A 55,237-nucleotide genomic window follows, 5' to 3' on the forward strand; every position below is an offset into this window, starting at 1 on the left:
GGTGCCGGTGAGTTCGAGGGTGTCCTTGCCGGCCGAGCCGAGGAGCAGGTATTCGGAGTGCGTGGTGGTCCAGGCGCCCTGGTAGTAGCCCTGGATCTCCACCTTGTACGTACGGCCGGGGTAGGGGGTCATCGTGGTGTCGAAGACGGGGTCCTTGGACTTGTGGAAGTAGCGGTAGGTCTGGTTCCAGGCCGTCGCCGTCTTGTAGGAGCCGCTGAGGGCGGTCGAGACCTTGACCCTGGCGCCCGCCGTGCTCGTGACCGTCGCGGGCGCGTAGCGGGTGTCGCCGGTGAACTTGGCGGTGAGCTTGGTGTCCCGGGTGAGGTAGAGGGTGGCGGAGAGGTTGCCCGAGGAGTCGACCGTGCCGGACTACGCGCCGTCGGCGCCGACCGTCGCGGTGCCGAGCGCCTTGCCCGAGGGGGGACTCGGCGTCGGTGCGGCTGGACGGGACGCAAACGTGCTGATCCGGCTCCGCCCGTGATCGACAGGCCCTAGGACTCTTGGCCGAGGGCGCGTGCGGCGAAAGGCCGAGCCGGACCCCGAGCGAAATCCCGATGCAAGGGGCGTAACCCGGTTGAGAACATGACAGGCATGCTGGAAGCCGCTGACGTCACCCGGACATCCCGTCGTACCGCGCCTGCCATGTGGTTGGTGGTGGCGCTCGCCTGCGCGGGCCAGTTCCTGGTCGTGCTGGACGTGTCCGTCGTCAATGTGGCGCTGCCGTCGATGCGGGCCGATCTGGGGCTGAGCGCGCAGGGGCTGCAGTGGGTCGTGAACGCGTACGCGATCGCCTTCGCCGGGTTCATGCTGCTCGGCGGGCGGGCCGGGGATCTGTACGGGCGCAAGCGGATGTTTCTGGTGGGGCTCGCCCTGTTCACGCTCGCGTCGCTGGGCGGCGGGCTCGCGCGGGAGGGCGGCCAGCTGCTGGTCGCGCGGGCCGTACAGGGGCTGGGGGCGGCGGTGCTCGCGCCGTCGACGCTGACGATTCTCACGTCGGCGGTTCCGGAGGGGGCGGCTCGGGCGCGGGCGATCGCGACGTGGACCGCGGTAGGTGCCGGTGGGGGAGCCGCGGGCGGGCTCGTCGGCGGGGCGTTGGTGGACGGGCTGTCGTGGCGGTGGGTGCTGCTGATCAACGTGCCGATCGGGGCCGTTGTGCTGGCCGGGTCGGTGCGGTGGCTGGCGGAGAGCCGCAACGGGGGCGGGCGGCGGCTCGATCTGCCGGGTGCGGTGCTGGTGACGGCGGGGCTCGCGACGCTGGCGTACGGCATCTCGCAGACGGAGGCGGAGGGTTGGACGGCGGCGGCCACGGTCGTGCCGCTGGCCGCCGGGCTCGCGCTGATCGGGCTCTTCCTGGTTGTCGAGGCGCGTACGGCGGTTCCGCTGATGCCGCTGGGGCTGTTCCGGGTGCGGGCCGTGTCATCGGCGAACGTGGCGATGTTTCTGTGCGGGTCCGCGATGTTCTGCATGTGGTTCTTCATGACGCTGTACGCGCAGAACGTGCTGGGCTATACGCCGCTTGAGGCCGGGCTGGCGCTGGTGCCGAGTTCGCTGGCGGTGCTGCTGGGGTCGAAGGCGGCGCCTCGGTTCATGCCGACGCTCGGCGCGCGCAACCTGGCCGTGCTCGGGACGGTCGTGGCGGCGGTGGGGTTCGGCTGGCAGTCGTTGATGACGCCGGAGGGGAACTATCTGACGGAGATCATGTTCCCGGGGATCCTGATGATGCTGGGCGCGGGGCTGACGGCGACGCCGCTCGCCGCGCTCGCTGCGTCGGGGGCGGCGCCGGGGGAGGCCGGGCTGGTGTCGGGGCTGGTCAACACCTCGCGGACGATGGGTGGTTCGCTGGGGCTCGCGGTGATGTCGACGATCGCGGCGACGAGGTCGGGGGGCAGCGATGAGCCAGGGGCGCTGACAGACGGGTATGCGCTGGTGTTCCGGACGGGGGCGGTGGTGCTGCTCATCGGGGTGGTGTTGATGGGGGTGTGGCTGCCGCGGAGGCCCTCCGGGCGGTGAGGTGTCGGGTGGGCCGTGGGGATGGGGGCTGAGGTGGGGTGCCTGCGGCGGCCTGTGTGGCATTGGTGGGGGTGCGCGTAGCGCCTTGCGGTGCGTTGGGGGTCGGGGCCGGGGCGGGGGGTGTCCGTCCTCGGTCCGGCGGCGCTGGTGGTTGGGGATGCGCTGTGTGGTGACGCCGGCCGCTGCGGGCGGACACCCCCCCGCCCCGTCCCCTTTTCGCCGTACGCGGCCGGCGGCCGTCGCTTGGCTGAGGTGCCATCCCGCCGATCCGGGCGTGGACGTCGGCGCCTGCGACCGGTGAGGCGGGGGGAAAATTCTCGTACGGGAGAGGCAACGGTCCGAGCGGCCCGTGGACTCCTTTAGACATCAAGGAGGTGCCCATGGGGGATCGCAAGGAAGCCCGGGACACGGAGTTCCAGGGCTTTGTCATCGGCCGCTGGCCGCGGCTGATGCGGACGGCATTTCTCCTCACGGGGGAGCAGCACGCCGCGGAGGACCTCGTCCAGTCGACTCTCGAGCAGGTCTACGTCGCCTGGCGCAGGGTCGGCTCGGCGGACGACCCGGAGGCGTATGTGCGGCGCGTGATGATCAACGCGCATGCGCGCAAACACCGTAGGCGGCTACGGGAGTTCCTGGCGCCGAAGGACGATTCCGGCCTGGTGCGCGAGGTCGCCGACACCGGTGACCGCATTGCCCAGGCCGAGGACCGGGGCGTCTTGCTGAAGGCGCTCGCCCAACTGCCCGTGCGGCAGCGGGAGGCGGTGGTGCTGCGGTACTGGGAGGACCTGACGGAGACACAGACGGCGGAGGCGATGGGCTGTTCCGTCGGCGCCGTGAAGAGCAACGCGGCCAAGGGGATCGCGAAACTGCGTGCCATACCGGGACTGGCGGACATGGTGGCGACTGGGGGAGGGCGTAAGTGATGGGTGCGGACCGGGAGATGAACCAGCACATGACGGACAGCGACATCGCCCTCCTGCTCGCCGACGCCGCGGACGGGGTCGAGATCGGTATAGCCCCCACGCAGGCCGTGATCCGGGGCGGACGGCGGCGCAGGGCGCGGCGCTGGGCGGTGGCCTCGGCGGCGGCGCTGGTGATCGCCGGGTCGACGGGGACGCTGGCGGCGGCGGGCCTGATGCACGGGGACGGGAACAGCCCGTCACGGGTGGCGACTCAGCCGCCGGCGCCCAAGGAGCAGCGCCACGTGGACGAGCCCCAGACCAGTCCGCTCGCCATCGGCATGGACCACGGCAAGCAGTGGGAGGTCGACATCCAGGTGTGGGACGCCCCGCGCAACAAGGCGGAGGCCGAGGCCCAGTTCGCGGCCATGGCGCTGTACGGGCTGTCGCCGGCCGACGCATCCCACGCATCCGATCTGCTCGGCAAGACCTCGTTCTTCGTCACCCGCCTCTACGGGGACGCCAGCCGGCCGAAGACGGTCATGTTCGACACGGTCAAGCACTGGGGCGCCATGGCGGGCAAGGATTACGAGGCCGGCGCTTTCCCGCTGACGGGCAACGACGGACCTCAGCGTCTGGTCATCGGCCAGGTGGCGAAGACGGCGCGTGAGGTCACCTGTAGGTGGAAGGACGGTACGAGCACGGTCGTCCGGCCCACGAGCGACCCCGGCTCCATCAACATGGGCGATGAGAACATCCGCCAGGCCGCCGGCAGCCCGGTCAACTGGTTCGTCTGCCTTGCGCCGAAGGACACCTCGTACAAGTCGGTGGAGGTGACGAAGTAGGCGACCGGAGGAGCGGACGGTCCTACAGCCACCCCTGTTGACGGGCCTCCCGCATCGCCTCCATGCGGTTGCGGGTGCCGGTCTTGCCGATGGCGGAGGAGAGGTAGTTGCGGACCGTCGACTCCGACAGGTGCAGCTTGGCGGCGATGTCGGCGACGGTCGCGCCGTCCACGGACGCCTTGAGGACGTCGCACTCGCGGGCGGTCAGCGGGCTCGGCCCGGCGCTGAGCGCGGCGGCGGCGAGCGCGGGGTCGATGACGGTCTCGCCGGTGAGCACGCGGCGGATCGCGGCGGCCAACTCCTCGACGGGGCCGTCCTTCACGAGGAAGCCGGCGGCTCCGGCCTCCATGGCCCGGCGCAGATAGCCGGGCCGCCCGAAGGTGGTCAGGATCAGCACCCGGCAGTCGGGCACCTGGTCGCGCAGTTCGGCCGCCGCGTCCAGGCCGCTCATGCCCGGCAGTTCGATGTCCAGCAGGGCCACGTCCGGGCGGTGGTTCAGCGCGGCGTCCACGATCGCGTCACCCGCCGCGACCTGCGCGACGACCACCAGATCCTCCTCCATGCCGAGCAGCAGGGCGAGGGCGCCCCGCATCATTCCCTGGTCCTCGGCGAGCAGGACCCGGACGGACTTGGCGGGCCGGTGGTCCCGCGGCATCTCGTTCACGGCCCAAGCGTAGCCAACTAAAGACTCCCCATTGCCAATTAAAGACTCTCTATTGTTCGGTCCCGCGGGGGTTGACGGTCCAGATCGGCAAGAAAACAATCGCCTCTGCATTTCCCCAAAGGTTCGGTATTTCGAGCACAGAATGGGTTCGGTATTTCGATCGAACAGTGTCCGGTATATCGACCAACGGGTGCATGGCACCGCTCCCCCAGCAACGGCACCCGCACGCCCTACGAGGAATCCAAGAGGTGCACCGTGTTCTCACGATCACGCCCCCCACACACCTGTCCCCGACGACTGAGAAAGGCCGTGCTCTCCCTGCTCGCGGCATTCGCGACCGTCGCCGCACTGCTCATAAGCGTCGGCGCCCCGCAGGCCGCCGCCGCGAGTTCGCTGCCCTGTGACATCTACGGCGCCGCCGGCACCCCCTGCGTCGCCGCGCACAGCCTGGTCCGGGCGCTCTACTCCTCGTACAACGGCTCGCTGTACCAGGTGCAGCGCGCCTCCGACAGCGCCACCGCCAACATCGGGGTGCTGGCCGCCGGCGGTTACGCCAACGCCGCGGCCCAGGACTCCTTCTGCTCCGGGACCACCTGCATCATCACCAAGATCTACGACCAGTCCTCGCGTCACAACGACCTCACCATCGAGGGCGCGGGCGGCGCGGGCGCGGCCGACGTCGGGTCACCGGCCGACGCCCTGCCGGTGACCGTCGGCGGGCACCAGGTCTACGGCCTGGAGATCTCCGCCGGCATGGGCTACCGGGACAACTCCACCTCGGGCGTCGCCGTCAACGGGCAGGCCGAGGGGATGTACATGGTGACCTCCGGCACCCATGTCAACGGCCGCTGCTGCTTCGACTACGGCAATGCCGAGACGAACAACAAGGACACCGGCAACGGCCACATGGACGCGATCAACTTCGGCACCGAGTGCTGGTTCTCGCCGTGCTACGGCCAGGGCCCGTGGGTGCAGGCCGACTTGGAGAACGGCCTGTTCCAGTCGGACGCCGGCTACAGCAAGAACACGTCCAACACCGGCACCGGACCCCTGCCGTTCGTGACCGCACTGCTCAAGAACAACGGCCAGAACCATTTCGCGCTGAAATACGGCAATGCGCAATCCGGCTCACTCACCACGACCTATTCCGGCGGTGAACCCACCACCAGCGGCTACTCGCCCATGCACCAGGAGGGCGCGATCGTCCTGGGCACCGGCGGCGACAACAGCAACGGCTCCATCGGGTCCTTCTTCGAGGGCGTCATGACCTCGGGCATCCCGACGGACGCCGCCGACGACGCGGTGCAGTCCAACATCGTCTCCGTCGGCTACGGCGGCTCGACCGGCTCCACCGGTTCGCTGACCCCGGGCTCGGAGATCTCACTGAAGGCGACGACCTCGTGCTGCACCGGCGACTACATCCGCCACCAGAACAACGCGGCGGTCATCTCCTCGATTACCTCGAGCAGTTCGGCGCTCGACAAGAACGACGCCACCTGGATCGTCCGCCGGGGCCTGGCCAGCAGCTCCTGCGTCTCCTTCGAGTCGCGCAACTATCCCGGTGACTTCCTGCGGCACTACAACTACCAGCTGCTGCGCCAACCCATGGACGGCAGTGCGCAGTTCAGATCCGACGCGACGTTCTGCCCGACGACCGGCAAGAGCGGCACCGGAACCTCGTTCGCGTCGTACAACTACCCGACCAAGTTCATCCGCCACTACAACCACAACGTCTACATAGCGAGCAACGGCGGCTCCAACACCTGGGACAGCTCCACGTCCTGGACGGACGACGTGAGCTGGGTCGTCAGCCAGCCCTGGGCGCCGTAACCACCGCGGCATCCTCGGACACACCGCCGGACTCCACCGGGAGTTCGGCGGTGACCGTGAAACCGCCTCGCGGCGACCGGCCGGCCTCGAGGGAGCCGCCGGCCGCCGCGAGGCGTTCGGTCAGGCCCTTGAGGCCGGTGCCGCCGATGCCCGGCACGATCGGTGCGCCCGACGCGCCCTCGCCGTCCCCGTCGTCGGCGATCGTCAGGCGCACCTGCTCGGCCGTGCTGTTCACGGTGATCTCGCAGCGGGTCGCCCCGGAGTGCCGCACGACGTTCGTGACCGCCTCGCGCACCACCCAGCCGAGCAGCGCTTCGGTCTGCGGCGGCAGGGGCGAGCCCGAGCGGGACACCGTCGGCTCGACGCCGGCCGCCGACAGGGCGGAGCGGGCGCGGTCCAGTTCGGTGGCGAGGCTGCCCTCGCGGTAGCCGGTCACGGCCTCGCGGATCTCCGTGAGCGCCTGGCGGCCGACGGACTCGATGTCGGTGATCTGGGCCAGGGCCGCGTCCAGGTTCCGCGGGGCCAGCCGCCGGGCTGCCTCCGACTTCACCACGATCACCGACATGGTGTGACCGAGCAGGTCGTGCAGGTCGCGGGAGAAGCGCAGCCGCTCCTCCTCGACCGCGCGGCGCGCCAACTCCTCGCGGGCCGCGCGCAGTTCGCGCACCGCCTCGGAGAGCGACATGATCGCCGCTGTCACCATCGTGGAGATCCAGGTGGCGTACGCGGTGTCGAGTCCACCCCAGCCGTCGCGGTAGACGCAGACCGCACCGGAGAGCACGGTCAGGACCGCGCCGGCCCAGCGCAGGTGCGGCATCCGCAGCGCCGCACCCGTCGCGAGCCCGAGCAGGGGGAAGAACAGCAGCCAGTTGCCGCCGTACCCGAGGGCCAGAGCGCAGGTCACCACGCCCATCAGCACCAGGGCCACCCGCGTCGAGGTCGCCTCCCGGGTCTGCTTCCTGAACGCGCGGAACGCCACATAGATGTAGAGCGAGTTGAAGGCCAGCAGGCCCATGCCGCCGACCAGGGGGTTGGGGGTCTCGCCCTGGAGCAGGTTGGAGATGGACCCCATTCCCAGCAGCAGCCAGGGCAGCAGGGTGAGGCCGGTGGGCGGCGGGCCCGGATGCTCGGGGAGCTGGCCGGTCCTGCGGGCGGCCTTTTCCTGCTCCTTGAAGCGCTGCATGTCCGCCTTCCACCGGGCTCGTGCGGCCCGCAGCTCGTCCACCTGGCAGGCGATCCCTCGTGTCCAGGACATGTCCCTCATCCCCCGTTCAGACGGTCCGTCCGGACCGTCGGTAGGACAGCACAGCGTACGAACCGAAGGCCAGCAACCAGAGGGTGAGCACCGCGATCGTGCCGAAAGCGGGGGCGTGGCCGCCCGCGACCGAGGTGCCGAGCTGGGCGAATCGGTAGGTGGGCGTGTAGGCGGACAGGGTGCTCAGCCAGCCCGGGAAGAGGGTGATGGGAAACCACAGGCCGCCCAGGACGGCCAGGCCCAGGTTGCAGGCCATGTTCGTCACGCCGGTGGTCTGCCCGGTCAGCCGGTAGCCGTTGCCCAGGCCGAGCAGGGTGAAGGGCACCGAGCCCAGCCACAGCAGCAGTGCGATCGCCGCCCACTGCCAGGCGGCCAGCCGTACGCCGTTGACCAGGCCGCCAGCCAAGAGGACCGCGACGATGGCCGGCAGCACGGTCACCGAGCCGGTCAGGGTGCGGCCGACGACGACCTGGCGTGGGGTCATCGGGGTCACCCGCAACTGCCGCAGCCAGCCGATCGCCCGGTCCTCGGCGACCCCGCCGCCGGTGTTCAGGGCGCAGCCGACCGCCCCGTACCCGGCCATCCCGACCATCGACCCGGTCTTCCAACTGCCGTCGTTGGCACCGAGGTTGGTGAACAGCAGATACATCAGCACCGGCATCGCGATCCCGCCGATCACAAAGCCCGCGTCGCGCAGCGTCCGGCGCACCTCGAGCCGCAGGTAGTCCAGCATCACGCCGCCTCCCTCTCGCGCGCGGTCAGGGCCAGGAACGCGTCGTCCAGCGAGGCCGGCGCGACCTCCAGGCCGCGGATCGCCCCCAGCCCTGCCAGCGCCACCACCGTCGCGTCCGGGTCGTCGGTGCGCAACCGGGCCCTGTCCCCGCGCACCTCCACCGCCCGCACACCGGGCAGCAGTTCCAGGCCCTTGGTGCTCCGGCCCGCGAGGTCGACGGCGACCATGCTGCCGCCCACCGACCGCTTGAGCTGCTCGCCGGTGCCGTCCGCGACGATCCGGCCGCGGTCGATGACGAGGATGCGGTCGGCGTGGGCGTCCGCCTCCTCCAGGTGGTGGGTGGAGAAGAGCACGGTGTGGCCGAGGCGGGCGTAGGAGCGCATCGACGCCCAGAACGCGTGCCGGGCCTCCACGTCCAGGGCGGCGGTGGGCTCGTCCAGCACGATCAGCGAGGGGTTCCCGGCGAGCGCGACGGCGAAGCGCACGCGCTGTGTCTGGCCGCCGGAGAGCCGGTCCACGCGCCGCTCCGCCAGCTCGGTGATCCCGGCCAGCCGCAGGGCCCGTGCGACGGGCATCGGGGCCGGGTAGCGGCGGGCCACGAACGTCACCAGTTCCCGCACGGTGACGCGGGGCACCGCCCGCCCCTCCTGCAGCATGGCGCCGACCCGCCCGGCGCGCACCGAGACCTGCGGGGGAGCGCCGAAGAGCTCGACGGTGCCCGCGTCGGGCTCGTTGAGGCCGAGCAGCAGGGAGATCGTGGTGGATTTGCCGGCGCCGTTGCGGCCCAGGAGGGCGAGCGTCTCGCCGGGCGCGATGGCCAGGTCGACGCCGTCGACGGCCCGTACGGTGCCGAAGGTCTTGACCGCCCCCGTGAAGGACACGGCGGCGCATTCCGTCTGTGTCATGCCTACGACCTGTGTCATGCCTACCACGCTACGAACGAGGGGCCTGCGTGCGGCAGATGCGCATGTACGGACTCGGGCAGGACAAATGTCACGGGTGGCCCGGCATCCGCCGAGCCGACCGACCCCTCGCACCCTGAACTGACACAGTGTCAGGAGCCTTCACAAGTGCGGAGCGCTGGGCTATACAGAGGGCGCCGGACTGGAACGCGTTCTAGATCGGCACTCGTGACGACCTCGGTCGCGGCCGACGGTGCGGACGGCCGCGCCGAGGTCTTGAGCCAGCTGAGCCACCAGGAGCCGTATGCCCATCGACGAAGCCGTGGCCCTTGCCGCCGAACCTCGTTCCGGTGAGATCACCTGGGACCGCAAGGACGTCCAGCTCTACCACCTCGGCATCGGTGCCGGGATCCCGGCGACCGACCCCGACGAGCTGCGCTACACCCTGGAGTCCCGGCTGCACGTCCTGCCGAGCTTCGCCACCGTCGCGGGCAACGGATCGCCCGGGGTGATCAGCGGCCTGTCCATGCCGGGCGTCGACGTCGACCTCGCCAAGGTCCTGCACGGCGGCCAGAGCCTGACCCTCCACCGCCCGATCCCCGCCGAGGGCACCGCGACCGCCACCGGCCGCATCGCCGCCGTCTACGACAAGGGCAAGGCGGCCGTCCTGGTGATGCGCACGGAGGTCGCCGACGCCGACGGCCCGCTGTGGACCAACGACGCCCAGATCTTCGTACGGGGAGAGGGCGGCTGGGGCGGCGACCGCGGACCGTCGACCCGCCTGGACCCGCCGGCCGGTGAGCCCGACCGCACCGTCGAGCGCCCGATCCGCGAGGACCAGGCCCTGCTCTACCGCCTGTCCGGCGACTGGAACCCGCTGCACGCCGACCCCGACTTCGCCAAGACCGCCGGCTTCGAACGGCCCATCCTGCACGGGCTGTGCACCTACGGCATGACGCTGAAGGCGGTCGTCGACACGCTGCTCGGCGGCGACGTGACCCGGGTGCGCTCGTACGCCACCCGCTTCGCCGGGGTCGTGTATCCCGGCGAGACCCTGCGCATCCGTATGTGGCAGGCCGAGGACTCCACCAGGGTCGCGGTCAGCGCCGTCGAGCGGGACGACGCGCCCGTCCTCGCCGACACGATCGTCGAACACTCCTGAGCCATACCGCCGTTGTTGAGGGGAGCCGCACCATGCGCGCAGCCGTACTGCACGAGATCGGCCAGGACAAGCTCGAGGTCCTCGACGACGTCGAGGCGGTGGGCTTCGGGCCCGGCAAGGTGAGGATCCGGGTGCGGGCCACCGGGCTGTGCCACTCGGACCTGTCCGCGATGAGCGGGGTGCTGCCCCAGCCGGCACCGTTCGTGCCCGGGCACGAGGGCGCGGGCGAGATCCTCGAAGTCGGCGAGGGCGTAAGCCACTTGAAGCCCGGCGACCGGGTGGTGGTCTGCTGGCTGCCGGCCTGCGGCGTCTGTCCCGCCTGCAAGCGCGGGCAGACCGAGCTGTGCCTGGCCGGGTTCATGAACGCCGGCACTCCCAACTTCCGCCGCCCCGGCGGGGACCTCTTCGGCTTCGCGGGCACCGGCACCTTCGCCGAGGAGGTCGTCGTCGACGCGGGCTGCGCGGTGCCGATCCCCGACGACGTGCCCTTCGACATCGCCGCGCTGATCGGCTGCGGGGTGACCACCGGCCTGGGCGCCGCCCTCAACACCGCCGATGTGGAGGCCGGTTCGTCGGTCGCCGTCATCGGCTGCGGGGGCGTCGGCATCTCGGCGATCCAGGGGGCTCGGCTCAAGGGCGCCGCCGAGATCGTCGCCGTCGACCCGGTCGCCTCGCGCCGCGAGTCCGCCCTCAAGTTCGGTGCCACGAAGGCGGTGTCACCGGACGAGCTGGCCGACGCGAAACAGAACGTCACCGGCGGCGAGGGCTTCGACTACGTCTTCGAGGTCGTCGGCAAGTCGGCCACCGCCCGCACCGCCTACGAGAACACCCGGCGCGGCGGCACCCTCGTCGTCGTCGGCGCGGGCGCCATGGACGACTTCCTGCAGCTGAACATGTTCGAGCTGTTCTTCGACGAGAAGCGGATCCTGCCGTCGATGTACGGCGGCGGCGACGTCCTGCGCTCCTACGAGCGCACCATCGCCCTGTGGCGGGCGGGCCGCGTCGACCTGGAGGGCCTGATCACCCACCGGGTGCCGCTGAGCGAGATCAACGAGGCGCTGGACCAGATGCGGACCGGCGCGGCGCTTCGTACGTGCATCGAGATCTGACCCCGCGTTCTTCGGAAGGGAATCTGAACCCTCGTTCTCCGGAAGGGAACTTGATGTCGTTGCCACTCGAAGGACTGTCGGCCGTCGTCACCGGTGCCGGCCGCGGTCTGGGCCGGGCCGAGGCGCTCGAACTCGCCCGGCTGGGCGCGGCCGTCGTCGTCAACGACTTCGGCCAGCCCGGCCGGGACGGCTCCGGGGATGCCTCGGCGGGCCCCGCCGAACAGGTCGCCGCCGAGATCCGGGCCGCGGGCGGCCAGGCGCTCGCGCACACCGGGGACGTCGCCGACTTCCAACAGGCCCAACAGCTGGTCCAGTTGGCGATCGCCGAGTTCGGCAAGCTGGACATCCTGGTCAACAACGCGGGCATCCTGCGCGACCGCATGGTCTTCTCGATGACCGAGGGCGAGTGGGACTCGGTGATCCGGGTCCACCTCAAGGGCCACTTCAACACGACCCACTTCGCGGCCGCGCACTGGCGCGAGCGGTCCAAGGCGGCGGGCGGCGCGGTGTACGGCCGCATCGTGAACACCTCGTCCGAGGCCTTCCTCGCCGGCTCCGCAGGCCAGCCCAACTACGCGGCGGCCAAAGGCGGAATCGTCGGCCTGACCACCTCCACCGCCCTCGCTCTCGCCAAGTACGGCGTCACCGCCAACGCCATCTGCCCGCGCGCCCGCACCCGGATGACCGCGGACGTCTTCGCCGGTTTCGAGCAGCCGGCCGACGGCCTCGACCCGCTCGCCCCCGAGCACGTCGCCCCGCTCGTCGGCTACTTGGCCTCACCCGCCGCGGCCCGCGTCAACGGGCAGCTGCTCGTCGTGCACGGCGGCATGGTCGCGGTGATCGAACGCCCGCGCGTGCAGGCCAAGTTCGACAGCAAGCAGGACACCTTCACCTACGACGAGCTGGACGCCGTACTGACTCCGCACTATGCGGAACGCCCGGACGGGGAGACGTTCGCGGCGGCGGAGGTGCTCGCACTCAAGCGCCGCTAGACACAAGGAAACGCCGCCGGACACAAAAGAGGCCCGCACACCGGTCGATGTGCGGGCCTCTCCCTTGTGCCTACCGTCGGGCAGCCTCGGCGTCCTCGGCCGGCTTGCGGTGCCGGCCGCGAGGGGCCGAGTCGCCGTCCTGGGCCGCCACCGGGCCCCGGTGCCGGCCGTGGCCGGCGTCCTCCCGGGTCTCGGCGGACAGCGGCTGCATGGTGCTTGCCTCGCTCATCGGAAAAATTCACCCCGTCAACACGATCTTTCAAACAGCCGGGCGAGTTTAACCGGCCACCCTCTGTTCGAATCCAGCCGCCCACGCCCATCGGCACTACTTCGTTACAAGACGTCCCAACGGCGCCTGCTGCAACGGCACCGGACGCAGTGCAGCAGGCCCTGGAGGATCCGATTCCGACGGTTCGCCCGGCGCCGGGGGCCAACTCCCCGGTGCCGCCTGGGCGTCCGTATCCCGGATCGGATCCTCCGGGCCCGTGCCCCCCGATTCCCCCGATCCCCCCGGATCCCCCGTCTCCCCCGAGGGCGCCACCACCCGCGCCACGCCGCACGGCACCTCGGCCGTGGCGTAGGGCAGTTGGAGCACCCCGTCCCTGGTCCACAGCCCGGCGCCGGTCAACCACCCCTCGGGCGCCGGGAGATGATGCATCTGGCGCCGGTCGGGCCGCCACAGTCCGACCCAGCTGCCGACGGGCCCGTCGATGCGCAGCCCCACCCCGCAGCCCTCCGGCACCAGCACCTGCCCCGGCTGGATGGCGAACGGAGTGACCCCGCACTCGGGCAGCCGCAGACACTCCGGAAAGCGCACCGGCAGCGTGCTGCCCAGCACGCCCCAGCCCAGCCGCTCCTCGCCCGGCGACGGCGCGTCCGAGCGGATCAGCAGCAGCCCGCTGTCGGGGTCGGCGAGCAGCAGCCGGTCGTCGCTGGAGTCGGCGATCTGCAGCAGGGGCGAGACCTCGCCGCCGCGCTCCAGGTCGACCACGATCGCCTTGGTCCGGCCCCCGACCTCCCGGTCCAGCGCCAGCATCCGCCCCGCATGGTCCAGCCACACCCCGCCCGAGCAGCGCCCGGGGATCTCCGCGAGGTGCTCGGGCCCGAACGCGCCGCCCGCCACCAGCCACACGGTGCTGGAGCGGCGGCCCACGGCGAGGGCGTACGCCTTCTCGCCGCCCGGCGCCGGCGGCAGCAGCCACAGCCGGGTGTCCTCGTCCGGGCACTCGACCGCGCCGATCAGCAGCTCGCCGGTGCCGGGCCCGGTCGGATACAGCAGGGAGAAGACGTGCCGCCCCTCCGAGGGCCGGCGGATGAGGACCCGCCCGTCGCCCATCGGCTGCACCTCGGTGCCGGGCTCCTCGGGCTGGTTGCCGGGCAGCGGCACGGCGTACGGCTCGGGGCCGTCCAGTGTCCAGCGCTCCGGGAAGAGGCAGTCGCCGTCCAGCGTGAGGCGGGCGGCGTAGGCGCCGTCCACGGTGATCGTGCAGCCCGCCGGGGCGGCCCCGTCCTCATGACCCGCCGCAGGCTCGATCACACAGGCCGTCATCGTCTGGTCACCTCCGGCGACGAAACTAGTTTTCGCACGCACAGACGTGGGACCCCGATGCATCCGCTTCACACATAAGGGTGGCCGCGGAACGATTCGCCTGAGGAAACGGGGACGGGTGTGCTGAGGCGGCGGGGACGGGTGTGGTGAGGGGGTGGGGACGGGTGTGGTGAGGAGGTTCGGCCCCGGACCCTTGTTTCCGGCACCGGTTCAGCACGACAGAACAGGCAGGTAGCCTTTTGTCCGTGCCCCGTCTGTCTGAAGTAATCGCCGCGCTGGAGAACCTGTGGCCCGCCGAGCGGGCCGAGTCCTGGGACGCGGTCGGTACCGTCGTGGGCGACCCCGACCAGGCGGTCTCCCGGGTCCTGTTCGCGGTCGACCCGGTGCAGGAGATCGTCGACGAGGCGGTGAAGCTCGGCGCCGACCTGCTGGTCACCCACCACCCCCTCTACCTTCGCGGTACGACGACGGTCGCGGCGAGCCACTTCAAGGGCCGCGTCGTGCACACCCTCATCAAGAACGACGTGGCGCTGCACGTGGCCCACACGAACGCGGACACCGCCGACCCCGGTGTCAGCGACGCGCTGGCCGGCGCGCTGGACCTCCGCGTCGTACGACCCCTCGTGCCCGACCCCACCGACCCGGAAGGCCGCCGGGGCCTGGGCCGCATCTGCGAGCTCGACCACCCGCTGACCGTCCGCGAGCTCGCCGCCCGCGCCGCCGAGCGGCTGCCCGCCACCGCGCAGGGCATCCGCGTCGCCGGCGACCCCGAGGCGACCGTCCGCACCGTCGCCGTCAGCGGCGGCTCCGGCGACAGCCTCTTCGACGTCGTACGGGCCGCCGGTGTGGACGCCTTCCTCACCGCGGACCTGCGCCACCACCCCGCCTCCGAGGCGGTGGCCCAAAGCCCCCTCGCGCTGCTCGACGCGGCGCACTGGGCCACCGAGTGGCCCTGGTGCGAGCTGGCCGCCACCCAGCTCGACGAGATCTCCGACCGCAGGGGATGGGGCCTGAGGGTCCACGTCTCCAAGACGGTCACCGACCCCTGGACCGCCCACGCGGCGTCCACTGCCACTTCTGACCCACTGGGAGCCCCCAACTGAACGCCGCGCCCGCCGACCAGATCCGACTCCTCGACGTCCAGGACCTCGACGTACGCCTGCAGCAGCTCGCGCACAAGCGGAGGTCGCTGCCCGAGCACGCCGAGATCGAGTCGCTGACCAAGGACCTCACCCAGCTGCGCGACCTGCTGGTGGCCGCGCAGACCGAGGAGAGCGACACCACCCGCGAGCAGACCAAGGCCGAGCAGGACGTGGACCAGGTGCGCCAGCGCGCCGCCCGCGACCAGCAGCGCCTGGACTCCGGTGCCGTGACCTCCCCCAAGGACCTGGAGAACCTGCAGCGCGAGATCGCCTCCCTCGCCAAGCGGCAGGGCGACCTCGAGGACATCGTCCTGGAGGTCATGGAGCGCATCGAGTCCGTGCAGGAGCGGGTGCGCGAGCTGACCGAGCGGGTCTCCTCCGTCCAGTCGAAGATCGACGACGCGACCGCGCGCCGCGACGCCGCGTTCGAGGAGATCGACGGCGAGGTCGCCACGGTGACCAAGGAGCGCGAGGTCATCTCCGCCACGATCCCCGCGGACCTCCTCAAGCTCTACGACAAGCTGCGCGAGCAGCAGGGCGGCATCGGCGCGGCCAAGCTGTACCAGCGCACCTGCCAGGGCTGCCGCCAGGAGCTGTCCATCACCGACTTCAACGACGTCCGCGCGGCCGCCCCCGACACGGTGGTGCGCTGCGAGAACTGCCGCCGCATCCTGGTGCGTACGGCCGAGTCCGGTCTGTAATCCGGTCTGTAAGAGGCCTTCGAAAGACGTAAGGGGCTTTGGTCGTGCGGGAGTTCATCGTCGAGGCGGACGGCGGGTCACGGGGCAACCCCGGGCCCGCGGGCTACGGAGCGGTCGTACTGGACGCGACGACGGGGGAGACCCTGGTGGAGGCCGCCGAGTACATCGGCGTCGCCACCAACAACGTCGCCGAGTACCGCGGGCTGCTCGCGGGCCTGCGCGCGGCGCACCAGCTCGACCCCTCCGCGTCGGTCCACGTCCGCATGGACTCCAAGCTCGTCGTCGAGCAGATGTCGGGCCGCTGGAAGATCAAGCACCCCGACATGAAGCCGCTGGCGATGGTGGCGTCCCGGATCTTCCCGCCGGACCGGGTGACCTACGAGTGGATCCCGCGCGAGCAGAACAAGCACGCGGACCGGCTGGCCAACGAGGCGATGGACGCGGGCAAGCGGGGCGAGCAGTGGGACCCCGCGGCATCCACGGCGGAGATCGAGGCGTCCGCCGCCCGGTCCGCGGCCACTGCCGCACCCGAGCCGTCGGGCCCGCCCGGCGACGCGGCTGCGGGCGCGGCGAAGGCCCGCGAGGCGCTGACGCAGGGGCGGGAAGCGGGCGACGCGGCCGCGGCGAAGGCCGGGGAAGCGAGCGGTCCGGCCGCGGCGAAGGCCGAGGCAGCGAGCGGTCCGGCCGCGAAGGCAGACGCCGATGTGCGGGCCGCCACGACGGTCGCCAGCCCCGGCTGGGCCCCCGCCGACATGGGCGCACCCGCAACCTTCGTACTCCTGCGGCACGGTGAGACCCCGCTGACGCCCCAGAAACGGTTCTCCGGCAGCGGCGGCACCAACCCCTCCCTCTCCGACATCGGACGGGACCAGGCCGAGCGGGTCGGAGCGGCACTGGCCCGGCGCGGCACCATTCAGGCGATCGTCGCCTCGCCCCTCACCCGCACCCGCGAGACCGCCGCCATCGTCGCCGCGCACCTCGGCCTGGAGGTGAGCATCGACGAGGAGATCCGGGAGACGGACTTCGGCGCCTGGGAGGGCCTGACCTTCGCCGAGGTCCGCGAGCGCTACCCGGACGACCTCACCACCTGGCTGTCCGACCCCGAGGCCCAACCCTCGGGCGGCGGCGAGAGCTTCGCGGCGACCGCGACCCGTATCGCGGCGGCCCGCGACAAGCTGGCGGCGGCCTACGCGGGCCGCACCGTCCTGCTCGTCTCCCACGTCACCCCGATCAAGACGTTCGTCCAACTCGCCCTGGGCGCCCCGCTCCAGTCCCTGTTCCGCATGGAACTCTCCGCGGCCTCCCTCTCGGCGGTGGCGTACTACGCCGACGGCAACGCGAGCGTACGGCTCTTCAACGACACCTCTCACCTGCGCTGATCACCGGCGCGCTGATCATCTGCGCTGGCCGGCACGCCTGCGGAGTATCTCGGCCGTCTCCGCATCCGCCGGCAAGAACGCCTCCAGGTGCAGCTCGGCCAGCGTCACGTCGACGGCGGTGGCGAAGGACGTGAGCGTGGTCAGCAGCCGCAACTCGCCCTCCGCGCACCGCAGTCGCAGCGGCACGGCGAAGCCGAGATAGTCGTCCCCGGGTTCGCCCAACGGCGGCACGTACCCGGCCAGCTCCTCCGCCACCTCCTCAAGCCGCGGGTCGGGACTGCGCAGGGCTCGCGCGCGCAGGTTCTCGATGATGTGCCGACCCCACGCGTCCAGGTTCACCACCCGCGACGCCATCCCGCGCGGATGCAGCGCCAGCCGCAGCACGTTGACCGGCGGCTTCAGCAACGCCGGGTCCGCACCCTCCGCGAGCACGTCGAACGCGTCGTTGGCCGCGACGAGTTCACCGCGCGGCCCGGCGACGACCGCCGGATACGGCAGATGCCCCTCCAGGATGCTGTCCAACGCCTCCCGTACGGGCCCCAGTTCGGCCGCGTCCAGCGGTGACTCGGGGAACGCGGGCGCGTAACCGGCGGCCAGCAGCAGCGCGTTGCGCTCCCGAAGCGTCAGCCCCAGCGACTCGGCGAGCCTGATCACGACCGCCCGCCCCGGCACCGAACGCCCCCGCTCGATGAAGCTCACATACCGCTGCGTGGTCCCCGCCCGCGAGGCGAGCTCCAGCTGAGACACCCGGCGGGCGGTACGCCAGCGCAGCAGCTCCCGGGCGAAGGGCGGGGGTCGTTCGGCGGTGGTGGTCATGGGATCAGTTGTACGTCACGGGTACGACAGCGGGGCTCAGCCGTCGCCCATACCCTGCCGGGAATTGAGCCGTGTACCGCCTCCGACCAGCATGACGGCATGCGCTCCTACCACCTGGAAACCCCGGGCACCGTCGAAGGCATCGTCCCCCGCGACACGGCAGAGCCCCCGGAACCCGGCCCCCACGACATCCTCGTCCGCATCCACGCCGTCTCCCTCAACAAGCGCGATCTGCTGATCCTGAACGGCAGTTACCCCCTCAAGGCCGCCCCCGACGTGATCCCGGTGAGCGACGGCGCGGGCGAGGTCGTGGCCGTCGGCGCGGAGGTCACCCGCTTCTCGGTCGGCGACCGCGTGACGGGGACGTACTTCCCACGCTGGCTGGACGGCCGTATCACCCCCGCCCTGATCGACCAGCCCGGCGCCACCCTCCCCGGCATGCTCACCGAATACGCGCTGATCGACCAGGAAGCCGCCGTCCGCATCCCCGACCACCTCGGCTGGGAGGAGGCCGCCTGCCTGCCCTGCGCCGGCGTCACCGCCTGGAACGCGCTGACCGGCGGCGGCGACCCGCCGCTCCCCGGCGAGACGGTACTGACGCTCGGCACGGGCGCACTCGCCCTGTTCGCGGTGCAGTTCGCGAAGCTGCTCGGCGCCGAGGTCGTCGCCACGACGTCCAGCCCGGCAAAGGCCGAACGCCTCAAGACGCTGGGCGCCGACCACGTCGTCAACTACGTCGAGAGCCCCGAATGGGCCGCCGATGTACGGCAGTTGACCGGAGGACGCGGCGCGGACCTGATCGTCGAGACCGGCGGCCCGGACACCATCGAACAGTCCGTCCGCGCCAGTGCGCTCTACGGCCGCATCGCCCTGGTCGCCGCGAACAGCCCCCGCAGGCCCTCCCTGGAGATCACGACCGACGCGCTCGCGTCGAGCCTGATCACCATGCGCCGCCTGTTCGTCGGAAGCCGCACCCACTTCGAGCAGATGAACCGCGCCATAGCCCTGCACGGCCTCCACCCCGTCGTGGACCGCGTGTTCCCGTACGACGACGTCCACGCGGCCTACCGCTATTACGCGACCGGCGCCGCCTTCGGCAAGGTCGTCATCCGTGTCGCCTGAGCCCCGCCGCCTCGCGTGCCAGTGCCTCGACCCGCCCCCAGTCACCGGCGGCGACGGCATCCGCCGGGATCATCCAAGTGCCGCCCACACAGGCGACGTTGGGCAGCCCCAGATACTCCGGCGCGTTCCCGGGGCCGACCCCGCCCGTCGGGCAGAACCGTGCCTGCGGCAAGGGCCCCGCGAGCGACTTCAGGTACGCCGTGCCGCCCGCCGCCTCGGCCGGGAAGAACTTCATCTCCCGCACCCCGCGCTCCAGCAGCGCCACCACCTCCGACGTGGTCGACACCCCCGGCAGGAACGGCACCCCGGATGCCTGCATCGCCTCCAGCAGTACGTCCGTCCAGCCCGGGCTGACCAGGAAGCGCGCCCCGGCGGCCACGGTCTCCTTCACCTGCTCCGGCGTGATCACGGTCCCCGCACCGACGACCGCGTCCGGCACCGCCTCGGCTATCGCCCGGATCGCCTCCAGCGCGACCGGCGTCCGCAACGTCACCTCGATCGCGGGCAGCCCGCCGGCCACCAGCGCCCGGGCGAGCGGTACGGCGTCGGCGGCGTCCTCGATGACGACGACCGGGATGACGGGGGCGAGGTCCAGCACGGAGGCGGCGGGGAGCGGCTCGGGCCGGGACGGGGGCAGCGGCGAGGTCATGCTGTCATCGTGCCCGCACCGCGCAGCATGCGCAAAGGTCATTGCACATACTGCAATGGATCGACAAGGCTGATCGACACGGGCTTCTCGTTGACGTACGCGCTCGCGGTGTCGATCTGCCGGCAGCCGGTGTGGAGCGCGGCCGCGACTGCAGCGGTTGGTCAACGCTTTGCGCGTCGGCCGCGGATGCTCAGGGCGATGACGGAGACGAGGAACCAGAAGGCGCCGAACGCCGAGTATCCGGCCACGGTGGACAGATTGCTCGTCGCCGAGGCGGACGTGGCGGCGATGGTGGCACCGGCGAGGACGGACTGTCCGCCGCTGATGGCCATGGGCCACTGGGCGCCGACGGTGCGCCGGCGCCGGATCGCCACGACGAGCTGGATGGCTCCGGAGAGGAGGGCCCAGACGCCGAACACGAGAAGGGCCGTCCCGATGGTGGAGAAGACGGCGACGATCATCCCGGCGGTGGCGGCGAGGCCGAGACCGATGTTGAGGGTGTTGACGCTGTTCGTGGAGCCGGTGCTGGCCAGGCGGCGCTCGATGAGCGTGGCAATGGCGTCCCACAGGGGGTAGACGACGAGCAGTGCGGCCGCGATGACTGTGGGCTCGTCCGTCGATACGAGCGAGGCGGAGGTCGTGAAGACGAGTGCCACCCAGATCAGGGAGAAGGCGATTCGGATCTGGTGGAGCGTTCGGAGCCCGGAGGACGCCGTCGTGGCCGTGGCCGAAGTGGTCGAGGTGGTCGAAGTTACGGTGGGCTGAGTCATCGGGTGTCCCGTTGTGATCGTGACGGTGTGAGACGGTCGCCTCGATGAGGAGTTTCAGCGGCCTCGGCAGGGGCCGCGTACTTCGAACGAAGTACTTTGGCCATTGGCTTCGACGGAATGGGTTGTGCCGTCTCCGGCGACCGAAGCAGCTCGGTCGTGTACTTCGTTCGAAGTACACGGCCGCCGCACACGCGAACGAGAATCGGCTCATGGTCAAGGTGCACAACAGTCAGGACGGGCCCGCGGCACCGCTGTGGGTGCGCCACCCCGAGGTGCTGCACCGGGTCGCCTATGCGGTGGCCGCGCTGGTGTTCAGCGGGCAGATCGTGGCCGCGACCGTGAGGGGGGCGGACTGGCCGACGGCCCTCTCGGTACTTCTCGCCGGCGGCGGCGTCGCCCTCTCTTGGTGGAAGCCGTGGGCAGGACTGGTCGTGACGAGTGCGGCGTCCTTCGCCGTCACAGCGGTGGGTGACGACCCCCTGTCGGTGTGGATGATGGCGGTGCTCGTGCTGTTCTCGGTCACCCTCAGGGGAAAGCAGCCGCTGGCCGCAACCGGCATCGTGGCGGCGTTCTTCCTGGGAACCTTCATGACGGTCGGAGGATTTCGGGGCGGTGCGGTCGCGGGAGCCGCCGCCCTCTTCTCGGCCGTGGCGGGAGGTGCGACGGGGGCCGCGCTCCGTATCCATCGCGAGCACTGGTGGACCCTGGAGGAGCGGGCCGAGATCGCCATCGCCACCCGCGAGATCGAAGCCACCCGGCGCGTGACCGAGGAACGACTGCGCATCGCCCGGGACCTCCACGACGTCATCGGCCACCAGGTCGCGATGCTGAGCCTGCACCTCGGTGCGGCGGAGATCGGGCTGCCCGAGGACGCCGAGTCCTCCCGGCAAGCCCTGGTCTCCGCCAGGTCCAGCGCCCGGACCGTCGTCGTCGAGACGCAACGCATCCTCGCGCTCCTCCGCCTCGGGGACGACGTCTCCGGCGACGAGGCGCTCCGGCCGACCCCGGGGCTCAGCGGCCTGGAAGGACTCATCGCCTCGTTCGAAAGCATCGGCCTCGAGGTGCGGCCCTCCATCGACATCCCGGACGGCTTCGTGGAGCCGAGCGTCGGCGTGACGGTCTACCGGGTCGTTCAGGAAGCGCTCACGAATGCCTACCGGCATGGAGAGGGGACGGCAACGGTGGAGGTACGGGAGCACGACGGCAGGATCCGCGTCACCGTCGAGAACCATGTGGGTCACGCCCCCCGCGGCTCCGACTCGGGCAGCGGACTGGGACTGGTGGGGATGCGCGAACGTGTCGAGTCCTCCAACGGGCGGCTGACGATCGACAGTCACGACGGGCGATTCCGGGTCCACGCGGAGTTCAGCCCGCTGGGAGCGGTTGTCCGATGACACGGATTCTGATCGTCGACGACCAGGACGAGATCAGGGCCGGGATCCGGGCGATGCTTCGGCTCGACCCGAGTCTCGTCGTCGCGGGGGATCTCTCCGACGGACTCCAGGTCGTCCCCTTCCTGCGGGAGCACCCCGTGGACCTGGTGCTGATGGACATCCGGATGCCCGGTATCGACGGTGTCGAAGCCACCCGCCGGATCCGCGCGGAGCATCCACCCGAGAAGACGCGGGTGATCGTGCTGACCACTTTCGACCAGGACGACATCGTCCTCGCTGCCCTGCGCGCGGGCGCCAACGGCTTCCTGAGCAAGACCGTGAGCCCTGCCGAACTCGTCGCCGGAATCACCGAGGTCGTGGGCGGTGGCGGTGCGCTGTCGGCCGCCGCGACGGCCGCGCTCATCGGCCACATGACCGACAGCCCGCCCCCGCTGATCGACAAGGAACTGCTGCGACGCTTCAGCGCTCTGACACCCAGGGAACGGGACGTCGTCATTCTGGTGGCAAGCGGTCTCGGCAACGACGAGATCGCGGCCCGGATGTCCGTGTCACCGTTCACCGTGAAGACGCACGCGGTCCGCGCCATGACGAAAGTCGGCGCCCGCGACCGAGCCCAACTGGTCTCCTTCACCTTCCGGGCCGGCCTCTACCCCTGAACCTGCCGAGCAGAACCCCGAAACAGGTGGCCGCCGTGGCGATGCCGAGCAGTCCAGTGGGCAAGCCGGCGTGGGCACACACCTGGAAGACCTGGCCGTCGCGCTGCACGAGCGGCCTACCCGGTCGCGGGCGGCCGGTCAGTGGATCAGTGGATCTCGTCCACCAGCACGTCCAGCATCCACGCCTTCCCAGCGGTTTTGGGAGGTTCCACCTCCACGACGTAACCGAGATCCCGCAGCGCCTCCACCAGTTCCGCGGGCCCCTTGGGCGCAGCTCCGGCCGTCAGCAGGCTCCGTACGATCCGCCCCTTGGTCGCCTTGTTGAAGTGGCTGACCACCTTGCGGGTGGGCGCGTGCAGCACCCGTACGCTCGCCGTCCGCCCGGCGACCTCGCCCTTCGGCTTCCAGGCCGCCGCGTAGGCGGAGGACCGCAGATCCAGGACGAGCCCGTTCCCGGCGGCCTCGGGCAGGACCTCCGCCATCGGCGCCCGCCAGTGCGCACCCAGCGCCCCGAGCCCGGGCAGCTTCACGCCCATCGAGCAACGGTAGGAGGGGATCTTGTCGGTCACCCCGACCGCACCCCACAACCCGGAAAACACGAGCAGCGACCGGGCCGCCCGCCTCTTCGCGGCGGCATCCAGAGACGCCAGGTCGAGGGCGTCGTAGAGGACACCCGTGTAGATCTCCCCAGCGGGCCGGGCGCCGGCCGTCCGCAGCTCGGTGTTCTTGCCGATCTCGCCCCGCAGCCCCTCACTCAGTCCGAGCACCTCACGCGCCTTGTCCTCGTCGCCGGCACACAGCTCGACCAGCTCGTCGAGTACGGCCTCACGGGCGGGGGTCAGCCCCGGCAGCGACAGCGTCTCCGTCTTCAGCGGGGCGCCACGGCCGGAGGACGCCTTGCCTTCGGAAGGCGGCAGCAGGACCAGCACGGAAGATCTCCTTCTGTTTGAGCTCTGCGACAGCGTACGGCGTGCCACCGGGCCGCCTGCGACCTACGCTCGCTTGTATGCCCCGCCGCCACCTCCGCGTGATGGGCGCCCCCGAAGCCCCCCTCCGGGCCGCCCTCACCGCGCTGCGCACCGAACTCGGCGTCTCGGAGAGCTTCCCGCCCGAGGTGCTCGCCGAGGCCGAACGGGCCGCAAAGGCCCCCGCCCTCCCGCCCCTCGACGCCACGGACATCCCCTTCTTCACCATCGACCCGCCCGCCTCCCTCGACCTCGACCAGGCGATGCACCTGTCCCGGCAGGGCACCGGCTACCGCGTCCGGTACGCCATCGCCGACGTCGCCGCCTTCGTCGTACCCGGATCGGCGCTGGACGCGGAGGCCCACCGCCGGGTGATGACCCTCTACTTCCCCGACGAGCGGATCCCGCTGCACCCCGCACTGCTCGGCGAGGGCGCGGCGAGCCTGCTGCCGGACCAGGTCCGCCCGGCCGCCCTGTGGACGATCGACCTCGACGCGGACGGCCGCACCCTCGCCCTCGCCGTCGACGTCCGCCGCGCCCTCGTCCGCAGCCGGGCCAAGCTCGACTACGCCGCCGTACAGAAGCAGATCGACGACAAGATGGCCGAAGAGCCGCTCCAACTCCTCAAGGAGATCGGCGAGTTGCGGGAACGGCTGGAGGTCGAGCGCGGCGGCATCTCCCTCAAGGTGCCCGAGCAGGAGATCGTCGACCGGGATCACACCTACGAGCTGAACTACCGGGCACCGCTTCCCGCCGACGGCTGGAACGCGCAGCTCTCCCTCCTGACGGGCATGGCGGCGGCCGACCTGATGCTGGCGGGTGGGACCGGGATCCTGCGCACCCTGCCCGCCGCCCCCGACGGCGCCGTCGGCCGCCTGCGCCGTACCGCGCACGCGCTGCACATCGACTGGCCGCACCACGTCTCCTACGCGCAGCTGATCCGCTCCCTCGACCCGCACAACCCGCACCACGCGGCCTTCCTCCAGGAGTGCACGACGCTGCTGCGCGGCGCCGGCTACACCGTCTTCCGCGACGGCCACCTCCCATCCATCACCACACACGCCGCCGTCGCCGCGCCCTACGCCCACTGCACGGCCCCGCTGCGGCGGTTGGCCGACCGCTACGCGTCGGAACTCTGCATCGCGGCCGCGGCGGGCGAGGCACCGCCCGACTGGGTGCTCGCCGCCCTGGACGCGCTGCGGAAGGAGATGGCCGACGGCAGCCGCCGCGCGGGCACGGTGGAGCGGGAGTGCGTGGACATCGTCGAGGCGGCGCTGCTGGCGGACCGGGTGGGGGAGGAGTTCGACGGCTGCGTGGTGGACGTAGACGAACATCAACCCACCGTCGGCACCGTGCAGTTGGAGTCCCCGGCGATCATCGGCCGGGTTGAGGGCGGCGACCGCCTGCCGCTGGGCGAACGGCTGCGGGTACGCCTCACGCAGGCAGATCCGGGAGCGGCGAAGGTGCTGTTCGCGCCTGCGTGATCGCGTGTATGAGGGCGTCCGCGTGGCCGCTCACAACCTGATGACGCCCGCGCGGATGGCCTCCCGCTACCGCGACGCCTGCGCACCATCGGCGATATCGGCAGCCTGGCTGCTGCACGTGGCCATCGTCCCCAGGGGCTGCGGGCTGCCGCAGTGCGAGGACGGCCGCGTCTGGCCCACCGGCGAACCCTGCGAGACCTGCGCCCACAACCGGCAGATGACCAGCGAGCAGTGGCGTCGCGCCCGCGAGTGGGACGAACGGCTCGCCGAGCCCGGCCGGGACCAAGTGCTGGCGAAGGCCACCCGCACGGTCACCTCCCTGCCCGCCGCTTCGCCCGCGGCCGGCGGCGCCGTCACGAGGAGGCAGCGCGATCGGCCTCCTCCTCGGCGTCGCCGTTCCACTCGCCGCCTCTACCTCTGCTCTCCTGCTCGGCCGGGCCGGACGCGCCCTCTACACCCGCTACACCAGGAGCAGCCGACGACCCGCCTCGGTTAACGCCCTCGGAACCTCCTACACCGCCTTCTTCGTCTGGCTCGCCTGGTGGACTGTCGTCGCCTTTGGCCAGCTGCCGATGTGGATCACCGCAGCCAACGCGGCTGCCTCGGTCGTCGTCGCCATCGGGTTCGTCCAACAACTTGAACGCTGCGTCTGCTCCTCGGTCCGGCCGTCGCCTTCGGTCGGCTGGCCGTACTGCTCCCGGAGCAGCAGGGCTTGGGCTAGTGTGATGCGCCTGAAATCGCGGGCTTAAGTTTCTCGCTGATTGTCGGTGGCTGGCGGAGTGACCTTGGTGAGGTAGGCGGCGAGGGATTTGAGGATCTCGTCGGCGGTTTTGGTCCAGGTGAAGGGCCTGGGCTTCTCGTTCCAGGAGTCGATCCAGGTCCTGATGTCATCCTCGAGTGCCTTCACGGAGGTGTGGACGCCTCGGCGAATGAGCTTGTCGGTGAGCAGGCCGAACCACCGCTCGACCTGGTTGATCCAGGAGGAGCCGGTCGGAGTGAAGTGGACATGAAAGCGGGGGTGCTTGACCAGCCACGTCTTGATCTCAGGGGTGTTGTGGGTGGCGTAGTTGTCACACACCAGGTGCACATCGAGCCCGGCGGGTACCGCCTTGTCGATCGTGACCAGGAACTTCTTGAACTCAACTGCCCGGTGGCGGCGGTGCAGTTCACCGATGACGGTGCCGTCGGCGATGTTGAATGCGGCGAACAGGCTGGTGATGCCGTGCCGCAGGTAGTCGTGGGTGCGCCGCTCGGGCATGCCCGGCATCATCGGCAGTACCGGCTGCGAGCGGTCCAGCGCCTGAATCTGGCTCTTCTCGTCCACGCATAACACCACGGCCTTCTCCGGCGGCTGGTGATACAGGCCGACGACGTCGACGACCTTCGCGACGAACTGCGGGTCGGTGGAGAGCTTGAAGGCATCCTGCAAGTGCGGCTTGAGGTCGAACTTCTTCCAGATCCGTCCGATGGTGGACTTCGACAGCCCGGTGCGGGCGGCCATGGAGGCCCGTGACCAGTGCGTGTCCTGGCCCGGGGCGGATTCCAGCGTCGCGACGATGACGTCTTCGACCTGGTCGAGCAGGATCGAGGGCGGTCGACCCGGCCGTGGCTCGTCGAGCAGACCGTCCAGCCGCTGCTTGACAAATCGGGCCCGCCAGCGGCTCACCGACTGCTCACGCACCCCGAGTTCGGCCGCCACCTGCTTATTCGTCCCACCCTCAGCGCACCGCAACACGATCCTCGCGCGCAGAGCCAGGAACTGCGCGGTCTTGGCGCGCCTCGCCAGGCGCGTCAGCTGCGCCCGTTCGTCCTCGCTGAGTACCAGCTCCAACTTGCGCCGGCCCGGCCGCGGCTCATCCGCAAGTCCGGCCATCCGCCGGGCAGCAAACCGCGACCGCCACTTCCTGACTGTGTCCGCGGTTACCTTCAACTCCGCCGCCACACGCGTATTCGGCTTCCCGTCCGCGCACTCCAAGACGATGCGTGCCCGCTCGACGAGACGGGGCGCCACCGCCCCGCCCGCCCAGCGCAGCAACTCGCCGCGCTCTTCATCAGACAGCACAACTTCGACGGCACGAGGACCACGAGACATGAAAACAACCTACAGACTTAAGCCCGCGATTTCAGGCGCATCACACTAGAGCCTCGTCCACTGCACGCTGTTTGGTCACGAGATCTTCGAAGGGGTGTGCCACGTGTACGAGTCTTCACACATGGCGTGGTTGAGGCCCTCTGGCGCGGAAGGCCCCTCACATTCAGTCATCACCGCTGTGCGGCGGCCCGCTTGGGTTGGCAATCTCAATGCCACGGATCCGGCGAAGCCATCGGAACAGCATGTACAGCGATCCGCCACAGCCAGCACACCAACCCCACCCCTCGGTCGCGAGCGTGTGCAGTCCGTCGCTCAGATCGATGTAAATCACGAGAGCGCCAACCGCCACCGTTATAACCGCGTTCGTGCGCGACTCAGCGGCAAGGAGCCAGTCGATCGGGCGCCACACTGGGACAGCAAGATCATGCAAACGCATGCGCACCGCCGCGACGACATACCCCGAAGCGAGACGTCGCTGTTGCCACCTACTCAGGACGATGCCGTCCTCAGGATCCCCAGCGAGGTCTGCGAGCCACGCTGAAAGGAAGTTGCGCCGCCGACCGGCGAGCGCTGCAGCAAATGACACCACCTCGACCGCGAAACGGGAGTTAGGCGATCGCGGAGTGCGCCGCAGGAGATCTCTCGCCCGTTCCGCCATTTCGTAGAGGGCCATCAGGAATGCCGCAAGGATCGGCAAGCCCGCCATGGAGATCCACGTGGCCGGTCGCACGAGTGCGTCGAGACCTCCCCCCGTGAGCGCAACTACGACCATCTGAACCACAACCCAGCCAACCCACCCACGAACCCAGCCAGCCCACCCACGCACTCGGCTCACGGCGAGCCCCCCGAAAGGCCAAACTGGAACCTACCCCTCCGTGCCCTTCGGGCATCAAGAGCTGCTTGCGCCTGAGCGCGCCCTGCGCCCGTTAGCTCGTAGTAGCGGCGAGGCGGGCGCCCAGGATGGGGTTCACCCTCATCCCAGCTCGTGATCCATCCACGCTCGCTAAGCCGATCAAGAATCGGGTACACGGTGCCCGAACCGAGGTCGGCGTCACGGCAGATACGAAGCCCCCAAGCCGGGGAGTCGACTGGGGCTACGAGGAGCACTTCCAACACGGCAATGGTCGACGTTGTGAGTCTCAGAGTCGCCATACCTTCAGTGTGGGCATGTGTCGAGAACGATAAACGCACTCAGGCTTGAGTTCTCACGTGATGATCCTGTCGCTCAGCTCGCCTACTCCTCAGCTTTCCGCTTCAGGTCTGTGCGCTCACCTGGTCGCAGCTCCCGACTCCGGTAGTACGCGCGAGCCTCCTCCAAATCCCAAAACTCCCGCGTACTCCCCGGCTTCCGGCGCGATTGAGGAAAATTTGGATCCTTCAAACGGAGGGCGTGTAGCCACTGGCGTGTGACTCCAAGCTCCGTCGCGAGCTGCGAGAGGTTCACCAACCTGCCCTCCGTGGCCTGGGTCTCTTCCGGTTCCGGCGCGTCCGGCACGGGCTCCATCCTGCCTAACCTTGTTGACTCTATAAAGCAGGTTCCCTGGCTTGGAGCCTGCACAACGCGGAAACCCCTCGCCCCATGCGGAGCTGGCACTCCGGGGCGAGGGGGCCCCGTTCCCAGCAATCAAAGGAGCAGATTCGCCATGGAGCGTACCCAGCCCAACCTCACGGACGAAGCCCTGAGGCGGCTGATCGAACAGCCCAGCCACGGCGCCCTGGTCCTCATCGGCACCGCCCGCTTGCGATATAGACCCGGCCGAGCCGATGACATGGCGATGAGCATCGCCATCCACACCATCCTCAAGCCGCTGCCCCATGTCGTCCGCGCGACCCGCGCGCTACCGGACCTGACCGGCATCACTCGCCGCGAGGCCGCTCTCCGCCTGCGCGCTGCAGCGGAGACTCTCGGATGAGCGCCCCGACCGCCCGCTACGGCCGCGGCGCCACCGAGGCAGCCCAGCTAGTGCGCCAGTTCCTCGGTGAGATGGCCGACCGGCTCAAGGTCAACCGCCCCCACCAGCCGATCACCACCATCGGTCGGCACGCGCTGATCCAGGCCACCACCATGGCCCCGCCCCTTGCCCGCGCTCTGCGTGACAAGGCTCACGAGATCACCGCCTCCATGGTCCGCCGCCACTACGCCGCGCAGCTGCGCGAGATCGCGAAGGCCGTGCGATGGCCTGCGACAATTGCGGCGACGACGGAGGCCGGACCGTCGACACCAGCAGCGGTGGCGTCACCCGTCAGAGCTGGGAGCGCTGCACTGCCCTCGAACCCCGCCACCTGTACATCGCCCAAGAGGTCGAGGCCGCTGGCATCGGCATCACTACCGGCACCATTCGCGCCGACCTCACCTGCGACCGCTGGCCAGAGCCCGACGCGACCAAGGCGGCATCAACCGCTGACACGGCGCCACTGCCGTCAAGGCCGTCGGGGGCCGCCGCGGCTACCGCAAAGCACAGGACGGATGAACCCCCGCTCGGCGCTGCTGTCACGACGCAGCCCCCGGCCCGTCACGGCTCCGCAACAGTCGCGTCGAATAGGCGGACTCCGGACAAGCTGTGCCGGTGAACATTGATGTCAACGGCCTGGTCAACGTCGCCGGGACCCTTACCGCCGTCGCGCTCGGCGCTGGGCTGACCGCCCTCACTAACTCTCGCGCGGCCGCCCGCGCCGAAACCAAGGCCGAACGCGACGCTCTCGGCGCCCAGTTCGACGCCATGCTACTCGCCGTCGCCGGACTGCGGGGCGCCATCGATGCCGACCACGTCCTGTGGAGCAACCGGAAGGAACAGCTGCGCGCTGGCGCCCTGGCGGCCGTGACGGGCCTCGCCCCAGCCGCGTTCGTCAAGGGCTCGGACCGGCGGCAGCTGGCCGCCGCGCTCGGGGGCGCCGGCTGGTTCCTCGCCCAGGAACGTCACCAGATGCGGATGGCCTCGGCGAGTATCACCCCGAAGTTGGAGGCGGTCGTGGCCGCTGCCGCTCCACTCCAGCGGCACAGCAACTCCGACGTGTGCGACACCACCGATCGCTTGGTGCAGGCAGTGTTCACCTATCACGAGTCCCGAAACCAGCAAGAACTCGAGGCCGCGGCCGCCGACTTCGGTATAGCGGTGCGCGCCGTCATGCACCCGCCCGTCCGGCGCCGCCTCACTTGGCGTGGGCGCTAGATGCAGAGTGTCCCTGTGGCTCAACTTGTGCTCTGAGCTCTGCCATTCCGCGATTCGAGGAGGACAGCGCGGGCCATGCTCCTCGGCATGGAGCGAAAGATGAAGCGCATCGCGCGAAGGGCCTTGCCCGTCGGCCTCGTCGTGCTGACCGTGGGATTCGTCCTTCTCCTCTGGCGCGGCCCCTGGTGGGTTGATGGTGCGCACCTCCGTTCGCGTAACCTCGAGCCCGCCGATGGAGTCGTGATCACTGGATTCCGAACCATGGTTGTCGCCATGGGCGCGGCCATCGTGGCTGGCCTTGGCGTCTGGTACACCCATCAGACGCTGAGTCACACTCGGGCGAAGGATCGCGAGCAGGCCGAATTGACCCGCGAAGGTCAGGTGACCGAGCGATACGTGGAGGCCATCAAGCTTCTCGCATCCCAGAACATGACCCAACGAATAGGCGGCGTCTATTCACTGGAACGGATCATGCATGATTCGGTAAAGGATCACATGACCGTCGTGGAGGTGCTCGCCGCTTTTGTGCGGCAGCAGGCCTCCGCGCCGACTAAGGGCGATCCCTCATATTCCCTTGAAGGTGAGGACCCATATCTCACTAAAGAAGACGTGCGCGCTGCCATGATCGTGATAGGCCGCAGGCCGGATCGATGGGAGACCGGCCGCTTGAACCTAGCAGGTGTCATGCTCCAGGCAGCTGAACTCAACGGCCTCAATTTTGCGAAGGTGTGCTTCGACTTCGCCGTACTGGCTGCCGCAGATTTGGAGTCGACGGACCTGAGTTCCGCTGAACTCTTCAAGGTCAACCTGTCCGCCGCCCGCCTGCATAACGCAACGCTACCCTTCGCTAAGCTACAAAAGGCCAAACTCGAAAGGGTCAACCTCACGGCTGCAGACCTTTCCTATGGCGATTTTTCCGACGCCAACCTGTCGGGAGCAGATCTACAGTCCGCGACTCTTGACGGAGCAAATTTCAGTGGAGCCGTTCTGAACAAGTCGCAGATGTCCGATGTGTCCCTGGAAGACACCAACTTGCGCGGAGCAGACCTACGGCATGTGACCGATCTGTCGATCACCGAACTCTGCAGGGCACAACTTGACACACGTACGCAACTTCCAGGGTGGCTTGCGGCAGACGCCCGGGTGCAAGCTCGCATGGCTGAATGCAGCTGACCCTGGAAAACGTTCGACGCTGCCGCAGACAAGCAAGACCCATCGCCAACTGCCCTCCACCCGAAAGGGAATCGTTCGACGCCTCGGCGCGGCGCTGCGCAGGCTGCTCCTCGACATGGCGATCACGGCGCTGGACACCGCGGCGATCAGCACTGCACCTATGCCAGCAACACACTTGTGCCCACACGCCACACCAGCCCTCGCCACCGTGCGGGGTTTTCGCATGTCAGGGGGTGATCGAATATCCCACCCACTGACCGGGCGTCGCGGCACGACCGCGAAGACGCCGACGGGAACGTGAGGTTCACGATCCGCGAGGTCGCCGCCTTCACCGGCCGCGCCCTGCAGACCATCTACAGCTGGGAAGCCGCGACCACCTCACCAACCCCAGCAAGGACAAGCGCGGCCGCCGCATCTACAGCCAGCAGCAGATCCCCGCCGCCGAACGCCAAGCCATCCGCAACGCGCCCGGCATACGCCGCCTCGACGGCTGACCCACTCCTCGAGCTCCGCCGCCCGGCGCTGGGATCCATGCGATCCCCGCCGCGTCCGCCCTAACGGCCGCAGCGCGAGGGCCGCGACCGGGCGGCGGACCCACCTCAACACCGAGGAGGCCGCCGTGGCCCGCACCAACGTCAGACAGATCACCCCGCCTGTATCACCCCTGGAACCGAGGTCAACGGCGACCCGACCAACAACCACATCATCTCGAACAACGGCAAGATCGTGCTCCTGGTCCGCAACTCCGGCAGCACTGTCGCGTGCGCCGTGACCTTCCGCTTCCCCGGACTCGTCGACGGCCAGGCCGTCACCCCGCGCGCCGTCAGCATCGCCACCTCGGCGTCCCGCTACGTCGGACCCTTCCCCACCAACCAGTACGGCAGCCAGCTGCAGGTCGACGTCGACAATGCCGAACTCAAGCTCTCCGCCTTCGGTATCTGATGGCCGCACTCGGCAAGGTCACCGTCCACTGCCCGGGCTCTAGCGAGCCCGTCTAGCTGACCCTGCACCTCGACAAAAATGCCGAACCGGCACCTGGCGAACTCGTCCTCGCAATCCATCGCAGCACCGTTCAGCAGCACATCGCCCAGGCCCAACCGCAGGACCACACCTACTAATGACTGGCCAGAAGCTCGGCCAGATCATCGACGCCCTCGGCATCGAGGCCGACCTCGATGAAGGCGACCTCCCTATCGACACCTTCGTGATCCTCAAGATCGTCAAGGCAGGCGGGACGGTCATCCTCAGCGGTGCGCGCTCCGAATCCCTCGACTGGATCACACGGCTCGGCATGATCACCGCCGCGCAACAGATCGAGAACAGCGACTACCCCGACGCATCCCCCAACGGCGAATGAAGCAAGGTAACCCGCATAGCTCGCACTCAGAGCCTCGAAACGGGACCCAGTTGGGGCAGCAGGCCAGACCCACGAGTGCGTGATCGGCGATCACCGCTCGCGTGCGGACTTTCCGTACGGGGTCCACTTGCCGTACTGGACGTATAGCGGGGTCGCCAGGATCAGCGGTCCCGGGGCCCGTAGTGGGTCCATCCCCCACAAGCGCCAATCAAAGCGGATCAGCGTGCGGGCCAGCCCCGACACACGGGCCCGTTGCCCAGGTGGGTGTTCCCGCATTACAGAGGCGTGAGCGTGCAAGACTGCAGCTATGCCCGCTCCTGCGCGTGCATTCACTGCATCCATCATTGACAGTGGATTTGAGTCAAGCACTGGATGGGCGAGCACGTCGAACAGCCGTGTCGCGTTGCGCGTCCACCACGTGGAGGAACCGACCCTCGAGTCGACTTCCGCAACCCGATCGAGCAGGTGGATGGGGGATCCGCACAGAAGTACCTGCAGGGGCCTGCTGTGCCGCGCGGTCGAAGTTTCAACGATGCCCGCGAAAAACGCCACCCACCCCGTGTCGTCGTTGCCGTACAGGCCGTATCCCATGGGTAGGTCGAACCACACCCATTCTCCGGGCATCACTGACTCATCGCCGCACCACAGAGCATCCTTCTCGAGAGCCTTCGACACCTTCTTCAGTTTGCGCCAGACTGTCTTCGCCTCGACCTGCGACGAGCTGACACCCACCCGGACCTTCGCCACGGGGAACGGAAACTCCACCTCCCCACTCAGGTTCGGAAGGGCCGAAGGAACGGCGAACGTGTCGTCCAACTTACGCCGCGACAGATAAAGGAATTCCCGCACGACCCCACCCCCGCGCGACTCGTCCTCGGTCGTCCGCCTCCTCCATGGTGCGCTACGCCGCCCATTCGGGGCAGTCCCTAGGGACACCCGCGCCAACGAGGACGCCGCACAACCCGCACCACGCGGCCCTCCTCCAGGAGTGCACGACGTTCCTGCGCGGCGCCGACTACGTGATCTTCCGCGACGGCGTGCTCCCGCCGATCACCACCCATGCCGCGGTTGCCGCGCCGAACACCCGACGAACATCAACCCACCGTCGGCACCGTGCAGTTGGAGTCCCCGGCGATCATTGGCCGGGTTGAGGGCGGCGACCGACTGCCACTGGGTGAACGGCTGCGGGTGCGCCTCACGCAGGCAGATCCGGGAGCGGCGAAGGTGCGGTTCGCGCCTGCGTGATCGCCGTGATCGCTGTGATCGCGCTTACGAGGGCATCGGCGTCGTCGGCGTGGAAGCGGACGAGACGGATGTACCGACGGCGGCCGAAGAAGGTGAAGTGCGGGACGGGTGCGGTGAGTTCGAGGGTGACGGTGGTCTGCGCGCCGACGGGGAGGTCGAGTTCGCCATCCGTGCGTTGGTGGGTGGTGCGCAGTTCGCGGCGCACGGTCGCGATGTTGCTGAGGGGGATACGCAGGTCGACGTGGACGGCGCGCCGGATGCGCAGGACGTCGGGGCCGAGCACGTGCGGTCGTACGACGGAGGCGGCATGGAGGCCGACGACGAACAGCACGGTGTAGATGTCGAGAACGAACACGACCCGGTGCACGGCCGGGTAGTCGCGCAGCAGCACGGACATGGTCAGCGTCTCGACCAGGCACACGAACGCGAACCCGAACATGACCGCGCCCTGCCCGCGGGCGTATCCGAAGGGTTCTCGGCCCTGCGTCCCGTGTGTGCGCCGCGCGATCCACAACGCGAGGCTGACGAACAACCGCAGCTCGTGCCGGACGAGGACGTAGGCGGTCCTCACGGCTGTTCCTCGGTCAGGATGCGGAGAGTGCGGCGGACGGCCTCCGCCTGGGCAGGGGCGAAGTCCGCGTAGAAGGCACGCATGAAGGTGTCGTCCTCGTTGATCGCCCCCTCGGGGACGAGCCCCCGGGGCATGCAGTCGGCGAGAGCGCGGGCGGCCTCCTCCACGCGTGGGTCGGCCGGGTCGGCGTCGGCGAGTTCGTCGAGCAGGCCGTACGCCCGGATCGCCCGCGCCCTTGCCTCGGGGGAGGCGAGGGCGTCGTGCAGCAGCCCCATCAGCCGCTCCCCGTCCTCCACGGCCGCCATGGTGTCGATCAGCGCGAGCATCTCGCGGTCCTTGGCGGCCATGGGGGAGTCGGCCGCGACGTGTGCTATGTCGCCGAGCAGCGAGGAGAGTTGGGGCGAGACGGGCCCCTCGGCGGGCAGCCCGCCGTCCGCCTCCCGCAATGCTTTGAGCCGCGCCCGTCGCTCGCGGATGGCGGCCTCCTGCCGGGCCAGGTCCTCGTCGAGCTCGGCGAGCACTTCGGCCAGATCCTTGCCCGCGTCGTCCGCGAGCACGTCCCGCACCTCGGCGAGCCCGAGCCCCAGCTCGGTCAGCCGCCGGATGCGCGCCAGCACGACCGCGTGCCTGAGCGTGTAGTCCCGATACCCGTTGCCCAGCCGCTTCGGCTCCGGCAACAGCCCCTGATGGTGGTAGTGCCGCACGGTCCGCGTGGTGACGCCGACGGCAGCGGCGAGTTCTCCGATCCGCATGGGACCAGTAGAGAGGCTGACGTCGCGGCAGGGTCAAGCGATGGCGTGGGGGAGCACGTCGGCAGCACGTGGGGAGCTCGGCAGCATCCCTTGACGGCTAACGCTGTTAGCCGTACCGTCATGCATGTCCGGCTAACAGTGTTAGCCACTCTTTCGCCGACTGGAGGCAGCCATGAGCACGGTCACCACCGCGACCAACGCGACCACCACGCACCGCTCGGCCCGGTCCGTCGCACGCCGTACGGCCTGGCTCGCGGGCGCCCTGTTCTGGTCCGCCTTCGCCGTCCTCGAGGCCGTCAACCACGGCTGGCTCGCCGGCACCCTCGCCCTCACCTTCTTCGTCCTGCCGGACCTGACCTTCCTGGTCGCCCTGGACGACGCGCCCCGCATGGCGAAGGGCCAACTGCCGCCGTGCGCGGTGCCGTACTACAACGCGCTGCACCGCGCCCTGGTCCCACTCGCCCTGCTGGTGGCGTACACGGTCCAGCCGTTCTTCGCCTGGGCCCCGCTGTTCGCGGCCCTGTGCGGCTGGATGGCCCACATCTCGTACGATCGCGCCTTCGGCTACGGCCTGCGCACCAAGGAGGGCTTCCAGCGTGGCTGACCGACCACCCACCACAGACCGCCTGACCCCCCGCGCCCGAGAGATCGCGGCGGCCGCCCGGACCCTCCTGGAGGAGTCCGGGCCGGCCGCGCTCACCCTGCGCGCCCTCGCCGACCGCCTCGGCATCAAAGCCCCCTCCCTCTACAAGCACTTCCCCGACAAGCACGCCGTCGAGGTGGAGCTGATGGCACAGATGCTGGAGGAGACGGCGGCGGCGCTGGAGGCGGCGGAGGAACGCGAGCCGGGCTCGCTCCCGGCCCTGGCGGAGGCATACCGCACCTACGCCCTCGCCCACCCTCACCTCTACTGCCTCGCCACCGAACGCCCCCTCCCGCGCGCCGCCCTCCCATCCGGCCTGGAGGACCGGGCCGCGATGCCGCTGATGCGCGCATGCGACGGTGACCTGGACACGGCCCGCTCCGTCTGGGCCTTCGCCCACGGGATGGTGATCCTGGAGATCCACGGCAGGTTTCCGGACGACGCGGACCTGGCCGCGGCATGGAAAAGGGGCCTGAAGGCGTTCCACCCTCAGTAAGACGCGAGGGGGGTAGGTGAGACATGGCCGAACAGGCACTCTGGACCAGGGCGAGGCTGGGCCGCTGCGGCCCGCCCCTCGACCTCCTCACCGCCCGCTTCGACAAGCACGTCTACGCCCCGCACGCCCACGACGAGTACACGATCGGCGTGTGCGTCGGCGGCTCCGAGGTCATCGACTACCGCGGCGGCCACATCCGCACGGGCCCGGGCTCGATCGTCGTCCTGGCCCCCGGCGAGATGCACACGGGCGGCCCCGGCAACGCAACGGACGGCTACGCCTACCGAGCGCTGTACGCGGAGCCCTCCTTGTTGACTGACGGCACCCTCGACGCCGGCGTCCCGCACTTCCGCGAGCCACTGATCGACGACCCCGAACTGGCCGCCGCCCTCCTTCGCACCCACACCACCCTGGGCACCTGCCCCGACCCCCTGGAGGCCGAGTCCCGCCTCCCCTGGCTGCTCACGGCCCTGTCCCGCCGCCACTCCACGGCCCGCCCGACGCCGGACACGATCCCCGGCGCGCACCGCATCGCCCACGTCGTACGCGACCGCCTGGCGGACGAGCTGCTGGAGCCGCCCTCCCTCGCCGACCTCGGCGCCGAACTGGGCCTGTCCCGCTACCAACTCCTCCGAGCCTTCCGTACGACGATGGGCATACCGCCGTACGCCTGGCTCGCCCAGCACCGCGTAACCCGGGCCCGCGGCCTGCTGGAGTCGGGCCTGCGCCCGGCGGAGGTGGCCACGCTCGTCGGCTTCGCCGACCAGGCGCACCTGACCCGCTGGTTCCGGCGGGTGTTGGGGGTGACCCCGGCGGCGTACCGCAACAGCGTTCAAGACGCCCGGTAGCGGGTCGGCCGAAACTGCTCGCATGACTGCACGCGGCTGGTTCCTGTTCTCCCTGATGGGAGTGGTCTGGGGCATCCCCTACCTGATGATCAAGGTGGCGGTGGACGCCCCGCTCTCCCCGTCCATGGTGGTGTTCACACGCTGCGCCCTCGGCGCCGCGCTCCTGCTCCCCTTCGCGATACGAGGCGGTGGCCTGACCCGCACCGTCCGCACCCACTGGCTCCCCATGCTGGCCTTCGCGTGCATCGAGATCATCGGCCCGTGGTTCACGCTCACGGACGCCGAGCGCCACCTGTCCAGCTCGACGGCGGGCCTGCTGATCGCGGGCGTCCCGATCGTGGGCGTGGTGCTGGCCCACTTCTTCGGCGACACGGAGAGGCTGGGAGTACGGCGGATGACGGGCCTGGCGCTCGGCCTGGCAGGCGTAGGCGTCCTGACCGTCCCGCACCTGACCGGCGGCGACGCCCGCTCGTTGGGGGAGGTCATGCTGACGGTGCTGGGTTACTCGACGGCACCGCTGATCGCGGCACGGTGGCTGAAGGACGTACCGACACTGCAGCTGACGGCGCCGTGCCTGGCGTTGGCGGCGCTGGTGTACGCAACGCCGGCGGCAGCGACGTGGCCGTCCTCGGTCCCGTCCCCGTCGGTTCTGGTGGCCCTGATCGGCCTGGGCGTGATCTGCACGGCACTCGCCTTCGTCGCCTTCCTGGAACTGATCAAGGAGGTCGGCCCGACCCGCGCGACGGTCTTCACGTACGTCAACCCGGCGGTGGCGGTGGCGGCGGGAGCGCTGTTCCTGAACGAGGAGCTGACGTGGGGCATCGGGGCGGCCTTCACCCTGATCCTGGCGGGCTCGGTCTTGGCAACGGCGGGACCGGTCCGGGCGAAGGTGGAACCGGCCTGCCCCGACAGCCCGGTAACATGGTCGACACGGCAGACGAGCCGGGCGGACGGCCGCGTGGAGTCCCCTTGATGGGGACTTCCCGAGGAACGTCCGGGCTCCAAAGGGCAGGGTGGTGGCTAACGGCCACCTGGGGCGACCCACGGGACAGTGCCACAGAAAGCAAACCGCCGGGGACCTCGGTCCTCGGTAAGGGTGAAACGGTGGTGTAAGAGACCACCAGTGCCCAGGGTGACCTGGGCAGCTAGGTAAACCCCACCCGGAGCAAGGTCAAAAGGAGCGCGGTAACACGCACTCTGCGCGGACGTTCGAGGGCTGCCCGCCCGAGTCCGCGGGTAGACCGCACGAGGCCGACGGCAACGTCGGTCCTAGATGGATGGCCGTCGCCCCGGCTCCCGCGAGGGAACCGGGGAACAGAACCCGGCGTACAGCCCGACTCGTCTGCCGCCTCATATTTCCGCAGGTCAGAGGCTTTTTCACTCGATAAACAAAAGCTCGGGGTCGAACCCGGGTCGAATTTGGGCCGCCGGTATCGTCCGTCTCCCGCCCGTACAGCATTTCGGGCATTCGGGTGCCAAATGCGGTCCAGGGTCGCTCTGGAGCAGACATCTCGGATACGGATGCATCCCCAGTACATGTACGAGGTGTCCTCTTCTTGGCCGGCTCTGACTGACCAGGGTCGGCATGTTGAGGCAGCTGGCAACAGGTGCTCTCTGAGTGGGCCGCGAGACACGCCGGACTGAATCCGCCATGGTGCGGCCCAGTCCCGTTTCTGGACATTCGCTCGATGCATGAGGGCCTCAGGAATGCTGCCGTCGGCCTTACCTGTCGGAGGTCATCGCTGCTGCCGATTCAGGCCAGCGGGCTCCCGGTCCCACGGCGGAAAGTCGGCTGGCATCGCCCGCCACATGATCCCGTTGTCCATGAGATAGCGGACCGCGTCCAGCAGCGCGCGGTGGCAATACCCTTCCGGCCGCCTCGCCCGCGCATCCAGCCCGGCGCCGGCAGCAGCGGCCGGACCTCAGCCCACTCCGCGTCCGTCATGTCCGTCGGGTACCGGCGCTGCCCTTCGGGCCGGTCGGCCGTTTCGTTTAGACCACCGGGCGGACCAGAGAATGATGCCGGCGATGTGGAGTCCGGCCAGGTAGACGGTCGCGGTCTTCTCGTAGCGGGTAGCGATGCCGCGCCCACTCCCGAGCACCTGCATGTATCTGCCCCTCATGCGGCACTTCTGCCGTGGGTCGGCGGCACACCGAGGGGCTCCGACACGGGCCCTGGTACTACCCCGGGGCCCGTGTCGGATTGCACTTTTCGTTGTTGATGTCAATTTCCAGTCGGCTTTTGCACCGGAGATCGGTTCAGCCGCTACCGTGACATGGCACTCACGCGGTGCAGTACCTCTTCGGGGCCCAGGGCGCGGGCGACAGCGAAGAGGTCCGGGCTGCGGGTGGAACCGGTGAGGGCGACACGGATGAGCTGGGACGCCTCGCGGATCGAACCGGGGTACGCATCGGGGTTCTTCTTGTACTCCTTGGGGGTCGCGGCAAAGCCGTGCTTCGCGGCCAGGCTCCTGATTTGGCCGAACCACTCCTGTGGGTCCTCCAGATGCCGGTAGCTGTCGACGAAGTCACCTGTGAACGCCCTGACCACGTCGGCTTTCAGGCCACCCAGCCGGTCGTCGTCGGCAGGTACGACGGTGAACAACTGAGAGAAGAAGAATCCATACGCAGACCGGAAGTCGGACCATTTGCGCAGGTCCTTGCGCGGGTTGTCGACCCCGTCCCGTTCGACGGCCAGAGCGGTCAGCGCCCGTTCGGGCTCGGCGTCCAGCACAGGTACGAGACCAGGGTCGTAGCTCGCCGCCCACTCGCGAACAGCGGAAAGGATCTGCTCGCCGCTCATCGTGGCCACGTAATCCGCGCTGATGTCCTCAAGCTTGGCGATGTCCACCAGCGGCCCCGCGACCCCGCACTCGGCCAACCGGATCGGCTCGTCGAAGGCCTGGGCCGGCGGCAGTTCAGCGAGCCGCCCGTTGGCCAGGCCGCGAAGGTAATACAGGACCGCCTCGGCCGGGTAGCCGGCCGCCATGTAGAAGTCGACCCCGGACTCCTGGTCCTTGCGCTTCGACAGCTTCCGCTTACTGCCGGGAGTCTGCTTCATCAAGGGGGCGATGTGCGCGTACGCAGGAGGTTCAAAGCCGAGTGCCTCGAACAGTTGGAGGTGCACCGGGACGGAGGAGATCCACTCTTCGCCGCGCACCACCAGGTTGACACGCATCAGGTGATCGTCGACGACGTGCGCGAAGTGGTACGTCGGCAACCGCAGTGTCTTGTCAGACGACTTGAGGATCACCACGTCGTTGCGGTTGTCGTCGTGTTCAAGGCGGCCGCGGATCAGATCAGCGAACGACCTGCGCGCCCCCGCTGCGGCCGGGGAACGGAAGCGGACGACGTACGGGGCGCCCTCGTCAAGCCTGCTCCGTACGTCGGCAGGGTCGGCATCGCGCCAGATGGCCCAGTCGCCGTAGTAGCCTGTAGGCACCTTGAGGGCCTCCTGGCGACGCCGGATGTCGGCCAACTCCGTCTCCGTCGCGAAGCAGAAATAAGCCTTTCCTTCGCGCAGCAGTTCCCTGACATAGGCCAGGTAGATCTCCTGACGCGCCGACTGCTGGTAGGGACCGTACTCCCCTCGTCCCTCCTGTTCGTCGGCGCTCAGTCCGAAGTAGGCGAAGGCGTGACCGAACTGCTCAACCGCGCCCTTGACTTCACGAGACTGGTCGGTGTCCTCGACCCGCAGCAGATAGACACCACCGCTCCGGCGGGCGAGATCGCGGTCGATCATCGCGACGTAGATGCCGCCGATGTGAACCGAGCCGGTAGGGGAGGGCGCCATGCGGGTCACCCGCGCACCCTCGGGTAGCGCACGCGGCGGGTAACGCTCTTCCCACTCCTGTGGGCTGGGCAGATCAGGGGGGAACTGCGCGTCGATCGCACTCCGGTCGAGCATATGCGGTCTCAGTCTCCAATGCGACTGCTGAACAAGGGTGTTCAGGCTATCAACCGGCGTCGGGTGACCCTGGCGGACGGCCGCAGACGGCGCTGATACCGCTGACGAGGAAAACCGACTGTGTGCGGAAGCAGGTCCGCCAGGGTTGAATAGTGAATGTTTTGCAAAAAAACAAGCCTCATAAGATTTTAATGAAGCCGACACAATTGACGGCTCGCCCTGATAGGGGCGGGCATTTTTGGCTCCCTTTGCCTGAACACCCCCTTCCGGCGCCCTGGGCTCGTCCGTAACGATCTAGATGCAAGTGATCATCGGATAAGAGCGAGGGGGACGCTGATGGGCAACTTCGCAGAGGACAGGTCCATCGCCACTGATCTCGGCGAGGATCCGGCAGGCGAGGAGGTATCTCCGTACCGTCCGCCGTGGACAGTCACGCACGGTCGCATCGAGGCCATTCCGATCGCGTCGCTGCTGCCTGCGGATTCCCCCAGGATGGCGGGAACGGACCAGGAGCACGTCCGACGCCTGATAGAGGTAGAGAGCGGGTTGCCGCCCATCCTGGTCCAAAGGTCGACGCGACGAGTCATCGACGGTATGCACCGACTGCAGGCCGCGGCGTTGCGCGGCGACGACAGGATTCTGGTCCAGTACTTCGAAGGTGACGACGCCGAGTCGTTCGTGCAGTCCGTGCGCGTGAACGTGGCCCATGGGCTCCCGTTGTCCACCGGCGAGCGTGAGATGGCGGCCGAGAGAATAATTCAGGCATACCCGGACTGGTCGGATCGGGCAATTGCGGAAGTGGCCGGCCTCAGTGCTCCGACGGTCGCGAGCGTTCGCCGTCGCTCAACTGAAAATTCCTGTCAGTTGAGCAAGAGAATGGGACGCGACGGCCGTATGCGCCCTGTCGACGGTACGGCCGGACGGCGGAAGGCCCTGGAGATCATACGCGAACGCCCGGAGGCGTCTCTCCGCGAGATCGCGCGGGAAGCCGGGATATCGGTCGGAACCGCGCACAACATACGGGTGAAACTCCGCGCCGAGACGAAGGGCACCGGAGATGATCCCTGTCGGGAGGAGATGAACAGGGACCGGCAGCCGGGATCTTCCGTATCGTCTGACAAGGCCGCCCGTGGCGCTTCAACGCCCCAGGAGGTGCAGCGGGTTAATCGCCAGGTCCTGCTGAGTCTGCGCAAGGATCCCTCTGTGCGGCTGACCGCGCGAGGCCGGTTCCTGCTCCAGTGGCTCGGCGTGCTCTCCGTCGACGCCGACAGGCTGACACAGTTGGTCGGCTCGGTGCCAGACCACTGGGTGGTCGCCGTGGCGCGGCTCGCATGGGACTGCTCCACCGCCTGGCAACAGCTGGCCGCCGAACTGGAGCGGCGGACGGACGCGTTCTGAAAGCCCTTTGTCCTCCTCTTATCGGAAGCGGGTGCACATGGACTACGCCAAATACCGGGAACTCTTCCGGCGGGACGGATACGTCGTCGTTCGGGGCTTCCTGGATCCGCGGGAACTACGGGAGATACGCGACGAACTGGCGCGCTTCGTCGACGAGGTCGTGCCTTCACTCCCCGAGTCCCAGGTGTTCTTCACCACGGGTGCCAGCGGCAGACTCGCGGTGCGTCAGATCCACCGCATGAACTGCGATCCGTTCTTCGAGGCCTACCAGCGTCACCCCAAGTGGCTGGCACTGGCCCGTACCCTGCTCGGTGAGCCGGTCCTATGCCGTCCTCCGGTCTACTTCAGCAAGCCGCCACAGAGCGACTTTCCGACCCCACCGCACCAGGACAATTGCGCCTTCGCGCTGAATCCGCCTAACGGAGTGGAGATGCTGCTCGCCGTCGACGAGACGTTCGACGAGGAGACCGGCTGTCTGCGGTACGTCCCGGGCTCGCACCGGGAGGGGCTGCGACGGCATGTCTACAGCGGAGTCCGGGGGTTCGCCCTGGAAATCGCGGACTTCGGACCTGCGGACGAGGCCCGTGAGGTCTCGGTCGAGATGGAGCCCGGCGACCTGGTCTGCCACCACCCCCTCACCATCCACCGCGCCCACCGCAACAGGTCTTCGGAGCGCGTTCGGTCGGGCTTCAGCATGTGGTTCCGCGGAGAGGGCACACAGGTCGAAGCAGCCGCGGTGGACAACTACGACCGCAGCGCCCGCCGTGCCCAGCTGGCCGGGCGGTAGGTGATGACCACCCGGATCAAGGACTTCGAGCCCGAGGACGTCCGGCCCGGTGACACCGTTGTCGTCTTCGGAGCCGGTGACGTAGCGCAGTTGACCCGTCATGCCCTGGAGGCGATCGGCGTCCCGGTCGACTTCTTCTGCGATCCACTCCTCACCGACGACTCCGCCGCCCTCCACGGGACACCGGTGCTGCCGCCCGCAGCTCTGGACCGGCTGGACCCCGAGACGACCTGCGTCCTCGACACCTGGGACCACACACGTTATGCACGTCAGCCGGCGCTCTTCGCGCGCTTCGGTCGGCTCTTCGTCGCGGTGTCGCTCCTGGGCCGCACCGAATTCGGGGAAGGCGCCCCGGTGCTGCCGGCCGAACGCCTCCGGCGGATCGCCCATTACGCCGCCCAGTGCGAGCCTCTGCTGACCGGTGTGGGCCGGCTGCGGCTGCGCTCGCTGGACGTGGTGGTCACCGAAGCGTGCACGATGCGCTGCGTCGACTGCTCGAACCTGATGCAGTACTACGCCCGCCCGCGCCACTCCGACCTGGACGAACTGCACGGGGCCCTGGACAGACTGCTGGCCGCGGTCGACGGTGTCGAGGAGTTCCGTGTCCTCGGCGGAGAGCCGTTCGCCAACCCCCGTGCCGGGCAGGTGGTGCGCACGCTCACCGGTCTGGCCGATACCGCCCGGGTGGTGGTGTACACCAACGGCACCATCGTGCCGCGCGGCGACCTGCTGGAGTCGCTGGCGCATCCCAGGATGCTCGTCAAGATCACTGACTACGGTGAGCTGTCCAAGCGGCACGACGCCCTGTGCGACACGCTGACCGAGCACGGCGTGGCCTGGGTCAGCCAGAAGCCGGTCTGGACCGACTCCGGTCGCATAGGCCGGGTGGACCGCACCTCGGAAGAACTCGCTCGGACCTTCCGTGACTGCTGTGTCAACGATCTCCTGACCTTGCTGAACGGACGGCTGTACCTGTGCCCGTTCTCGGCCAACGCCATGAACCTCGGCGCTGTGCCAGACGCCCCGGACGATGTGATCGACTTGCGCACGGACTGGCCCATCGACAAACTCAGGGCTCGGATCAAGGCTTTGTACCGCCGGCAGAGGCCACTCACCGCATGTTCGTTCTGCCGGGGACGCGACCAGACGACCCCCACGGTGGAGCCGGCGATCCAGGTGCGCCGGCCCCTGCCATTGACCGTCGTATCCGAAACTGGTTGACATGGACACGTTTATCGAGTGGCCCACACGGGCGAGGAGGGGGATCGGGCCGCCCCGGGTCGCCGTCGTCTCCATGGACGCCGTGGGCCACCTCAACCCTCTGCTCGCCGTCACGTCCGCGCTGTCCGGTCAGCCGTGGGGTGCGGTGGTGCAGGCCTACGGCTCGCCGGAACTCGGCGGGCTCTACCGGGCCGCGGGCGCCGAGTTCACGCCGCTGGCCTTCCGGACGCCCGCCCCGGGAGCGCTGGCCGTATCCGGTGTCCGCCCCTCGGATCTGGCGGTCAGGAGCTTCCTCGCTCCGCAGCAGGGCCTGGAGGAAGTGGTGCGGAAGCTGGACAGGTTCGGGCCCGACGTGGTCGTGCACGACATCTTCGACCTGCGCGGAGCGGTCGCGGCGAGAGCGCTCCGCGTACCGGCGGCCACCCTGCTGCCGTTCGCCGGGCTGCGTGCCCTGGGCGCCGGTTTCGTCGCAGAGCACGAGACGCGCGGACCCGATCTGGAAGCCGCCAACGACCGGCTGGTCAGGGATTTCGGCATCGACATCCTGGGGGACGCGGCCTGCCTGCCCGTGCTCTTCCCGTCCCGGCGGCTGTCACTGGTCACCGCGGTACAGCCGCAGTCGCCGCCGCCCGGCGACCTAGGTACGGAGGGGCTGACCGCTCTGGAGCGGGAACTGGGGGCGGCGCTGCACTGGGTCGGGCCATGCATCGGCGAGGTGCACTGGGGGGCGGATGCCGACGGCGGCCACTCTCCGGACGCGCCAGGGCGACGTGAAGCCGACGGTACGCTGACCGTTCTGTTCTCCCTGGGTACGAACATCACGACTTTCCGCCGCCGCGCACCCATGGGCGGTGCGCCGTCCGGGGCCGCGTTCTTCGCCACCGCCGTGGACCTGCTCTTCTCCGCTCTGGGCGATGACGACCGCTTCCGACTGCTGGTGGCGAGAGGCGGCGCCGGCACGCCACGGACATGGCCGGGCAACGCGGTGGTGGCGGACGTACTGCCGCAACGGCGGTTGCTGACAGGGGCGGTGGACGTCTTCGTCACTCACCACGGCTACAACTCGACAGTGGAGGCGACACTCCACGGCGTGCCGATGATCGCGTTCCCGGGCTACGGCGACCAGTTGACCAACGCGGCGTTCAGCGTGGCGCGCGGGGTCTCCGTCGCCCACTGGGACCTGCGCAGGCCGGCGAGCACTTGTACGCCACAGGCCCTGCGCGCGGCGGTGACGGAGGCCCTGTCGCCCGCCGGGCCCGCGGCCGCGCTGCCCGGTCTGCGACGGGAACTCTTCGCACCCGGAGGAAGCGACCGCGCCGCCGAACTGATCCTCGGGCTCGCCTGATTCCCATCCCGGCGGCTCAGGCAGCGCTCGGCCGGTGCAGCATGCGCCGTTCGCCGGTTCCAGCGCCGGCGGCTGCGGTGTCGACGAAGCCGTTGCGGCGGAACAGGTCGGCCGCGGGGTCGTTTCCCGGCATGACCGACAGAGCGACCGCGCAGCGCGGATGGGTACGCCGGGCCCAGGCGAGCACCGCACCTACGGCCGCGTCCCCCACACCCTGTCCGCGCGCATCCGGCGCCACCCACAGGGAGATCAGCTCCACCAGGCCGTCCGTGTCCGGCGCGGTGCCGCTGACCATGCCGACGGCCCGGGCTTCGTGCCACAGCACGGCGTTGAAGGGTACGTCCGTCAGCCGGCCACGCCAGCGTTCCTCGGTGTCCAGCGGGCCAGTCCAGTCCGTGAGCGCAGACGCATACACCTGGGGAGACTCGGCGAGGGCCCACAGTCGCAGCCAGCGCCACAGCGCCCAGTCGTCGGCACGGAGGACACGAATGTCGATCATGATGCGGCTCCTGGTCGGAATTCTGGTGGCCGCAGGCGGCCAATGGTTGAGAACTGAGCAGTCTTGACAGTCTTTACAGTGCAAATATAACGTCAGCGAAAGAAATAGAGGGCAACAATGCGAGCTCGCGGCAATGAATGATGCTGGATTCTTTTCCGGGGCTCTTGATGAAACCGCCTTTGGGGGATTCCTGAATGGACTTGCTGACGCGGCGAATCGGCGCGCCTCGGATCCTGTGTCTCTACGCGACGCTCCAGTACTACCCCGACGAGGTCTGCCGTCCGGACAGTTCACTGGGGCTCATCTACCTCCACTCGGCCCTCCGGCGCGCGGGGTTCGAGGTGGACCTGCTCGACGCGAGCATCGGCCGGCCGGGGCGCGACGAGCTGTCCGACACGTTCTACCGGCGAACTCCGCTACCCGAGGTCGCACCGGACCTTTTTCGCGTCGGAATGACGCCCGAACGGATCCTGGAGGAAGTGGAGCCGTTCGACGTCATCGCGATCAGCTCCATTTTCACTCAGCAAACAGGTCGCTGCATCGAAATCGCACAATTGGTGAAGTCGGTCTATCCGGAAAAGATCCTGGTGGCTGGTGGGGTTAACGCGCGCAGCCTCAAAGACTACTTCCTCGACCGGGGGTTCGATGTCATCTTCCTTTCCGAAGGGGAGAAGTCCGTCGTGGCCTTCGCCGAGTGGCTGCGCTCCGGGCGGCCTTCGCTGGACAAGGTGCCCGGCATCAGCTTCCGGCGCGACGGCAGGACCATGACCACGCCCGCCGGCCCGCCGGTGACCGATCTGGACGAATACCCCATGCCGTCCTGGCATGCGCTCCCCAACGACCAGTACTGGGAGATCAGCGAGCCATGGGGCGGCCGTGACGGCTGGCTGGAGGACCAGAAGCCACGCTTCGCGTCGATCCTGACCTCGCGGGGCTGCCCCTACCGGTGCACCTACTGCCACATCTCGAAAGAAGTCGGCGGCGAGGCCGGTGACATCGGGCGGCTGCGCTTCCACAGCGTCGAACGGGTGGAACAGGAGCTGGACACCCTCAAGGGGCTCGGCGTCGAACTCGTCTACATCAACGACGACTCACTGCTCGCCTGGAAACACCGGGTTCACAAGGTCCTCGACCTGCTTCAGCGCTACGACTTCCTGCTCGCGGACATCAACGGCGTGAACATCCGGCATCTGTTCAAGCGGACAGGCTCCGGTGACCGGCTGGAGGTGGACGTCGAACTCCTGGAGCACCTCTACACGGCGGGATTCCGTCGGATCGGCCTCCCCTTCGAGTCGGGCTCGCAGCGTCTCCTCGACAAATACTCGACCTCGAAGTGGCGCATCGACAAGTGCGACGTCTTCGAACTTATACGGGTCATGGCGAACATGGGGTTCACGACCAACGCCAACTTCATGGTCGGATACCCCGACGAGACCCTCGAAGAGCTCAGCCAGACCTACATGCTGGCCCGACGCGCCATGGACGCGGGCCTGAACGGGTGCGGCTTCTTCATGGTGCAGCCCTTTCCCGGCACCGCGCTGTACGACGAGGCCGTCGCCAGCGGACAGCTCGCCCCAGTGACCCGGCCGGACGACATGGGATGGTCGAAGTCCCAGTCGCCGTCGCCGTTCCGTGATCTGAAGATCGACCCGCAGGTACTGCACTACTCACGGAATCTCGCCTTCGCGATGCTGAACAGCGACGGGCGGAGCCGGGCCTGGCTGGAGCCGAGCACCCCCGCCGCCTCCCCCGTCTCCGCCGCTGCCCCCGGCACACAGCCCGGCGAACGCCCACTGCTGCCCGTGGTGTGACCCCGAAACAGCCGGCCGAGAAGGGTGAAGGAAGTTGCAGATATGATCATCTTGGGCACCAAGCCGGTTCAGCACGACGCCTGTTTCGCCCTGCTGAAGGACGGCGAGCCCGTCTTCGTCTACGAGCAGGAGCGCTTCAACCGCGTCAAACACGGTATGTCGAGCGATCTGTCCACGCTCTTCGAGGCCCTGCGGGAGTACTCCGTCGATCCGAGCGAGATCGACCTCGTCACCAACTGCATCGACCCCTCCCGCCTCGACGAACGAAAGCGCCAGACCCGCGGTTTCCTGGACGGACCGGCGGCAGAGGAGACCGAGCGGTACCTCGACTGGAGGCTCCCCACCTGGCGGCGCTCACTGATCGCCGCCGGCTTCCCGGCCGACCGTGTCGTCGACATCCGCCACCACCTCTGCCACGCCGCAGGCGTCTACTACGCCAGTCCGTTCCAGGACGCCGCGATCCTCAGTGTCGACGGCAGTGGCGAGACCGAGACTGCCATGCTCGCGCACGGCACCGGCAACGGCATAAGGACACTTCGCACCACGCCGCATCCCCAGTCCCTGGGCCACCTCTACCAGGCGGTCACCTTCTGGCTCGGGTGGGGGTTCGGCGAGGAGGGCAAGACCATGGCCCTGGCCGGCTACGGCGATCCCGACCGCTTCCGCAAGCGCCTGGAGGAGTTCGTCCTGGTTGCCGAGGACGGCTCCTTCTCCTTCGCGCCCGGCTTCGTACGGCCCGGCAGCAGGTACACGTCCGAGGAGATCAAGGACGAGGTCCTCACCGGCATCTTCGGCCCGCCCCGCCACCCGGGCGAACCGCTCGCCTCGGTCCACCAGGACGCGGCGGCTGCCGTCCAGGCCGTCTGCGAGGACATCATGCTGAAGTCCGCCCGCTTCCTGAAAGAGCGCACGGGCTCCCGGAACCTGCTGGTCACTGGCGGAGTCGCGCTCAACTCCGTGAGCAACGGTCTGATCATGCGCAGCGGCCTGTTCGACCGCGTGGTCGTCTACCCCCAGGCCAACGACTCGGGTACCGCACTGGGCGGCGCGCTGTACGCCCACCACCGGCTCGGCAACCAGGAACGCCGTCGGGTCTGGTTCATGGAGCACCCGTACTGGGGCCGGCACATAGACACCGAGAACGTGGAGAAGGCCGCCGTCGCCTTCGGCCAACAGGGCAGCCAGGTGACCGACGTGGGCCGCTCGGCCGCCCGGCTCCTTGCCGACGGACGGACGGTCGGCTGGGTGCAGGGGCGGTCCGAGATCGGCCCCCGGTCCCTCGGCAACCGCTCCATCCTCGGCAACCCACTGGTAGACGGCATCAAGCAGCGGATCAACGACGGCATCAAACACCGGGAGAACTGGCGGCCGTTCGCCCCCTCGGTGCTCCGCGAGGACCTGTCCACCTACTTCGAGGCCGACCAGGATCTGCCGTACATGACCGTAGTCGCGGAGATCAGGCCAGAGTGGCGCACGCGGCTCGCCTCGATCGGGCACGTCGACGGCACGGCACGCGTCCAGACCGTGACCGAGCGGAGCAACCCCCGATTTCATGCCCTGCTCAAGGCGTTCAAGGAACTGACCGGAGTGGGAGTCCTCCTCAACACCTCGTTCAACGACCGGGGCGAGCCCCTCGTACAGACCAGTGAGCAGGCGCTGCGCCTGTACACCGACTCGGAGATGGACGCCCTGTGCATCGGGGACTGGCTGTTCACGGACAAGCGCCCGTTCGACGCCCGGCCGTTCGCGCCCTGCACCGACAACTTCGCCAAGCTCCCCGACAATCGGCTCCTGCTTCTGGAGGACCGGACGACGATGCCGGACGCGATGCGCGCGCACCTGCTGCGGCTGCGCCCCGGACTCGTCGTCGCGGACGCGGTGCAGGCCCACGTCGAGGACCTGCGCGCGGAGTACGACGCGGTGGTGCGCTACGTGGACCGTACGGCCGACGCGTTCATCTTCGACCGGTCGCTGTACTTCTCGGAGACGGCCGAGACATCACGGCAGATCATGCGGGAGGCCGCGATCCCCGTCTACTGGATCGACCGGCGGGGCGATGTCGTACCCGCCCGGGACGTCCTCTACGTCCACCACGACGAGGTGGACTGCCCCGTACCGTCGTCGTACGAGGGGTACTGGGACCATGTCCGCTGATCTCGACTGGCTCAGGGGCGAGGTGACCGGCGACGTCATCACCTACGCCCATCCCCATGGGCTGACGGTCCGAGCGGAGAGGAGCGAGAAGAACGACCGCCTGCGCATCCTCCCTCTGACCCGCCTCCAAGCCGCCCTGCTGCACCGTTTGACGGTCGTGCCGGCCCTCGCCACCGGCAAGAGCGTCTTCGAACCCTTCGCGGGCTCAGGGGCCTTCGGCTTCATGGCCCTCAGCCTGGGGGCCCGCCACGTCGACCTGCTGGACATCAACCCCAGAGCAGCCGAGTTCCATCGCGCGACGAGGGCGGCCAACGGGTTCGCACCGGACAGAGTCACCTCCCGCACCGGGGACGTCCGCGGCTACCGGCCTGCGGAGCCGTACGATCTCGTCCTCGCCAATCCCCCTTTCCTGCCGACGCCGGAGTGCATCGCGGGCACGCTCAACTCCAATGGCGGGCCGGAGGGGAACACTCTGGTCGATGTGCTGCTGGAGCGGCTGCCGGAGCTGCTGCGGCCCGAGGGCCATATGTTCGTCATCCTCTACCAGTTGATCCGCGAGGGGATGCCCCTGGTGGCGCAGGCGGCGCGCCGGCACGCCACCGGACGCCCCGTGGAGTTCACGCTGCTGCAGGAGACTCCGGTGCCGTTCGAGGTCTACATCGACGCTTACGAGCGACGGCATCCCGCACAACGCGCGGGGATCCGGCAGTGGCAGAGGGACCTCGCCCGGCGGCACGGATCCGAGCTGTCCCTGTCCCATCTCGTGATGCACGTCGGACCACGCACCGATGCACCGGGTTCCTGCGTGGTCAGGCCCGGCGCGACCGGAGAGTACGGCAGCGAGTACCTGCTCGCCGAGGACGACCCCGACTACCTCCCGGTCGACGGCCGTCGCCGCTGAGCCCCCGGCCCACCCGGCGTCCCGCACGCCCTGGAGCCCCTGGAGACCATGGTGAATCTGCCCACAGTCGACTTCGCACGTCCCGGTGCGGCGGTCGGCCTGCGCACCGCCCTGGCAGCGACGGGGTACGCCGTACTCGTCGGCGCCCCGGTCACGGCCGGAACGGTGGAGCGCGTCTACGACGAGTGGCTCGCGTTCTTCGACTCCGACGCCAAACACCGTTACGCCGCGGGGCCCGTGCGGCCGGACGGCTACTTCACGCCGCCCCGGCCCGCCACGGGAGGCAATTTCACCGGAGACCGGAAGGAGTTCTTCCATATCTATCCCCGGGGCCGCTATCCGGCCGAGGTGCCGGACACGGCCCGCCGGTACTACGGCGAGGCCGTGGCCCTCGCCCGCGTCCTGCTGGGTTGGCTCGACACTCCGTCAGCCACCGGACCCGGTCCCGAACACCTGTCGCTGGCCCGGATGACCGACGGTGCCACGGCCACGGTGCTGCGAGTGCAGCGATACCTGCCCGCGGCGGACAGCGACGCATCGGACACCGAACGGGCGCTGGCGCACACCGACATCAACCTGCTGACCCTGCTGCCCGCACCGAGCGGCCCCGGACTTCAGATCCAGCACGACGGGACCTGGCTGGACGTGCGGGCGCCCACCGGCTCGATCGTGGTGCAGGCAGGCGAGATGCTCCAGCTGGCGACCGCGGGGCGCTATCCCGCGGCCCTGCACCGGGTGGTGCATCCCGGCGGCAGACCGGACAGCAGATCACGGATGTCCCTGCCACTGTTCGTCCATCCCGCGGACGACACGGAACTGGAGCCCGGACTCACCGCCGCGGCCTTCCGGGCCGAACGCATCGCCCAGCACGGCTCCTGGGGCTGGAACGTCGTGGCCGGAGGTTCAAGACAGGGGAAGGGCGTATGAGCCGGCATCGCACCCCGCCCACCCGACCCGCCGCGCCGGAGGCATCGTACGTGCGGCTGCTTCCCGGCAGTCGTACTCCGACGTACGCCTTCGTGCATCCCGTCGGAGGTTCGGTCAGTGGCTACGTCGATGTGGTCTCGGCGCTGCCCGCCGGGACCGAGTGCGTCGGTATGCGGGCACGGGGCCTGTCCCCGCGGGGCGAGCCGCACCGCGACATCCCCGCCATGGCGGCCGCCTACCTCGGCGAACTGCTCGCGCACCACGAACCGGAACACCTGGTCCTGGCCGGATACTCGTTCGGCGGGCTGGTGGCCTTCGAGATGGCCCGCCGGTTACGGGAGCGGGGCCGCACTCCGGCCGGCGCCGTTCTGCTCGGCACGTACGTCCCGCGTCACGGCGTGCCTCGGGCCGAGCGCGTGGCGGCCTTCGCACGACTGGTCAGCGTCATCTACCGGGTCCCGGCGGAGGGGTTGCGCCTCGACGGGCTGGACGACACCGAGATGGTGGACCGGGCCGCCGAGGTGGCGGAACGGTGCCCCACCCTTCCGGCCGCGTACCGGCAGGCCGACATGCGCCGGCTGTTCCGGGTGCTCGCTCTCAATCTCCGCATGGCCCAGGAGTACGACGTGCCGCCCTACGACGGCCCCGTGCACCTGGTACGCCCGGAGCGTCCCGACCCGCAGGACACCCTGCACGCCTGGCGGAGCCGTTGCCCGGCCGGCGTATTCACCCACGACGTCGGCGGCGAGCACAACGAGTTGATGACCGGAGACCACGGCGTCCGCATCGCCCGGACCCTCGCCGCCCTGTGGCCCGGGTGACCGCCCAGCGTCACCCGGCACCGGCGCACACCCGCAATACGGAAGCAGAGCATTGAAGGGGAAGAGACCGCTGCTCATGACCGAGACCCTCAAGAAATCCCCCGACGAACTCAACGAGGTCCACGAGGTCGCGTCGTTCAGCGACGCCGGAAGGTGTCGAGTCACCCCGGTGGCGCGCTTCGCGCCAGCGGTCGCCCAGGCGGTGGTGGACACGCTCACCGGCCTCGTACGCACCGCCCACGAGACACCGGACGCCACCACCTGCGACGCGGACGGGATCGTACGGGCCCAGACCTTCGAGGAAGGCGACGTCTACATGCTGGAGGCGCCCTTCGACGGATACTTCGCCGACCGCTATCTGATGGACTTCTACGACGTCAACCGGCGCGGCATCTGTTCCCGGATGCACCTGCACACCGGACTCCGCTTCGTCCGCATGATGACCGGCACCGACACCCAGATCCGGGTGTCGAGCCTCGCGCCCTTCGAGGTCGTGGAGGTCAAGGGGGTCACCCCGTTCGTGCCCCAGCGGTTCGAGGACGAACTGCCCGATGCCCCGGACGGGGCGGCGATCACCCGGTACAACCTCGTCGTCCCCGAGAACTCCTGGATCGACCTGCAGATTCCGCGGGCCGTGTCCCACCAGTTCAACGCCATCGGCCCCAACGCGGTCATCGACTCGGTGCATCCCGAGGAATCGATCGAGACCTTCCGGGAGAAGATGTCCGGCTACCGCATGATGGCGCAGACCGTGTTCCTCGCCGAGGAGCTGCCGGACGCCGGCACCTGCAATGTGCTGCCCGACGACGAGACACGGCCCCACGACGAGGTGCGCTCTGACGGCACACCCGGGCAGCCCGCCCACTCCGCCGGCCTGCGCGGACAGATCGAGGCCGTCGTCCGGGAGACCGTCTCGGACGGCCCGGACACCGATGCGAGCCTGGCTGGCGCCGACTCGCTCGCGGTCGTACGGCTCTTGGTGGCCCTGGAGAAGCAGTTCGGGATCACTATCGCCGCACAGGAGGTCGTGGAGGAGAACTTCCGCTCCCTGCAAGCCCTCTGCACGCTGGTGGACTCCCATCTCGGCCGTACGGCCGGACACGCCGGGTGATGCGGGCGATGTCGACCAGTGCCGCAGAGCCGGTCACCGGTGCGTGGCCCCTCGTCCCGGACGGTGCCGTCGCGGACCCGCCCGCACACGCGACCGTGATCGCCTCCCTCCTCGCCCTGGCTCGGAGCGTTCCGCAGCGCCCGTTCCTGACCTGGTGCCCGGACGACGGCGATCCCCAGGTGCTGACCTACGGCGATCTCGAACGGCGCAGCCGCAGGCTGGCCTCCGCTCTCACCGACCGCCTGCCGGCGCAGGCCACCATGGCCCTGCTGCCCGGCAACGACATCCCCTCGGTCGTCGCGGTCTTCGCCGCGCTCCGCGCCGGGATGCCCTGCCTGTTCCTCAACCCGGGCGACCCGGTCCGGCGACTGCGGTCGATCCTCGACGAGCACCAGGTGGCCACCGTCCTGTGCTCGCCCTTCGCCGGCCCTGAGGCAAAACACGTCGCCGACACCGTCCTCGATCCGGACGACGACCCCCAGGTCGACCCTCCCACTGACGCCGGCCTCCCCGGCGACAGCCCCGTACCTGCGAGCCGACCGGCCTTCCTGTTCGGCACCTCGGGGTCCACCGCGGCGAGCAAGCTGGTGGTCCAGCCGCACCGCGCGCTGACCAGCAACGCCGAAGCGGTGCGGCGACACCACGGCCTCGACGGGCACACCACGCTGCTGGGCGGACTGCCGATCCACCACGTGAACGGCGTGCACTTCACTCTCGTCGCACCCGTGCACGCCGGTGCCCACGTGGTCCTACCGCAGCACATCTCGCCGTTCACGTACCGTGCGCTCCTCGACAACCACCGGCCGCACATCGCCAGCGTGGTGCCGCCGGTGCTGCGGATGCTGCTGGCCACCGGGCGCGGCTGGCGACCGCCTTCCTCCCTGCGCTACTTCGTGTCCGCCGCCGCGCCGCTCACCAGGAGCCTGGCGCGCGAGGTGGTGGACGTCCTCGGCGTGCGGGTCCTCCAGGGGTACGGGCTG

At 69.3% G+C, this 55,237-nt stretch carries 53 protein-coding genes, 1 other RNA gene and 3 pseudogenes (1 of these 57 cut by a window edge); 37 read left to right on the forward strand and 20 right to left on the reverse strand.

Annotated features, from left to right (window positions below):
* Positions 1-591: 591 nt before the first annotated feature.
* From ABZ880_RS41675 to ABZ880_RS41685, 3 genes are all read left to right on the forward strand, one after another.
* Complete coding sequence (locus tag ABZ880_RS41675; RefSeq protein ID WP_361274701.1) at positions 592-2,010, forward strand: DHA2 family efflux MFS transporter permease subunit; 1,419 nt, start codon at positions 592-594, stop codon at positions 2,008-2,010.
* A gap of 380 nt (positions 2,011-2,390) precedes the next feature.
* Positions 2,391-2,933, forward strand: coding sequence for a SigE family RNA polymerase sigma factor (locus ABZ880_RS41680; protein WP_361274704.1), 543 nt, complete (start codon positions 2,391-2,393; stop codon positions 2,931-2,933).
* Positions 2,933-3,754 (forward strand): hypothetical protein, encoded by an 822-nt coding sequence (locus tag ABZ880_RS41685; RefSeq protein WP_361274706.1) that lies wholly within the window; start codon positions 2,933-2,935, stop codon positions 3,752-3,754. Before ABZ880_RS41680 ends, ABZ880_RS41685 begins: the two co-directional genes overlap by 1 nt.
* Before the next feature lie 22 nt (positions 3,755-3,776).
* On the opposite strand, the gene ABZ880_RS41690 is transcribed toward ABZ880_RS41685, so the two are convergent.
* Positions 3,777-4,409 carry a response regulator transcription factor gene (locus ABZ880_RS41690; RefSeq protein WP_361274959.1) on the reverse strand — a complete coding sequence of 211 codons (633 nt, stop codon included), beginning with the start codon at positions 4,407-4,409 and terminating at the stop codon, positions 3,777-3,779.
* A 318-nt stretch (positions 4,410-4,727) separates the two neighbouring features.
* Between ABZ880_RS41690 and ABZ880_RS41695 the strand changes: the two genes are divergently transcribed.
* Positions 4,728-6,248: an alpha-L-arabinofuranosidase B gene (locus ABZ880_RS41695; RefSeq protein WP_361274708.1), complete on the forward strand. Its 1,521-nt coding sequence runs from the start codon at positions 4,728-4,730 to the stop codon at positions 6,246-6,248.
* Here the strand turns inward: ABZ880_RS41695 and ABZ880_RS41700 are convergent.
* Genes ABZ880_RS41700 through ABZ880_RS41710 form a run of 3 tightly spaced genes read right to left on the reverse strand, consistent with a single transcriptional unit; the run spans position 6,226 to position 9,159 of the window.
* Complete coding sequence (locus ABZ880_RS41700) at positions 6,226-7,503, reverse strand: sensor histidine kinase (protein WP_361274710.1); 1,278 nt, start codon at positions 7,501-7,503, stop codon at positions 6,226-6,228. The genes ABZ880_RS41695 and ABZ880_RS41700 overlap by 23 nt on opposite strands.
* 16 nt (positions 7,504-7,519) lie before the next feature.
* Positions 7,520-8,236 carry an ABC transporter permease gene (locus ABZ880_RS41705; protein ID WP_361274713.1) on the reverse strand — a complete coding sequence of 239 codons (717 nt, stop codon included), beginning with the start codon at positions 8,234-8,236 and terminating at the stop codon, positions 7,520-7,522.
* Positions 8,236-9,159 carry an ABC transporter ATP-binding protein gene (locus ABZ880_RS41710; RefSeq protein ID WP_361274715.1) on the reverse strand — a complete coding sequence of 308 codons (924 nt, stop codon included), beginning with the start codon at positions 9,157-9,159 and terminating at the stop codon, positions 8,236-8,238. The genes ABZ880_RS41705 and ABZ880_RS41710 overlap by 1 nt, the downstream gene beginning before the upstream one ends.
* Positions 9,160-9,442: 283 nt before the next feature.
* On the opposite strand from ABZ880_RS41710, the gene ABZ880_RS41715 reads away from it, so the two are divergent.
* From ABZ880_RS41715 to ABZ880_RS41725, 3 genes are read left to right on the forward strand one after another with little or no spacing between them, the layout of a single operon-like run.
* Entirely contained in the window at positions 9,443-10,300 is an 858-nt protein-coding gene (locus tag ABZ880_RS41715; RefSeq protein ID WP_361274718.1) for a MaoC/PaaZ C-terminal domain-containing protein, read from the forward strand.
* Positions 10,301-10,332: 32 nt separating this feature from the next.
* Positions 10,333-11,409 carry a Zn-dependent alcohol dehydrogenase gene (locus ABZ880_RS41720; protein ID WP_361274721.1) on the forward strand — a complete coding sequence of 359 codons (1,077 nt, stop codon included), beginning with the start codon at positions 10,333-10,335 and terminating at the stop codon, positions 11,407-11,409.
* 53 nt (positions 11,410-11,462) lie between these two features.
* Positions 11,463-12,401: a 3-oxoacyl-ACP reductase gene (locus ABZ880_RS41725; protein WP_361274724.1), complete on the forward strand. Its 939-nt coding sequence runs from the start codon at positions 11,463-11,465 to the stop codon at positions 12,399-12,401.
* Between the two features lie 70 nt (positions 12,402-12,471).
* Here ABZ880_RS41725 and ABZ880_RS41730 read toward each other — a convergent pair whose 3' ends face one another.
* Both ABZ880_RS41730 and ABZ880_RS41735 read right to left on the reverse strand, forming a co-directional pair.
* Complete coding sequence (locus tag ABZ880_RS41730; protein WP_361274727.1) at positions 12,472-12,630, reverse strand: hypothetical protein; 159 nt, start codon at positions 12,628-12,630, stop codon at positions 12,472-12,474.
* A gap of 96 nt (positions 12,631-12,726) precedes the next feature.
* Positions 12,727-13,950: a hypothetical protein gene (locus tag ABZ880_RS41735; RefSeq protein ID WP_361274730.1), complete on the reverse strand. Its 1,224-nt coding sequence runs from the start codon at positions 13,948-13,950 to the stop codon at positions 12,727-12,729.
* A 245-nt stretch (positions 13,951-14,195) separates the two neighbouring features.
* On the opposite strand from ABZ880_RS41735, the gene ABZ880_RS41740 reads away from it, so the two are divergent.
* The 3 genes from ABZ880_RS41740 to ABZ880_RS41750 are packed head-to-tail and all read left to right on the forward strand — an operon-like array spanning position 14,196 to position 17,172.
* Positions 14,196-15,053 carry a Nif3-like dinuclear metal center hexameric protein gene (locus ABZ880_RS41740; RefSeq protein WP_361274733.1) on the forward strand — a complete coding sequence of 286 codons (858 nt, stop codon included), beginning with the start codon at positions 14,196-14,198 and terminating at the stop codon, positions 15,051-15,053.
* On the forward strand, positions 15,050-15,793 hold the full coding sequence (locus ABZ880_RS41745; protein ID WP_361274961.1) for a C4-type zinc ribbon domain-containing protein: 744 nt from the start codon (positions 15,050-15,052) through the stop codon (positions 15,791-15,793). Before ABZ880_RS41740 ends, ABZ880_RS41745 begins: the two co-directional genes overlap by 4 nt.
* Positions 15,794-15,837: 44 nt before the next feature.
* Complete coding sequence (locus ABZ880_RS41750) at positions 15,838-17,172, forward strand: bifunctional RNase H/acid phosphatase (RefSeq protein WP_361274735.1); 1,335 nt, start codon at positions 15,838-15,840, stop codon at positions 17,170-17,172.
* Between the two features lie 15 nt (positions 17,173-17,187).
* On the opposite strand, the gene ABZ880_RS41755 is transcribed toward ABZ880_RS41750, so the two are convergent.
* The gene (locus tag ABZ880_RS41755) at positions 17,188-17,988 is read right to left on the reverse strand and encodes a helix-turn-helix transcriptional regulator (protein ID WP_361274738.1); all 801 of its coding nucleotides are present in this window, start codon (positions 17,986-17,988) and stop codon (positions 17,188-17,190) included.
* A 99-nt stretch (positions 17,989-18,087) separates the two neighbouring features.
* Between ABZ880_RS41755 and ABZ880_RS41760 the strand changes: the two genes are divergently transcribed.
* Positions 18,088-19,110, forward strand: a complete 1,023-nt coding sequence (locus ABZ880_RS41760; protein ID WP_361274741.1) for an NAD(P)-dependent alcohol dehydrogenase — start codon at positions 18,088-18,090, stop codon at positions 19,108-19,110.
* Here ABZ880_RS41760 and ABZ880_RS41765 read toward each other — a convergent pair.
* Both ABZ880_RS41765 and ABZ880_RS41770 read right to left on the reverse strand, forming a co-directional pair.
* On the reverse strand, positions 19,094-19,759 hold the full coding sequence (locus tag ABZ880_RS41765; protein WP_361274744.1) for a bifunctional 4-hydroxy-2-oxoglutarate aldolase/2-dehydro-3-deoxy-phosphogluconate aldolase: 666 nt from the start codon (positions 19,757-19,759) through the stop codon (positions 19,094-19,096). The two genes, ABZ880_RS41760 and ABZ880_RS41765, sit on opposite strands and share 17 nt — an antisense overlap.
* 161 nt (positions 19,760-19,920) lie before the next feature.
* Positions 19,921-20,529, reverse strand: coding sequence for a hypothetical protein (locus ABZ880_RS41770; RefSeq protein ID WP_361274746.1), 609 nt, complete (start codon positions 20,527-20,529; stop codon positions 19,921-19,923).
* A gap of 209 nt (positions 20,530-20,738) precedes the next feature.
* Between ABZ880_RS41770 and ABZ880_RS41775 the strand changes: the two genes are divergently transcribed.
* A complete protein-coding gene (locus ABZ880_RS41775) occupies positions 20,739-21,923 on the forward strand; it encodes a histidine kinase (RefSeq protein ID WP_361274749.1) in 1,185 nt (394 codons plus the stop codon).
* On the forward strand, positions 21,920-22,579 hold the full coding sequence (locus ABZ880_RS41780; RefSeq protein ID WP_361274752.1) for a response regulator transcription factor: 660 nt from the start codon (positions 21,920-21,922) through the stop codon (positions 22,577-22,579). Before ABZ880_RS41775 ends, ABZ880_RS41780 begins: the two co-directional genes overlap by 4 nt.
* A gap of 146 nt (positions 22,580-22,725) precedes the next feature.
* Here ABZ880_RS41780 and yaaA read toward each other — a convergent pair whose 3' ends face one another.
* Positions 22,726-23,508: a peroxide stress protein YaaA gene (gene yaaA, locus ABZ880_RS41785; RefSeq protein ID WP_361274755.1), complete on the reverse strand. Its 783-nt coding sequence runs from the start codon at positions 23,506-23,508 to the stop codon at positions 22,726-22,728.
* 77 nt (positions 23,509-23,585) lie between these two features.
* Here yaaA and ABZ880_RS41790 point away from each other — a divergent pair, with 77 nt between their 5' ends.
* Positions 23,586-25,028 carry an RNB domain-containing ribonuclease gene (locus tag ABZ880_RS41790; protein WP_361274758.1) on the forward strand — a complete coding sequence of 481 codons (1,443 nt, stop codon included), beginning with the start codon at positions 23,586-23,588 and terminating at the stop codon, positions 25,026-25,028.
* A 22-nt stretch (positions 25,029-25,050) separates the two neighbouring features.
* On the forward strand, positions 25,051-25,524 hold the full coding sequence (locus tag ABZ880_RS41795) for a hypothetical protein (RefSeq protein ID WP_361274761.1): 474 nt from the start codon (positions 25,051-25,053) through the stop codon (positions 25,522-25,524).
* Between the two features lie 249 nt (positions 25,525-25,773).
* Here ABZ880_RS41795 and ABZ880_RS41800 read toward each other — a convergent pair whose 3' ends face one another.
* From ABZ880_RS41800 to ABZ880_RS41810, 3 genes are all read right to left on the reverse strand, one after another.
* Positions 25,774-27,120, reverse strand: coding sequence for an IS630 family transposase (locus ABZ880_RS41800; protein ID WP_361274764.1), 1,347 nt, complete (start codon positions 27,118-27,120; stop codon positions 25,774-25,776).
* 163 nt (positions 27,121-27,283) lie between these two features.
* Positions 27,284-27,826, reverse strand: a complete 543-nt coding sequence (locus ABZ880_RS41805; protein WP_361274767.1) for a hypothetical protein — start codon at positions 27,824-27,826, stop codon at positions 27,284-27,286.
* Positions 27,827-27,951: 125 nt separating this feature from the next.
* Complete coding sequence (locus ABZ880_RS41810) at positions 27,952-28,272, reverse strand: helix-turn-helix transcriptional regulator (RefSeq protein WP_361274769.1); 321 nt, start codon at positions 28,270-28,272, stop codon at positions 27,952-27,954.
* Positions 28,273-28,763: 491 nt separating this feature from the next.
* Between ABZ880_RS41810 and ABZ880_RS41815 the strand changes: the two genes are divergently transcribed.
* A complete protein-coding gene (locus tag ABZ880_RS41815) occupies positions 28,764-29,033 on the forward strand; it encodes a hypothetical protein (RefSeq protein WP_361274771.1) in 270 nt (89 codons plus the stop codon).
* Positions 29,034-29,080: 47 nt separating this feature from the next.
* On the opposite strand, the gene ABZ880_RS41820 is transcribed toward ABZ880_RS41815, so the two are convergent.
* Positions 29,081-29,227 (reverse strand): hypothetical protein, encoded by a 147-nt coding sequence (locus tag ABZ880_RS41820; protein WP_361274774.1) that lies wholly within the window; start codon positions 29,225-29,227, stop codon positions 29,081-29,083.
* Between the two features lie 460 nt (positions 29,228-29,687).
* On the opposite strand from ABZ880_RS41820, the gene ABZ880_RS41825 reads away from it, so the two are divergent.
* The 4 genes from ABZ880_RS41825 (at position 29,688) to ABZ880_RS41840 (ending at position 32,820) form a co-directional block, all read left to right on the forward strand.
* Entirely contained in the window at positions 29,688-30,290 is a 603-nt protein-coding gene (locus ABZ880_RS41825) for a hypothetical protein (protein WP_361274776.1), read from the forward strand.
* Between the two features lie 99 nt (positions 30,291-30,389).
* Entirely contained in the window at positions 30,390-31,463 is a 1,074-nt protein-coding gene (locus ABZ880_RS41830) for a pentapeptide repeat-containing protein (RefSeq protein WP_361274778.1), read from the forward strand.
* A 768-nt stretch (positions 31,464-32,231) separates the two neighbouring features.
* The gene (locus ABZ880_RS41835) at positions 32,232-32,405 is read left to right on the forward strand and encodes a hypothetical protein (RefSeq protein WP_361274781.1); all 174 of its coding nucleotides are present in this window, start codon (positions 32,232-32,234) and stop codon (positions 32,403-32,405) included.
* Positions 32,406-32,580: 175 nt separating this feature from the next.
* The gene (locus ABZ880_RS41840) at positions 32,581-32,820 is read left to right on the forward strand and encodes a hypothetical protein (RefSeq protein ID WP_361274784.1); all 240 of its coding nucleotides are present in this window, start codon (positions 32,581-32,583) and stop codon (positions 32,818-32,820) included.
* A 90-nt stretch (positions 32,821-32,910) separates the two neighbouring features.
* Here the strand turns inward: ABZ880_RS41840 and ABZ880_RS41845 are convergent, their stop codons facing one another.
* Positions 32,911-33,669: an SAVMC3_10250 family protein gene (locus tag ABZ880_RS41845; protein WP_361274786.1), complete on the reverse strand. Its 759-nt coding sequence runs from the start codon at positions 33,667-33,669 to the stop codon at positions 32,911-32,913.
* Between the two features lie 104 nt (positions 33,670-33,773).
* Here ABZ880_RS41845 and ABZ880_RS41850 point away from each other — a divergent pair.
* Positions 33,774-34,065, forward strand: a pseudogene (locus tag ABZ880_RS41850) (RNB domain-containing ribonuclease); the annotation flags it as partial.
* Here ABZ880_RS41850 and ABZ880_RS41855 read toward each other — a convergent pair.
* On the reverse strand, positions 34,016-34,636 hold the full coding sequence (locus ABZ880_RS41855) for a hypothetical protein (RefSeq protein WP_361274789.1): 621 nt from the start codon (positions 34,634-34,636) through the stop codon (positions 34,016-34,018). The pseudogene ABZ880_RS41850 and the gene ABZ880_RS41855 overlap by 50 nt on opposite strands.
* Complete coding sequence (locus ABZ880_RS41860; protein WP_361274792.1) at positions 34,633-35,388, reverse strand: MerR family transcriptional regulator; 756 nt, start codon at positions 35,386-35,388, stop codon at positions 34,633-34,635. The genes ABZ880_RS41855 and ABZ880_RS41860 overlap by 4 nt, the downstream gene beginning before the upstream one ends.
* A 172-nt stretch (positions 35,389-35,560) precedes the next feature.
* On the opposite strand from ABZ880_RS41860, the gene ABZ880_RS41865 reads away from it, so the two are divergent.
* The 5 genes and pseudogenes from ABZ880_RS41865 (at position 35,561) to rnpB (ending at position 38,720) form a co-directional block, all read left to right on the forward strand.
* The gene (locus tag ABZ880_RS41865) at positions 35,561-35,992 is read left to right on the forward strand and encodes a DUF4260 family protein (protein ID WP_361274795.1); all 432 of its coding nucleotides are present in this window, start codon (positions 35,561-35,563) and stop codon (positions 35,990-35,992) included.
* 22 nt (positions 35,993-36,014) lie between these two features.
* Positions 36,015-36,527 carry a TetR/AcrR family transcriptional regulator gene (locus ABZ880_RS41870; RefSeq protein WP_361274964.1) on the forward strand — a complete coding sequence of 171 codons (513 nt, stop codon included), beginning with the start codon at positions 36,015-36,017 and terminating at the stop codon, positions 36,525-36,527.
* A gap of 23 nt (positions 36,528-36,550) precedes the next feature.
* Positions 36,551-37,375, forward strand: a complete 825-nt coding sequence (locus tag ABZ880_RS41875; protein WP_361274798.1) for an AraC family transcriptional regulator — start codon at positions 36,551-36,553, stop codon at positions 37,373-37,375.
* Between the two features lie 85 nt (positions 37,376-37,460).
* Positions 37,461-38,180, forward strand: a pseudogene (locus tag ABZ880_RS41880) (DMT family transporter); the annotation flags it as partial.
* A gap of 133 nt (positions 38,181-38,313) precedes the next feature.
* Positions 38,314-38,720: RNase P RNA component class A (gene rnpB, locus ABZ880_RS41885), an RNA gene on the forward strand.
* Positions 38,721-39,150: 430 nt separating this feature from the next.
* On the opposite strand, the pseudogene ABZ880_RS41890 reads toward rnpB, so the two are convergent.
* Both ABZ880_RS41890 and ABZ880_RS41895 read right to left on the reverse strand, forming a co-directional pair.
* Positions 39,151-39,320, reverse strand: a pseudogene (locus tag ABZ880_RS41890) (transposase); the annotation flags it as partial.
* A 321-nt stretch (positions 39,321-39,641) separates the two neighbouring features.
* Positions 39,642-41,168 (reverse strand): glutamate--tRNA ligase family protein, encoded by a 1,527-nt coding sequence (locus ABZ880_RS41895; protein ID WP_361274801.1) that lies wholly within the window; start codon positions 41,166-41,168, stop codon positions 39,642-39,644.
* 450 nt (positions 41,169-41,618) lie between these two features.
* Between ABZ880_RS41895 and ABZ880_RS41900 the strand changes: the two genes are divergently transcribed.
* The 4 genes from ABZ880_RS41900 to ABZ880_RS41915 are packed head-to-tail and all read left to right on the forward strand — an operon-like array spanning position 41,619 to position 46,033.
* A complete protein-coding gene (locus ABZ880_RS41900) occupies positions 41,619-42,680 on the forward strand; it encodes a streptomycin biosynthesis protein (protein ID WP_361274804.1) in 1,062 nt (353 codons plus the stop codon).
* Between the two features lie 37 nt (positions 42,681-42,717).
* Entirely contained in the window at positions 42,718-43,467 is a 750-nt protein-coding gene (locus ABZ880_RS41905) for a phytanoyl-CoA dioxygenase family protein (RefSeq protein ID WP_361274806.1), read from the forward strand.
* A gap of 3 nt (positions 43,468-43,470) precedes the next feature.
* Positions 43,471-44,688, forward strand: a complete 1,218-nt coding sequence (locus tag ABZ880_RS41910; RefSeq protein ID WP_361274809.1) for a radical SAM protein — start codon at positions 43,471-43,473, stop codon at positions 44,686-44,688.
* Position 44,689: 1 nt separating this feature from the next.
* Positions 44,690-46,033: a glycosyltransferase gene (locus ABZ880_RS41915; protein WP_361274811.1), complete on the forward strand. Its 1,344-nt coding sequence runs from the start codon at positions 44,690-44,692 to the stop codon at positions 46,031-46,033.
* A gap of 16 nt (positions 46,034-46,049) precedes the next feature.
* On the opposite strand, the gene ABZ880_RS41920 is transcribed toward ABZ880_RS41915, so the two are convergent.
* Positions 46,050-46,532, reverse strand: a complete 483-nt coding sequence (locus ABZ880_RS41920) for a GNAT family N-acetyltransferase (RefSeq protein ID WP_361274814.1) — start codon at positions 46,530-46,532, stop codon at positions 46,050-46,052.
* Positions 46,533-46,726: 194 nt separating this feature from the next.
* On the opposite strand from ABZ880_RS41920, the gene ABZ880_RS41925 reads away from it, so the two are divergent.
* The 7 genes from ABZ880_RS41925 to ABZ880_RS41955 all read left to right on the forward strand — a co-directional run.
* The gene (locus tag ABZ880_RS41925; RefSeq protein ID WP_361274817.1) at positions 46,727-48,343 is read left to right on the forward strand and encodes a radical SAM protein; all 1,617 of its coding nucleotides are present in this window, start codon (positions 46,727-46,729) and stop codon (positions 48,341-48,343) included.
* A gap of 42 nt (positions 48,344-48,385) precedes the next feature.
* Complete coding sequence (locus ABZ880_RS41930) at positions 48,386-50,497, forward strand: carbamoyltransferase C-terminal domain-containing protein (protein ID WP_361274819.1); 2,112 nt, start codon at positions 48,386-48,388, stop codon at positions 50,495-50,497.
* Positions 50,487-51,398: a methyltransferase gene (locus ABZ880_RS41935; protein ID WP_361274821.1), complete on the forward strand. Its 912-nt coding sequence runs from the start codon at positions 50,487-50,489 to the stop codon at positions 51,396-51,398. Before ABZ880_RS41930 ends, ABZ880_RS41935 begins: the two co-directional genes overlap by 11 nt.
* A gap of 48 nt (positions 51,399-51,446) precedes the next feature.
* Positions 51,447-52,325: a 2OG-Fe(II) oxygenase family protein gene (locus ABZ880_RS41940; RefSeq protein ID WP_361274824.1), complete on the forward strand. Its 879-nt coding sequence runs from the start codon at positions 51,447-51,449 to the stop codon at positions 52,323-52,325.
* On the forward strand, positions 52,322-53,146 hold the full coding sequence (locus ABZ880_RS41945) for an alpha/beta fold hydrolase (RefSeq protein WP_361274826.1): 825 nt from the start codon (positions 52,322-52,324) through the stop codon (positions 53,144-53,146). The genes ABZ880_RS41940 and ABZ880_RS41945 overlap by 4 nt, the downstream gene beginning before the upstream one ends.
* Before the next feature lie 76 nt (positions 53,147-53,222).
* Entirely contained in the window at positions 53,223-54,257 is a 1,035-nt protein-coding gene (locus tag ABZ880_RS41950; RefSeq protein ID WP_361274828.1) for an acyl carrier protein, read from the forward strand.
* 8 nt (positions 54,258-54,265) lie between these two features.
* Positions 54,266-55,237, forward strand: the 5' portion of a protein-coding gene (locus ABZ880_RS41955) for a class I adenylate-forming enzyme family protein (RefSeq protein WP_361274830.1). Its footprint extends 639 nt past the window's final position; only the first 972 of its 1,611 coding nucleotides appear in the window; it begins with the start codon at positions 54,266-54,268; the stop codon falls past the right edge of the window.

The sequence above is a fragment of the Streptomyces sp. NPDC047043 genome (genome assembly GCF_040644055.1).
In the GTDB taxonomy this organism is placed as follows: Bacteria; Actinomycetota; Actinomycetes; order Streptomycetales; family Streptomycetaceae; genus Streptomyces.

What these genes read in the sequence shown, in the direction of transcription:
- ABZ880_RS41790 (WP_361274758.1), top strand. Translation starts at nt 23,586, where the DNA reads ATGCCCCGCCGCCACCTCCGCGTGATGGGCGCCCCCGAAGCCCCCCTC.
- ABZ880_RS41735 (WP_361274730.1), bottom strand. Translation starts at nt 13,950, where the DNA reads ATGACGGCCTGTGTGATCGAGCCTGCGGCGGGTCATGAGGACGGGGCC.
- ABZ880_RS41760 (WP_361274741.1), top strand. Translation starts at nt 18,088, where the DNA reads ATGCGCTCCTACCACCTGGAAACCCCGGGCACCGTCGAAGGCATCGTC.
- ABZ880_RS41830 (WP_361274778.1), top strand. Translation starts at nt 30,390, where the DNA reads ATGAAGCGCATCGCGCGAAGGGCCTTGCCCGTCGGCCTCGTCGTGCTG.
- ABZ880_RS41840 (WP_361274784.1), top strand. Translation starts at nt 32,581, where the DNA reads ATGACTGGCCAGAAGCTCGGCCAGATCATCGACGCCCTCGGCATCGAG.
- ABZ880_RS41680 (WP_361274704.1), top strand. Translation starts at nt 2,391, where the DNA reads ATGGGGGATCGCAAGGAAGCCCGGGACACGGAGTTCCAGGGCTTTGTC.
- ABZ880_RS41805 (WP_361274767.1), bottom strand. Translation starts at nt 27,826, where the DNA reads ATGGCGGGCTTGCCGATCCTTGCGGCATTCCTGATGGCCCTCTACGAA.
- ABZ880_RS41715 (WP_361274718.1), top strand. Translation starts at nt 9,443, where the DNA reads ATGCCCATCGACGAAGCCGTGGCCCTTGCCGCCGAACCTCGTTCCGGT.
- ABZ880_RS41915 (WP_361274811.1), top strand. Translation starts at nt 44,690, where the DNA reads ATGGACACGTTTATCGAGTGGCCCACACGGGCGAGGAGGGGGATCGGG.
- ABZ880_RS41730 (WP_361274727.1), bottom strand. Translation starts at nt 12,630, where the DNA reads ATGAGCGAGGCAAGCACCATGCAGCCGCTGTCCGCCGAGACCCGGGAG.
- ABZ880_RS41700 (WP_361274710.1), bottom strand. Translation starts at nt 7,503, where the DNA reads ATGTCCTGGACACGAGGGATCGCCTGCCAGGTGGACGAGCTGCGGGCC.
- ABZ880_RS41690 (WP_361274959.1), bottom strand. Translation starts at nt 4,409, where the DNA reads ATGCCGCGGGACCACCGGCCCGCCAAGTCCGTCCGGGTCCTGCTCGCC.
- ABZ880_RS41950 (WP_361274828.1), top strand. Translation starts at nt 53,223, where the DNA reads ATGACCGAGACCCTCAAGAAATCCCCCGACGAACTCAACGAGGTCCAC.
- ABZ880_RS41860 (WP_361274792.1), bottom strand. Translation starts at nt 35,388, where the DNA reads ATGCGGATCGGAGAACTCGCCGCTGCCGTCGGCGTCACCACGCGGACC.
- ABZ880_RS41675 (WP_361274701.1), top strand. Translation starts at nt 592, where the DNA reads ATGCTGGAAGCCGCTGACGTCACCCGGACATCCCGTCGTACCGCGCCT.
- ABZ880_RS41865 (WP_361274795.1), top strand. Translation starts at nt 35,561, where the DNA reads ATGAGCACGGTCACCACCGCGACCAACGCGACCACCACGCACCGCTCG.
- ABZ880_RS41755 (WP_361274738.1), bottom strand. Translation starts at nt 17,988, where the DNA reads ATGACCACCACCGCCGAACGACCCCCGCCCTTCGCCCGGGAGCTGCTG.
- ABZ880_RS41905 (WP_361274806.1), top strand. Translation starts at nt 42,718, where the DNA reads ATGGACTACGCCAAATACCGGGAACTCTTCCGGCGGGACGGATACGTC.
- ABZ880_RS41930 (WP_361274819.1), top strand. Translation starts at nt 48,386, where the DNA reads ATGATCATCTTGGGCACCAAGCCGGTTCAGCACGACGCCTGTTTCGCC.
- ABZ880_RS41920 (WP_361274814.1), bottom strand. Translation starts at nt 46,532, where the DNA reads ATGATCGACATTCGTGTCCTCCGTGCCGACGACTGGGCGCTGTGGCGC.
- ABZ880_RS41895 (WP_361274801.1), bottom strand. Translation starts at nt 41,168, where the DNA reads ATGGCGCCCTCCCCTACCGGCTCGGTTCACATCGGCGGCATCTACGTC.
- ABZ880_RS41720 (WP_361274721.1), top strand. Translation starts at nt 10,333, where the DNA reads ATGCGCGCAGCCGTACTGCACGAGATCGGCCAGGACAAGCTCGAGGTC.
- ABZ880_RS41770 (WP_361274746.1), bottom strand. Translation starts at nt 20,529, where the DNA reads ATGACTCAGCCCACCGTAACTTCGACCACCTCGACCACTTCGGCCACG.
- ABZ880_RS41710 (WP_361274715.1), bottom strand. Translation starts at nt 9,159, where the DNA reads ATGACACAGGTCGTAGGCATGACACAGACGGAATGCGCCGCCGTGTCC.
- ABZ880_RS41725 (WP_361274724.1), top strand. Translation starts at nt 11,463, where the DNA reads ATGTCGTTGCCACTCGAAGGACTGTCGGCCGTCGTCACCGGTGCCGGC.
- ABZ880_RS41815 (WP_361274771.1), top strand. Translation starts at nt 28,764, where the DNA reads ATGGAGCGTACCCAGCCCAACCTCACGGACGAAGCCCTGAGGCGGCTG.
- ABZ880_RS41935 (WP_361274821.1), top strand. Translation starts at nt 50,487, where the DNA reads ATGTCCGCTGATCTCGACTGGCTCAGGGGCGAGGTGACCGGCGACGTC.
- ABZ880_RS41800 (WP_361274764.1), bottom strand. Translation starts at nt 27,120, where the DNA reads ATGTCTCGTGGTCCTCGTGCCGTCGAAGTTGTGCTGTCTGATGAAGAG.
- ABZ880_RS41765 (WP_361274744.1), bottom strand. Translation starts at nt 19,759, where the DNA reads ATGACCTCGCCGCTGCCCCCGTCCCGGCCCGAGCCGCTCCCCGCCGCC.
- ABZ880_RS41925 (WP_361274817.1), top strand. Translation starts at nt 46,727, where the DNA reads ATGGACTTGCTGACGCGGCGAATCGGCGCGCCTCGGATCCTGTGTCTC.
- ABZ880_RS41810 (WP_361274769.1), bottom strand. Translation starts at nt 28,272, where the DNA reads ATGGCGACTCTGAGACTCACAACGTCGACCATTGCCGTGTTGGAAGTG.
- ABZ880_RS41900 (WP_361274804.1), top strand. Translation starts at nt 41,619, where the DNA reads ATGGGCAACTTCGCAGAGGACAGGTCCATCGCCACTGATCTCGGCGAG.
- ABZ880_RS41910 (WP_361274809.1), top strand. Translation starts at nt 43,471, where the DNA reads ATGACCACCCGGATCAAGGACTTCGAGCCCGAGGACGTCCGGCCCGGT.
- ABZ880_RS41780 (WP_361274752.1), top strand. Translation starts at nt 21,920, where the DNA reads ATGACACGGATTCTGATCGTCGACGACCAGGACGAGATCAGGGCCGGG.
- ABZ880_RS41945 (WP_361274826.1), top strand. Translation starts at nt 52,322, where the DNA reads ATGAGCCGGCATCGCACCCCGCCCACCCGACCCGCCGCGCCGGAGGCA.
- ABZ880_RS41705 (WP_361274713.1), bottom strand. Translation starts at nt 8,236, where the DNA reads ATGCTGGACTACCTGCGGCTCGAGGTGCGCCGGACGCTGCGCGACGCG.
- ABZ880_RS41685 (WP_361274706.1), top strand. Translation starts at nt 2,933, where the DNA reads ATGGGTGCGGACCGGGAGATGAACCAGCACATGACGGACAGCGACATC.
- ABZ880_RS41940 (WP_361274824.1), top strand. Translation starts at nt 51,447, where the DNA reads ATGGTGAATCTGCCCACAGTCGACTTCGCACGTCCCGGTGCGGCGGTC.
- ABZ880_RS41875 (WP_361274798.1), top strand. Translation starts at nt 36,551, where the DNA reads ATGGCCGAACAGGCACTCTGGACCAGGGCGAGGCTGGGCCGCTGCGGC.
- ABZ880_RS41775 (WP_361274749.1), top strand. Translation starts at nt 20,739, where the DNA reads ATGGTCAAGGTGCACAACAGTCAGGACGGGCCCGCGGCACCGCTGTGG.